This window comes from Enterococcus sp. H57, from assembly GCF_003112495.1.
Taxonomy (GTDB): domain Bacteria; phylum Bacillota; class Bacilli; order Lactobacillales; family Enterococcaceae; genus Enterococcus_B; species Enterococcus_B faecium.
This window is the reverse complement of record NZ_BEHC01000018.1, coordinates 1-47,983: the sequence shown is the minus strand read 5'-3', so window position 1 is coordinate 47,983 and position 47,983 is coordinate 1. Positions and strand designations below refer to the sequence as shown.

Genomic DNA, 47,983 nt, shown 5'->3' with positions numbered 1-47,983 from the left:
TAGAAAATCACTGGATTATCGAACACCTTTGGAAGTATTTTTGAGTTACGTAAGTATTGATGATCTGTCTAACTTAATTTGACAATTAAGAAAACAAAAAAATTTTATCCGAAAGAATATCAAGCAGCGAAAGAGGCTCTTTTGTTTGTGAAACAAAAGACTGGTGTGGAACTTTCTGAGGATGAAGCCGGTTTTATTGCCTTTCATTTTGTGAATAGCCAGCAAGGAAACGAAGACATGCAAGTAACGATGACCGCTACCACAATGGTAAGAGATATACTGAGTATCATCAGTAAATTCTTCGGCATCGTGTTCGATGAAGAATCTTTGAATTATCAGCGTATCATTACTCATCTGCAGTTTTTTGCCCAGCGTTATCTCAAAGGGGAAGGATCTGACGAACAAGATGAGTTTCTCTACGCATTAGTTCAAGGAAAATATCCAAAAGCGTTTCATTGTGTCGAACGGATCAATGAGTACCTTCGACAAACGCAAAAACAGGAAATGGGAATAGCAGAGCAGATTTATTTAACGATTCATATTCAAAGAGTAGTAAGTGAGAAAAAAAGCATCCAATCATAAGGATTGTTACTGTATGGCAGGCAAAACCTGGATTGAAAAAATAGGTTCACGAATGTTTGTGACTGTTTTTTTCAATCTGGGTTTTTATTTTTTAAATAAAAAAGAAAGAAGGAAAAAACAATGGATAATCAAGCAGTTGGTCGTCGTGTATGGGAAGCGGTAGGAGGACAAAAGAATGTCAAAAGTTTAGTACATTGTGCTACGCGGTTGCGATTCAGATTAAAAGATGAATCTTTAGCAGATACGCAAAAGTTAAAAGAAGACCCGGACGTGATCCAAGTCATACAAAGTGGCGGTCAGTATCAAGTAGTGATTGGCAGTAATGTAGCAGATGTTTATCAATCGATCGTGGATGAGGAAGGTCTTGCAGTTTCGGAGGATGGAAAAGAAGAGTCCAAAAATATTTTGAATCGTCTAATTGATATCATTTCTAGTATATTTACACCTTTTCTAGGGGCGATGGCAGCCGCCGGGGTATTGAAAGGATTCTTGTCATTGGCAACGGTGATGGGCTGGCTGACAGCTGATAGCGGTACTTATCAAATATTGTTTGCTGCAGCAGATGGTGTCTTTACCTTCTTACCTGTCATGCTTGCTTTTACAGCAGCTAAAAAGTTCAAAGCCAACCAGTTTTTAGCAGTAGCAATTGCTATGGCACTTGTGTATCCAGCTATCACAGCAGTTGCTGGTGCGGGAGAAGCTATCAGTTTCTTTGGGATCTCAGTGATTCTTTCACCATCTGGTTATACTTCTTCTGTCATACCAATCATTCTAGCCGTATGGGTTCAAAGTAAATTAGAGCCATTCGTAAAAAAAGTGATTCCGCAATTTCTGCAAATGATTTTAGTTCCGCTTGTCGTTTTAGTAGTGATGGTTCCATTAACATTTCTTGCTTTAGGACCAATCGGGACGGTTGCCGGTAATGCTTTAGGCGGTCTCTTCAACTCGATTTATGGATTTAGTCCAATCGTAGCAGGTCTAATCATGGGAAGTTTATGGCAAGTATTCGTGATGTTCGGCATGCATTGGGGATTCGTACCGATCATGTTTTTGAATATCGAACAATATGGGTTTGATGTATTGATGCCAATGCTTCTTCCAGCCATCTTGGCACAAGGTGGGGCTGCTTTAGCTGTAGCATTGCGAACAAAAGATACGAAACTTCGAGCATTAGGGATTTCTTCTACAGTGACTTCGTTATTTGGAATCACTGAACCAACTGTGTATGGTGTGACATTACCTTTGAAGAAACCATTCATTGCCGCTTGTATTTCTGGAGGTATTGGTGGAGCTATTATCGGATTTTCCGGAGTAAAAGCTTTCTCCAGCAGTTTGGTCAGCTTATTGACGATTCCGACTTTCATTAGTACGGTGGATGGTGTAGAGTCAAATGTGACAGTAGCAGTAATAGCTACAGGAATTGCTTTTGTTCTTGCATTCGTAGGTACATTGATTTTAGGATTTGACGAACAAACACAAGACAATCAATTAGAAAACAAACATGCGAATGCAGGAGAACCGATTACTTCAGCACGGCATACCTTAAAAAGTCCTTTAACGGGTAAAGTACTGCCATTGAGTGAAGTACCAGACCAAGTTTTTTCTTCTGGCGTGATGGGAAAAGGTATCGCTATTGATCCAGAAGTAGGAGAACTAGTTGCACCTGCAGACGGAGAGATCACGACTATTTTTCCAACTGGACATGCTGTAGGGATCACAACGACTGACGGAGCGGAGATTTTGATTCATATCGGGATGGATACAGTAGAATTAAATGGAAATGGCTTTGAGATCTTAGTCAAACAAGGGGATCTCGTCAAAGCAGGAGATTTATTGATTCGTTTTGACATCGAAGCAATTAGAGCAGCTGGCTATAGCGTAATCACTCCAGTTGTCATTACGAATACTGATGCATTTGCCGATATACTTGAATTAGACCAAAAAGAGATTATTGCAAACGAAGATGTTCTGGCAATTGTAAAATAAGGAGGAAATCAGGATGCAATCACGTTTTTCAGAAAAATTTTTATGGGGTGGAGCAACTGCTGCCAATCAATTAGAAGGGGCTTATGATCGAGACGGAAAAGGGCTATCCGTTGCAGATGCTATGCCTGGAGGTAAGCAGCGCTTTGCGATTATCGGCAGTGAAGAATTTGACTGGACGATTGATCAAGAAAAATATATTTACCCGAATCATCGAGGAATCGATCATTACGATCGTTTCAAAGAAGATCTTGCCTTGTTTGCGGAAATGGGATTCAAATGTTATCGTTTTTCGATTGCCTGGACACGAATTTTTCCAAATGGAGACGAAGGTACTCCTAACGAAGCGGGATTAGAATTTTATGATCAGCTGATTGATGAGTGCTTAAAATATGATATTGAACCTGTGATCACGATTTCTCATTACGAAATGCCTCTTCATTTGGCAAAAGAATACGGTGGCTGGAAAAATCGAAAACTGATCGACTTCTATGAACGATTTGCTCAGACAGTATTAGAGAGATACAGCAGTAAAGTCAAATATTGGATGACTTTCAATGAAATCAATTCGGCCTTTCACTTTCCAGCTTTAAGTCAAGGATTAGTAAAAAGCAATGGAGCAGGAGAGTACCAAAATATTTTCCAAGCATGGCATAATCAATTCGTTGCAAGTAGCAAAGCCGTAAAAATCGGCCACGAATTGCGTTCGGATATCCAAATCGGCTGCATGATTATCTATGCAACAACTTACAGCATCGATGCCAATCCAGTCAATCAGGCAGCAACAATGATCCAAAACCAAGAATTCAATTTTTTCTGCACGGATGTCCAAGTACGTGGAGAATACCCTGCATACACAGCGCGTACCCATAAAAAATATGGAGTCGATCCGGAAAAATTAGAGCAAACGGAAAAAGACTTCCAGTTGCTAAAAGAATATCCAGTGGACTACATCGGATTTAGTTATTATATGTCTACGGCAATCAATGAGACTGATCCACAAGCAGCAACTTCAGAAGGGAACTTGCTGGGAGGAGTAAAAAATCCGTTTCTTGAGGCAAGTGAATGGGGCTGGCAGATCGATCCAGAAGGGCTGAGAATCGCATTGAATGAATTATACAATCGTTACCAGAAACCATTATTCATTGTTGAAAACGGTCTTGGAGCCATTGATCATATGGAAGAGGATGGCACGATTATTGATGATTATCGGATCGATTATTTACGTCGTCATATCGAAGCGATGGCTAATGCAGTAGCAGACGGTGTAGATTTGATGGGCTATACGCCTTGGGGATGTATCGATCTTGTCAGTGCATCAACAGGAGAAATGAGTAAACGTTACGGCTTTATCTATGTGGATCTAGACGATGAAGGAAATGGGACACTGAATCGATCAAAGAAAAAATCTTTTGATTGGTATAAAGAAGTAATTGCCTCAAATGGCGTAAACTTGTAATTAAAGCAGCTGAATGAAAAAGAACACACTTCTCACATGTGATTTGTGTTCTTTTTTTATTTTTTATGTGCTATTCTTTTAGTAATAGTAAAGCAAAGGGTGACGTTATGAAAAGGACACGTGTACTATACTTGGAAGTCGCAGATAAAATTAAAGAAGATATTTTCTCAGGAAAATATCCAGTCGGTTCGATGTTGCCGACAGAAAGTGAATTAGAAGAACTGTTTCAAGTCAGCAAAATCACTGTCCGAAAGGCAATCGAACTGCTGGCATCAGATGAATATGTCGCAAAGAAAAGTGGTCGTGGGACGACGGTTCTAAGCAATCGTCCTTACAATCGATTATCCAAAGCGGCAAGCTTTACGCAAATCTTGGAGAACTCCCGATATGAAGTCCGGAAAGAAACGCTGGATTTGCAATTGGTCCATATAAAGAAGGAAGATCCTTTGTTTTCCTTTTTCGGTGAGCAAGCTGTTTGTTTTAAGCGCTTATATTATTTGAACAATCAGCCTTATATTTATTTTGTTCATTATCTTCCACAAGAAATGATGCAATTCAGCAGAGAAGAATTTGGCAAAGAATCTTTGTATCGTTTGCTGACGAAAAAAGGATATACTATTGACTCATTTTCTGATAATTTCTCGGCAGTATTTTTAACAGAAGAAGAACAAGGAATTCTGAAAACAGACGCACAGATCGGCATCAAACGGATACGGAAATCGTCTACGCAAATTGGGGAAATGATTGAATATTCGGAGGCGGTCTACCATACGGAGCTGCATCCTTACCATATTGATTATGAAACATAAATAAAAAAAGAGGTTGTGAAAAAGCTGCCCTGCATCAAGTAATAAGAACAGCCAAACAAAAATAGCTTCTCATATTTTTCGTTTGGTTAGGCTTATTACCGCAGATACACGGCTGTTTCTGGATTACCATTTATTCTGTATAAGGGGGTGTGGCACGATTTTCAGAAGGAATCTATGAACCAATCACTGTATTGATTTTAGCTTCGATGGTAACCCCATTCGGCTTGACGATCGCTTATTTCTTAGGGAAAATCATTCGTAAAAATATATTCAATCGTCAAGAAATCGATACATTGAAGACCGCTTTTCCTATGGGGATCTGTCAGATCACAGAGGGATGTTTCCCTATCGTATTGAACGACTTGGCACGCAATGTCATAGCAACGGGAGTCGGTGGGGCAGTAGGTGGCGGATTAAGCATGTTTTGGGGCGCAGATAGCCGTATTCCGGCATCGGGAATGTTTGCAGTCGCTACGATGACCAGACCATGGGCATTCATTGGTGCATTGTTAGCTGGTTCTTTTGTCACAGGAATAACCATTTTATTATTGAAAAAACCAGTAGATCCGAATGCAGAAATCATCCAAGAAGAAAAAGAGGAAGAAGACATATCTTGGGATGATTTGACAATTAGTTAGGAGAGGCAGAATGGATTACAAGAAAAAAGTACAATAGATGTACCTTGAGGCAGGAATGGTATGAAAGAATCAGAGTTAGAAAGAATCGAATATACAGATTTTGGTTTAGGAGCGATCGAAACTGTCCAGAGCATCGGCACCCTCCTTGAAATGACGATGAAGGAAAAATGAGAACCTTTCGTTGTCGAAAAGGTCTGGTATACCTTATGTCGAAGGAAAGGAAACAAAAAAACTTTCCTGTACTATTCCAAAAAGGAAAGAAAGTTATTATACAGTAAAAAAAGAAATTATTCTTCATGCTAGAGATCAGTACACGTTCGAGCCCAATATCAAACACTAGTTCCAGGCAGGCGCAACAGGTGCGGTTATCACTGAATTTTCTTCCAGCAGTGACGATTCAAGTGATATTTTTACAAATCCAGCTATTTATCGTTAACAAAAAGATTTTTAGGAGAAGCTGATGAACAAAAATGATCAAATTTTGATCGTTTAGTTCGTCGGCTTTTTTATTTAGAGAAACATCATTTATCAGTGAAACATAACACGAGAACAAAATGATTTTTTCGTTAATAAAAGAAACAAGTATTTGTTGTTTAAAATAATACACGTTATTGGCATATAGGACGAAATCCCAGTATCTTCTATAAGTAAGTCATTTCATATCGATGAAAACACGTTATTTATTTTTGTTTTATCTATAAAATAGCTGAAAAATGATTTTTTCCTAAATACTATATATAGTGGTGTCTATCCTATATACCACTAAAAAACTACAAAATCTAGTCTTTTATTTTAAAAAAACACGTGTAGAATGAAGATAGACTTTTGAGTTAGGGAGTGTTTTTTTATGAAACTTACTGTTTTTTGCGGTTCCCGTTTTGGTAATAAAGAAAGTTACAAATTTATTGCGCAAACGTTAGGAAAATACATGGCACAAGAAGAAATCGAACTGGTTTACGGTGGTTCATACTCCGGGATTATGGGAGTGATTAGTAAAACAGTACTGGAAAATAACGGAAAAGTCACAGGTATCTATCCGAATGGGCTTTTTGAAACTGAATTGCCTGGAAAAGATGTTACTACATTTATTCCTACAGAAACGATCGATGAAAGAAAGGTATTATTATTTGAAAAGGGAGATGCTGTCCTCGTTTTCCCTGGAGGTCTAGGTACATTGGAGGAATTCTCACAACTTCTTTCTTGGATAGCAATCGGTCTGACGCCTGACAAGCCAATCGGAATATTGAATATTGGCGGTTATTACAGCGGCTTGCAACAATTATTAGAAACTTTTGCAAAAGAGGATTTTATGGATAAAAAATGGTTGGATCAAGTAATCTTTTCCAACAATCCATTGGAACTGGTCAATGAATTACGAGCAGTATCTATTAAAAATCAGTTATTATTGAAGGAGGCAAAATAATGAGTCAAATATATTTAGCAGGACCATTTTTTTCAGAGGAGCAAATCGATCGAGTAAGTCGTATCGAAAAAGCGTTGGAGGAAAACAAAACAGTCACAAGTTTCTACTCTCCACGTCATCACCAAGAAAGCAATTATGAACTATTCAGCGCTGGATGGGCGCAGGAAGTATACGAAAAAGATATGGAAGAACTGACAAATGCAGAATTTGTTGTTGCTATCCTTGACTTTGAGCATCAAACAATCGATCCAGGAACGGCTTACGAATTAGGTGTGGCAACTATGTTGAAAAAACCGATGATCATTGTACAAGAAGAGACGGTACCTACGAACTTGATGATTACACAAAGTCTCCATACGTATTTAAAATCAGACCAAGCTGTACGTGAATATGATTTTGAAACATTGCCTGTTGAAACTTACGTAGGCGAGTACTTATAGAAGAGGAAGGGATGTATGTCAGTGATTTTGATTTCAGGAACGATTGGTGCAGGTAAGAGCAGTTTGACGGATATGCTTGCAAAAGAGATTGATTCTAAACCATTTTATGAAAATGTCGAAGATAACGAAGTATTGCCGCTCTTTTATTCAAATCCTGAGCAGTACGCTTTTTTATTGCAAATCTTCTTTTTGAACAAGCGATTTTTAGCAATGAAAAATGCTTTAGTGAACGATGACAATGTGCTAGACCGATCCATCTATGAAGATAGCCTGTTGTTCCATCTAAACGCTGATTTAGGTCGGGTAACGGATATCGAAGTACAGCAGTACGATAGCTTATTAGATACGATGCTAAACGAGTTAGATGATGTTGCTCCAAAAAAACGGCCTGATTTGATGGTTCATATCAAAGTTTCTTTGGACACGATGCTAGAACGTATCAAAAAACGTGGGCGTGACTATGAACAGCTAGAAAGCGATGAAACGTTATATACCTATTACGAAACGTTGAACACCCGCTATAATCAATGGTATGAAGATTTTGATGTATGTCCTAAAATACAAGTGGATGGGGATAAATTCGATTTTGTAGAAAATCCAGAAGATGCAAAAAAGGTGATCCGTCAGATCCAAGAAAAATTAGCTGAATTGGAAGGAAAGCCTGCTGGAAAATATTTTACGGATAATCAGCATGCAAAAGGTCAAGAATTAGGCTAAAAATAAAAAACCAAACGACGGGAAAGAAAAATTACTACGTGATGTAGAATAAGCCTTTCTATCGTTTGGTTATTTTATATTCAAATATTTGAAATAAATAAATCTTTACTCTTTGATTTGTGAACTGAAATGATCCACTTCTTGTTTTACTGCTTCTAGTTTTTGAAATTTGATCAAAGAAAGAAGCTGAGTCGAAGTTTCTGGAAACCAGCCATAGTCACTTTTGCTACTTCTTCTGTTTAACACTAGCCGTTAACAGTTGTTTTGCTTGGATTTGTTTATCTTCTTCTACTTTTTACATAATTTTGAACAGGATAAGATTCAAATGTTTTAAATGAATCTTTGACTAGTTTGTGACAGTTGTCGCATATGCTCAAGCTTCCTTGGTCATTAAATTCTGTATGGATATTTTTGTTGTTATTACATGTACAATAATCAGGACTATCGATCATCCATTTCGTCTCCTTTACAATCATCTTGCTTCTTTACTATAGCAGAAAAGAAGGGGAGAAACAAAAGAAGATCCAACAGAGGGCACTATAGACTGTAGATGTTGCCATCCTCATCCTTCAAACGGTAATTACCGATTTTGGTAAATGTGATGGTTGCTTCTTTTTTATTTTCTTTTCCTGAAATAATATATTCGTCATCTTTGGTAGTAATCTTGATGTCTGTCAGCACTGTTTTTTCTTCAGATGATTCAGAAGAATCAGTTCCTTGTGTCTGATACGTGCGTGTCCATTCCATTTTTTTATCTGTAAATGTCAACTGTCCCGCGGATAAATCCATATCTTTACGTACTTTTAGCGTATATACACTGTTAGTGATATCTGCTTTTTCCGCTTTTAAGACAGAAGAATCGGTTGTTTCATCCGAGGATTGGTCAGAGCCGCCAAACAAATTACAGCCAGTCAATGTCAAAAGTCCCGCAGACAAAATAAATAGTACGATTAATTTCTTCAAAATACTTCCCCCATTTGATAGGATAAAGAAATTATACCATTGGAATGTAAAACTTCAAACGGATGGAAGATAAAAACGCACAAAACACCCACAAATAGAGTAAATTTTAGAATAAAATTTTAAAAAGGCAAAAAATCCGCCACTTTCAGAAAGCGTTTTAAAAAAAGTGTTGCAATCTTTTAAAAAAATGCTATATTAAAAATGAACCGGTTCAATTTTTGAATCTAGGAGATGAAATAATGAAAGGCGTAGACAGACTATCTGAAAAAATGCTACCAATCGTATCTAAGATGAGTAGCCAGCGACACTTGCTGGCCATTCGAGACAGTTTTATCGTTACTATGCCATTAGTAATGGCTGCTTCTGTCATGGTTTTGCTGAATGCTCTGATTTTTTCAAATGCAACAGTCCAAAGAATACTTGATCTAAGTCCATTGGCTGAACTTGCTTCAATCGTGAATAATGGTACGATGAGTATTTTAGCCATTATCGTGTGTTATAATATCGGCTGGAATTTGGCAACACATTATATTCAAACAGGCGTGATTGATGATCCATCATTTAGTCCTGTTCATGCAGGAATTCTAAGTACAGCCGTAATGTTTATTTTGATGCCTTTATCAAGTACAGTCACTTTGATTGACGGAAATACAGCAGAAGCCACAGGGGTTTTCTTACAAAGTCTGACTTCCTCGTCTGGCTTAGCAACGGCGATGATTGCTGCCCTTGTCAGTACAGAATTATTTATCAAATTAGCGAAAATGAAGAGTTTTAAAATCAGGATGCCAGAAGGAGTTCCACCGGCAGTAGCTACGTCATTTAATTCTTTAGTACCAGAAATAGTTGTCATTTTATTTTTTTCAGTTGTCGTTTTTACTTTAAACCATATGACTGGTTTGAATGTTCCGCAATTAATTGAATTAGCGATTCAGACGCCATTGAAAGCTTTTGTTTTATCCGTCCCAGGCATCTTATTTTTACAGTTTTTCTCTGATTTTTTATGGGTGTTTGGTATGCACGGTTCGAGTATTTTGGCTCCTATACGGCAAGCACCTTTGTTACAGTCTATTCAGGAAAACATGGATGCTTTTTCAGTAGGAAAAGAAATTCCTAATATTATTACGGAGCCCTTTACCAATGCATTTGGATTGATTGGAGGTGGCGGGTGTATTTTACCGTTAGTTATTGCTATCTTGTGGGCTTCTAAACGTCAAGAACAGCGATCGATCGCTAAATTTGGTCTGACTACTTGTTTATTTAATATTACGGAACCAATTATGTTTGGATTACCAGTAGTTATGAATCCAATATATATGATTCCTTGTGCTATTATACCATCTATTAACTTGATTATTGCCTACACAGCCACAAGTCTTGGAATCATTAATAAAACAGTTGCTGCTGCACCTTGGATCACTCCACCGGTTATACAATCTTTTATTGCTACAGGAGGCGATATACGAGCAGCAGTCTTAACAGTAGTACTTATCATTCTAGATGTATTTTTATTCCTGCCATTTGTGTTAGCCGCTAATAAGGCAAAATTGGCAGAAGGAGGATATTAAGGTGTACGATTACCCGTATCAAAACCCAAAGTTAACCATTCGCCAAAGAGTAGAAGATTTACTTTCGCGGATGAATATTGCTGAAAAAGTAGGACAGGTAAACCAGCATTTGTATGGTTGGGAATGTTATGAAAAAAACGGAGATAAGATCGAATTAACAGAAAAGTTAAAAGAACATGTTAAATGGGGAGGCGGTCTGGGTGCCTTATACGGTCTGTTTCGCTCTGATCCGTGGTCTAAAACAGATTATAAGAATGGAATTCCTGCAAAAGAAAGCTGGAAGGTGGCTAATCTAGTCCAAGAATATGTGCTTCAGCATTCGCGATGGAAAATTCCTGTTTTGCTTGTGGAAGAATGTCCGCATGGTCATCAAGGTTTGGATGGGATTTCTTATCCAACGAATATCGGCCGTGGAAATACCTTCAATGTAGCGTTATTAGAACAAACGAGCCGATTGATGGCAAAAGAACTGGCTGCTAAAGGTGTTCATTTAGCCTTGGTTTCGACTTTGGATCTGGCAAAAGATCCTCGTTGGGGAAGGACAGAAGAGTGTTTTGGGGAAGATCCGATTCTCTCAGCTCGTTTTTCTGAAGCGATCATTCGAGGGTTCCAAGGAGAGATTATTTCAGAAAAAGTTTCTTTTCTTGATCAGACAGTAGAGGAAATCAATAAGAAGAAGGATCAGATTGGTGTTGTGTTAAAGCACTGTATCGCACAAGGAGAAGCTTTAGGCGGTCATAATTCAGGCACAGTGACGATTGGACGCAGAGAGTTTTCCGATATTTACGGACCATTATTGAAGAGTACAAGAAATGCAGTAGGTGTCATGGCTGCTTACAATGATATCGACGGGGTACCTTGTCATATCAATCGAGCGCTTTTTGAGCAAACATTAAGAAAAGAGATCGGTTATCAAGGGATCGTTATGGCAGACGGTGTTGCTTTGGATCGTTTATCCGATGTTTTTACAGATAAAAAGACTGCTGCAGCATATGCACTAGCGGCAGGAATCGATCTCAGTTTATGGGACGAGACCTATACCAAGATTGCAGAAGCCATTGATGATCAAGTCGTAGATGAACAGCTACTAGATCAAGCAGTTCGCCGAGTTTTATCTGTCAAATTTTTATTGGGTTTGTTTGAACAGCCGTTTGCAAACGATCCAAAGGAGTATTGGGATCATCTCATGGAGGAATCAGAGCACTTAAATTTAGAGACAGCAAAAGAAAGTATCACTTTACTAAAAAATGACGGTATATTGCCATTGGAGCAACAAGTAAAAAACATTGCTGTTATAGGACCAAATGCTCACGATGTTTACCACTTGTTGGGAGACTACTCTGCACCACAAACAGAAGACCGTTTGAAAAAAACGATAGTACAAGAGATAAAAACAGAGTTTCCCCAATCAAAGGTTTCTTATGCACAAGGATGTGAAGTAAGAAATCAGGAGGATCAGGAAGAAAAATTATTAGAAGCGGTGACCCTTGCTCAAAACTCTGATGTGATCATTGCAGTTCTAGGTGGATCAAGTGCGCGGAACTTTGATATGGAATTTCTTCGTAACGGGGCAGTTTCATCGAAAGGGATCAACATGGATTCTGGAGAAAATGTAGATGTTGCTTCTCTTTCTTTAGGTGGATACCAAGAACAGCTGATCGAACAATTGCATCAACTAGGCAAGCCAATCATCACGATACTTGTGCAAGGAAGACCCTACGATTTGATGAAAATCGAGTCATTAACGAATGCCATTGCAACAGCATGGTTTCCTGGACAGGAGGGTGGAAAAGCCATTGCACAGATGATTTCTGGAAGAAATAACCCAAGCGGACGATTGAGTTTGTCTTATCCTATAAATAGTCAGCAACTACCTGTTTATTACTATCAGCGTGCTGCTTCTAAACAAGAGAATTATTATGATTTAAGCGGCAGTCCAGTTTATCCTTTTGGACATGGTCTAAGCTATACAACATTTGAATACAGTCAGATGGAAGTCAAAACGGATATTGACAAAGTAATAATATCAATTAAAGTTAAAAATACAGGAAGTGTTTCAGGTAAAACAAGTACTCTTGTCTATGTCCGATTGATTGACGGCGCTGTCATCCAAAGAACGAAATTATTGAAAGCTTTTCGTAAAGATAAATTGCAATCTCAAGAGGAAAGACTGCTTGTTTTTGAACTCACTTCTGAAGACTTTAGTTATATGGATATTGATGACAAGCGGCATTATGCAAAGAAAGCGGTCATCATAATCGAACAACAAGAAAGAGAAATCAAATGTAACTGGCAGGAGTGAAAATGTATGGCATCGATCCGTGACGTGGCTAAGATGGCTGGTGTTTCAGTGGGAACAGTTTCCCGTTACTTGAATGGTCAGCAACTGAAGGAAAAGAACATGAAAAACATAGCAGAAGCGATTTCAGCGTTGGACTATAAAGAAAACATCATTGCTAAAGGGTTGAAGAATAATCGAAGTTTCTCTATTGGACTTTTGATAAACGGGATTTCCAGCCGTTTTGGGTCGGAAGTTGTCTCAGGGATCGAAAGAGTAGCTGAAGAAAATGGGTATAGCTTATTATTAAGCGGGTTTGCCGATCAGCCAGAAAAAATTGAACAAAAAATTGAATACCTGATGAAGCATGCGATCGATGGGCTGATCGTCTTCTTATCCGAAGAAGAGTGGTCTGGATTTGAAATGCTCACAAAAATGAGTATTCCAGTTATCGCATTGAATTGCCCAGAAGGACCAGCAGGTATTGATACAATATTAGTGAATGATCGAGAAAGTGTAGCAAAAGTGATCGCGCATCATGGTGAACAAGGACATAAAAAAATCGGATTTATTGCTGCCACTCAAACAGACTACGTAGCAAGAGAACGTTTAGCAGGAGCTAAAGAAGCGGTACAAAATGATCCATCGATCCAATTAGAGGTCTTTACAGGAGACTATTCTAGAAAAAGTGGCTATTATGGGGCAAAAGAATTATTAGAAAAAGGAGTAACAGCGATTTTTGTCAGCAATTATAATATGTCGATCGGTGCTATCGAATGTTTCAATCAAGAAGGTATCAGAATCGGGAAGGACATTGCGTTCAGTCATTATGATTATTTGGATAAAAACGATTTGAGCATCCTTCCGAAAATCACGATTACACCACCAACAGATAAAATCGGGGAACAAGCCGCAGAACAGCTGTTGAAACGAATCAAAAAAGAAGAGGAAGAAAATGAAAAAGTGATTGTGATGGAAAATATCATACATGGAATCAACTAAAACGAACTAAAAAAGAAAAAGAGGTGCTTTGATGAAAAAATATCAATTTCCAGCAAATTTTTGGTGGGGTTCTGCAGCAAGTGGCCCACAAACAGAAGGAAGGATTTCAGGTGATGGAAAAGGAGAGAACATTTTTGATTATTGGTACAAAAAAGAACCGCAAAAGTTCTTTGACCAAGTAGGACCTGAAAAAACTTCACAAGTTTATACAAAGTATCAAGAGGATGTACAGTTGATGAAACAGACTGGGCATAATTCATTTCGAACATCTATCCAATGGAGCCGTTTGATACCTGATGAATCTGGAACAATCAACGAAGAAGCCGTTCGTTTCTATCATCGTTATTTTGATGAGTTGATTGAAAACGGTATCGAACCCTTTGTGAATCTGTATCATTTCGATATGCCGATGTATCTGCAAGAAAAAGGCGGATGGTTGAACCGAGAAACGGTTGAAGCCTATGAAAAATATGCCAAAAGTTGTTTTGAATTGTTTGGTTCGAAAGTAAAAAAATGGTTTACTCATAATGAACCAATCGTTCCAGTCGAAGCAGGTTATTTATATCGATGGCATTATCCAGAAGAGTCAGATATGAAAAAAGCGATCCAAGTTGGCTATCATGAAGCGTTGGCTTCAGCGTTAGCCATCAAATCTTACCATGAAATGGAGCAAGGTGGTGTTATTGGTATCATCTTGAATCTGACACCAAGCTATCCAAGAGACGAATCAAACCCTGAAGATGTTAAAGCAGCGCAAATAGCAGATGCGTTCTTCAATCGTTCATTCCTTGATCCAGCTGTAAAAGGCGAGTTTCCAAGTGAATTGATTGAGATAGTAAAAGAACTTGATCTCATGCCTGTGATCCATGCAGATGATTTGACGGTTATCAAAGAAAATACAGTAGATCTTTTAGGTATCAATTATTACCAGCCACGCCGAGTAAAAGCAAAAGAAACACCAATTGATACTAAAAACGGTCCAATGCCTGAGGATTATTTCGACAATTATGAAATGCCTGGTCGTAAAATGAATCCTTATCGCGGATGGGAGATCTATGAACAAGGAATCTATGATATTTTGATCAATGTACGAGATCATTATGGAAATATCGACTGCTTTATTTCTGAAAACGGTATGGGTGTAGAAAACGAAGCACGATTTATCAAAGAAGATGGCATGATCCACGATGATTATCGGATCGAATTTGTCCAATCTCATCTGAAATATGTCCATCAAGCAATTCAAGAAGGTGCCAATTGTTTAGGCTATCATATGTGGACATGTATGGATAACTGGTCATGGACCAATGCATATAAGAATCGATATGGCTTTATTTCAGTAGACTTAGCACAAGATGGAAAAAGAACAATCAAAAAATCGGGTCACTGGTTCAAAGACGTATCAGATAAAAACGGATTTGAGGCTTAAGAAAGAATAGTTGAGAGCAAATGCGTGAAATTCTCCATTCTTACCATTTTGTGAAAAAGAAGTTCGATTATTTACGATCTTTTTCAACTTTTTTGTCTTTCTATTTCATTTTTTGTATATAATAGAATAGTCAAAATTAAATAGGAGTGGAGGAAAGCATGAGGAAAAAAAGACCGTTTCTTCTCTTTTGGTTATTCGGTTTTTTCTTACTGCTTATTTTATCCGCAGCATTTTCAGGAAAAATGACAGCAGATCTTGCTCAGAAAGAAACAGAAAAAATCGTAGCAAGCAAAGAATCAGTAGATAATTTCAAAAAAGAATTCTCAACTTATTGGTGGGCGGAGTATAAAATAACTGCCAATTACGAAAAAGGCGAATTGGACATCTATTTGCCAAAAGGAAAAGAAGAAAATCAATTTATTAATATCGATGACGTACTTAGTGCGATTTCTCTCAGACAATATCAATTTAAAGACAAGCATTTGACCGTTTTGCTTTTGACTCATGATGGCGACAAAGTAGCCCGTTTGAAAAACGGAAAAGTGATCACCGCTTATTCTGAAAAAGTAGACAAAAAAGTGGTCGCCGATCGTTTAGCGGAATGGAAAAAGACAAATGAACAAGTCAAGAAAACAACTGTCTCTTCTCAAAAAAACGAGTCGACAGGAACAAGTCCTTCAGATTCTGGCAGTGGACAAACGATAACGGGAAGTGAAGAAAATCAAGCCTCAATTATTACGAATGAGTCATCACAAGGACAATATCAATCCTATGGACAATGAAAAACAGAGGTTGTGAAATCAGCGTTTTGACCTGAGTATTAGAGAAACAAACGGCAAAATAGTTCCTCATATTTTGCCGTTTTTTGAGCTAATACCGAAGGTCAGCTGATTGAACACCGTTTAAGAAAGAGGTTGTGAACCTGCCGTTTCAGTCTGAGTCACAAGGAGCAATTTCAAAAAATAGCTCCTTATATTTTTCATTTGGTTGGGCTTATTACCGCAGATGCAAGCTTTTGAACACCGTTTACCAAGAGGTTGTAAAATTAGCGTCCTGACATAATCTAATACCGAGGGTCAGCTGATTGAACACCGTGTATCAAGAGGTCTTGAGCCTGCCGTTTAACTCTGAGCCACAAGGAACAATTTCAAAAAACAGCTTCTCATGTTTTATAAATATTGTGACTTGTGGCCGAGGAGTTGGCAGGAGAACACCGTTTAAGGAAGAAGTTGTGAAAAAGCTGTCCTGCATCAACTAAACAGGAACTGCGACAAGACTTTTATCACCTTACTGTTTCAATCGCTTACATCACAGCGGTTTTATGCTGTGAAAAATGGACGGAATAATCTTTAGAAAGAATAAAAAAATCTTAAGATAACAACTTTTTTAGGGAATTTTCATTTTTCAGGAGCAAAATAAGGAAAAATGTGAATAGAGAGAAGTGATATACGTGACACAACTTAAAAAATTGTGCCAAAATCGTTTAGCAATCGTTTTGACAGCTGTTTTCTTTTTCTGGATGAAGACGATTATTGCTTACTATGCAGATTTTTCGTTAGGTGTGGAAGGTACGATCCAGTACTTTATCTTGTGGATCAACCCGATTGCAACTACCTTATTGTTTTTTGGCCTTTCTTTGTATATTAAAAAGCCAAAGCCAGCATTAGCCATTCTTTTGATCATTGATATTTTAAACACGCTTTTGTTGTACTTGAACATTATTTTTTATCGGGAATTCACAGATTTCATTACAGTCAAATCTGTATTGGGATTTTCGAAAGTGTCGCAAGGGTTATCAGGAAGCTCCTTTTCTTTGATGAAACCCCATGATGTCCTCTACTGGCTGGATATTGCTACGTTCATTGGGATACTGGTTTGGTTGACGATCAAGAAAATACCTATCAAAAGTCAACCTGTCAGCAAACCGATGGCTATCGCTGTGACCTGTCTTTCAGGGCTTATTTTTTCAGGAAATCTAGCGCTGAGCGAAGCCAACCGTCCACAATTGCTGCAGCGAACATTTGACCGTTCATATATTGTCAAATATCTAGGAATCGATGCGTATACTATTTATGACGGAATCAAAACAGGAATGACTAGCAGTGTTCGCGCGCATGCAAGCAGTAATGGGATTGATGAAGTTTTAGATTATACAAAGAAACATTATGCAGAGCCAAATCCCGAAACATTTGGGATCGCTAAAGGGAAAAATGTGATCGTTCTCCATTTAGAAAGTTTCCAGCAGTTTTTGATTAATATGAAGGTAGACGGACAAGAAGTCACACCGTTTTTAAATAGTATTTTCCAGAATCAAGCAACGATCAGCTTTGACAATTTCTTTCATGAAGTAGGACAGGGAAAGACAAGTGATGCTGAAAATATGTTGGAAACTGGCACATTTGGTTTACCTCAAGGCTCATTATTCACAGAGCTTGGGTCAGACAATGTCTTTCAAGCCGCACCAGCGATCCTTGGACAAAAGCAAGGCTATACAAGCGCTGTTTTCCATGGGAATGTAGCTAGTTTTTGGAATAGAGATCATGTATATAAAAACTTAGGTTATGACAATTTCTTTGATCGATCTTATTTTGATGAATCAGATGAAATGCTAGGTTATGGAATATTAGATAAAGATTTATTCAGTGAATCTGTCCAATATCTTGAACATCTACAACAGCCGTTCTACACGAAATTCCTTTCCGTAACCAATCACACGCCTTATTATACGGATGATAAGAATTTCGATTTTCCATCTTTGAACACTGGAAATAGCACAGTAGATAACTATGTTCGAACGGCACATTATTTGGATCAGTCATTGGAACAATTTTTTACGTACCTGAAAAAATCCGGTATTTATCAAAATTCGATCTTTGTGATTTATGGGGATCATTTTGGCATCTCAAATACAGATAATAAAGATTTAGCAAGTGCTCTTGGAAAAGACCCAGATACATGGAATGAATTTGACAACGCACAAATGCAGCGTGTGCCATTAATGATTCATATGCCTGGTTATACTAAAGGGTCAGTCAATCACGAATACGGTGGAGAAATCGATGTTTTGCCGACATTACTTCATCTCTTGGGAATCGATGATAAAGACTATCTCCATTTTGGTACGGATTTATTATCTCCTCAGCATGATCAAGTAGTGGCTTTTCGAAATGGGAACTTCGTGACATCCAAATACACCGTCTTAGGAGGAAAAGCTTACAATAACCAAACAGGAGAAATCATCGATACGAAAGCAGCAGGAATCGACGAGGAAATTTCCAAAGATCAGGAAAAAGTCAAGTCTGCTTTAAGTCTTTCAGATAAGCTGAATCAAGAAAATCTCTTGCGTTTTTATGTGCCAAACGGATTTGAAACGATCGATCCGAAAAAATATGACTATAAAAATGAAGCAGAACGTAACATAGCCATCGAAAAGCAAAAAGGCGAACATTCGACAAGTGTCTTTTCAAAAAATGGCAATAAAACAACAACCAACTTATATCCAGTAACAAGAACAGACGTTGAACAGCAAAAAAATAATCAATAAACAATCAAACCAACCTTCAGTAGTTAGACAATATTCTAATGCTTGAAGGTTGGTATTTTTTATGAAAAAAACATTTTTTTTATTTTTTTCGTGTATTTTTCCTTTTTAACGTATCTATTTATTGAATGTGGAAAAATTTAAATTAAAAAGGAGAACTATTATGTATGATGGTGAATTGATCAAGAAACTTCGAGTCAACAAGAAGTTGACACAGTCCCAATTAGCGGAAGGAATCTGTTCTAAGACTTCTCTAGTCGGGATTGAGACAAATTCAGTGAAAAAAATGTCATTTGTAACATTGAGATCATTTTTAGAGAGAATGAACATGACACTTGCAGAATATGAATGGATGCGAAACCAGCTGGATGAACCAATAAAGTTAAAAAAAAAAAGACGAATGCTAGATCGGGTACAAGAAGACAGCTTTGATCCTTATAAAGAGATCAGCAATAACCGTAGGCATTTTAAGAAAACAGAAGATCTGTATTATTTGGTTTTGAATCTTCACATGGTCGAAAAAACAGAAGTATCTGAGACAGAATTTGAATTTTTACGTTATGAATGCCGAATCATTGAAGAATACTTGATGCAGATACCAGACTATGGTCAATTTGAACTATCTATTCTAGCTGATTTTCCTTGGATATTCAGTGATCGGTTCATTGAGAACAATTATTTGAAAATCAAAAAAAGAATGCGACGATTAGCACAGTTGAACAATCATGAGCAGTATCTCTTTACTTTTTTAATGAACCTGACTTCGTTTTATATAGAAAATGGTCGGTTGAAAAAGGCACGTAGTGTGAATGAAGATATGAAACGGAGCTTAGCACATAAAGAAAGAAGTACAGTGATCTATGAAACATTGATGGCAGATTATTATCAAAGATTGATTTCTGCTGCTTTAGGGGAAGAAAAGACGAAAGACTACCAAGAATTCTTCACAGTGCTCGAATATATGTTAGGAAAGAATCAACGGAGGTCCTTAGAGAAAAAACTGCTGGCCATTGCTGAACCCAGCAACTAGACCAGCAGTTTAGAATTTGTATCACTTCGCCGCTTTTTCAGACGGTTTGTTTATATCGAATGGCGGGAAAAAGCGGGCGATCTCTTTTACCGCAGCATCACGGGAATCAGAAGCGTGAATGATGTTTTCAGTCCCCGGCAGCGCGTAGTCTCCTCGGATCGTACCTGGAACAGCATCGGCAGCTTTTGTTGCTCCAACCATCTTACGGACGATATCGATCACTTCCTCGCCGACCAGCACAAGATAAACAACAGGACCGGAAGTCATGTAATCGATCAGTTCATCAAAAAAACTGCGCTCAGTCAAGTGCTGATAATGTTCTTTTGCTAATTCAGGAGTCATAGTTTCAAACTTCATTTCAGCAATGGCCAGTCCCTTTGCTTCAAAACGTTGAATGATGCTTCCGACTAAATGGCGTCTCACGCCGTCTGGCTTGATAATAACAAGTGTTCTTTCCATAACAGCACCTCGTTTCCTACTATATTTCTATTATAGCGGGAGGTGGAAAATGAGACAAATAAAACCGCGTGAGACAGGAATATAACGTGTGTATTTAAAAAAAAGTATGAAAAACATGGAAAATTGATTTGACATCCTCTTTTTTAGTTGTTATATTAACGAAGGAAAACCGAATAAGATTTGTTAGGTGAGGCTCCTATACAAACATAGGCTACTGCCCAAAAACGTCGAGAGACGCCAATGGGTAGAACAGGAATTGTCGAGATAAGGCTTTTCATAAGGTAGCTAAAAGCAGGTATCTGCTTTTTACGTTGTACAGTGTCAAAACTCAACGATGAGATCTGAGAAGCTTTTTTTAATATGCTTTTTCAAACCTTTCGCTGAGTATTTGGCGAGAGGTTTTTTTGTTGCCGCAAATCCCCATCGGTGAAAAATAAAAAGGAGGTGGTCTAATTGGGAAAATAACTATTCGAAAAATGATTGGAAGTCATGAATTAAAATTACTTAGTAAAGGAGATGAGAACAAATGGATGACAGTCATTCGAAAAACAAGGATCTAGAGGAAAGGCCAGGGCTATTATCTATCTGTTCTCAGCCCCTTTCAGTTTTTTCTCTATCGATCCGATGAATAGCTAAAGACCAAAAGCAGCGAGAACAGCTGTCTTTTGGACACAAAGGAGAGATTGAGATGGAAAAAAAGAAAGATACACAAAAAATCTATGCAGCTTTTGCTGGAAAAACGAAACAAGAATTATTTGAACTATTCCATGCATCAGCAAATGGATTGACAGAAGAACAAATCGAACGTTCAAGAGAAAATTACGGTGAAAATGCGATTTCATATGGCAAAAAAACACCATTCATCGTAGAAATATTGAAAGCATACATCACGCCATTTACATTAGTGTTGATCGCATTAGGAATTATTTCATTCATCACAGAATATGTATTAGCAGCTCCTGGAGATAAAGATCTTTTCGGTGTAGCCATTATCTTCACTATGGTTATCGTCAGCGGGACAATGACGTTGATTCAGTCCGTACGTTCCAATCAAGCGGCTGAAAAACTGAAATCACTTGTGAAAGTAACGGCAGCTGTAAAACGTAATGGAAAGTACACAGAGATTCCTATGGAAGAAATCGTCTGTGGAGATCTTGTTCGGCTTTCAGCAGGGGATATGATACCAGCGGATATGCGTTTATTGTCCGCAAAGGATTTATTCATTTCCCAAGCAGCATTGACAGGGGAAAGCTATCCAGTAGAAAAGCATGCGAAAGTATGTGAAGACGATCAGCAAAGCGAAACAAGTTACGAAAATCTTGTCTTTATGGGAAGTAATGTCATCAGTGGAAGTGCGGAAGGAATCATTGTTTCTGTTGGAAATGAAACACTATTTGGTCATGTAGCAGAAACGCTATCTGAAAAACCAATTCAATCAAGCTTTGAATTAGGCATCCATAAAACATCCATGCTACTGATCAAATTTATGTCATTGATGGCTCCAGCAGTTATCGTCATCAATGGGCTTACAAAAGGGGATTGGCTAGAAGCTTTTCTTTTTGGACTATCTGTAGCAGTTGGTCTAACACCTGAAATGCTTCCAATGATCGTTACGACGAATTTGGTCAAAGGAGCAAGTGTGATGGCCAAAAAAGGAACAGTGATCAAAAATTTGAATGCCATCCAAAACTTTGGTGCAATCGATGTTTTATGTACGGATAAAACGGGGACATTGACACAAGATAAAATCATTCTTGAATATCATATGGATTGTGAAGGAAATGAAGATGATCGTGTTTTGCGCCATGCGTATCTAAATAGCTACTATCAAACAGGGCTGAAAAATTTGTTAGATGTGGCTATCATTGATGAAGCAACAGAAACTTTAGATACAGATAAGATCAATTATCAAAAAGTGGATGAAATTCCTTTTGATTTTGAACGTCGCCGTATGAGTGTTGTGGTTGCTGATCCAGCTGGTAAAACACAAATGATCACAAAAGGCGCGATTGAAGAAATGCTGAACATTTCTAAATTTATTGATCTTGGCGGTACTGTTACACCATTAACAAAAGAACGAAAAGAAGCCGTACTTGCAAAAGTACAGTCACTTAATGAAGATGGCTTACGAGTGATTGGTGTCGCACAAAAGACCAATCCAAGCGTCGTTGGAGAATTTTCAGTCAAAGATGAGTCAGACATGGTTCTGATTGGTTATCTTGCTTTCCTTGATCCACCAAAAGAAACAACGAAACAAGCGTTGAAAGCTCTGAAAGAACATGGTGTAGCTGTAAAAGTTCTGACTGGGGACAACGAATTAGTTACACGTTCAGTGTGCCGTCAAGTAGGTCTAGAGATCAATGAATTGGTTACCGGTGAGAAAATCTCGGAAATGAGTGATCATGAATTAGCACAAGTAGCTGAAGACCATGAAGTATTCGTAAAATTGAATCCTCAGCAAAAAGCACGTTTGACGACAGCTTTACGTAAAAATGGTCATACTGTCGGATTTTTAGGAGATGGTATCAATGACGCTCCTGCAATGAAAGTGGCTGATATCGGTATTTCTGTAGATACAGCTGTGGATATTGCGAAAGAATCTGCAGACGTGATCCTTTTAGAAAAAGATTTGACGATTTTGGAAAGAGGCCTTCTTTCTGGACGAGAAACTTTTGGAAATATCATGAAATATATCAAGGCTACAGCAAGTTCTAATTTTGGCAATATGTTTTCCGTGCTGATTGCAAGTACGTTCCTGCCATTTTTACCAATGCTGCCTTTACAACTTCTGTTTTTGAATCTGATCTATGATGTTTCCTGCATTTCCTTGCCATGGGATCGGATGGATAAAGAATATTTGGACGAGCCAAAAAAATGGAATGCATCTAGTATTGGGGAATTCATGGTTTACTTTGGTCCAACAAGTTCGATATTTGATATTACTACTTACTTGTTGATGTATTTTGTTATTTGTCCTGCTGTAGTGGGCGGAAGTTTCCATACATTGGATAGTTCACAGCGAGTGATTTTCATCGCATTATTCCATGCAGGATGGTTTGTCGAATCACTATGGACACAAACCTTAGTGCTCCATGCACTGCGTACACCGAAAGTACCATTTATCCAAAGCAACGCAACATTTGCCATGTTTGTTATCACTACATTAGGAATTATTGTCGGTTCTGTCCTTCCTTTTACAAGTTTTGGTGCTGAATTAGGCTTGATGCCACTTCCTGGCAATTACTGGTTATGGTTATTTGCTACAGTCATCGCTTATCTGGCGCTTGTGACAGCTGTGAAGAAAATCTATATCCGTCGATTCCAAGAACTCTTATAAACGAGAAGGCTGGTTCTTTGCTTCTGTTCTTTTTGGACCAGTCGTGCTAAACTATGTGTATTGTTTTGGAAAGGATTAATGTATAGATGAAAGGTGCAATATTTGATTTAGATGGTTTGTTAGTTGACACAGAAAAAACGTATCGTGATGGCTGGCTTTGGGGATTTCAGCAATTTGATATCCATATCCCAAAAGAAATCGTTGACGCTTGGGGCGGAAAAAACTGGAAACAAAGTTTTGATATTTTAGTGAAAGCAGCAGGTAGCCCTGAAAAAGTACAGGAAGTCCGAGCGAAGCGTGAAGAATATTTTTATCAACAGCTGACAAGCGGAGCCATCCACTTAAAACCATATGCAAAAGAAATATTGGCAGACTTAAAAGAACGTCATATGAAACTAGGCATTGCTACGACCACTGTTACGAAAAGAGCAACAGATATCTTGGATCACTTTAAATTAGCTGATTACTTTGACACGTTTACATTCGGAGACGAAGTGTCGGAGAACAAGCCTTCACCGATTCCTTATCTGACAGCTTTGGAACGAACAGGATTAGAAGCTAGTTCAGCCTTTGCAGTGGAAGATTCTTTAGTAGGAGCAACAGCTGCTTCACGAGCAGGATTAGGCGTTGTTTTGATACCTGATTCCAGTTTTGTCCGAAATTATACCGTCGAAGAAAAGGAAAAATTGAAACTTCTTGCTGAAGGAAAAGATCTTCGAACTGTTATTGAAATGTTAGATAAAAAAACAGAAAAATAAATATAGAAAAAATAATTTGAATTTCGTGCTTGACTTTTTAGTTTTCCTCATGTAGATTAATCCCAACAACAAAATATCGATTTCGTTGAAAAGGAAAGTAAGTTTGGAAACTTTGCAGAGAGGCTCTGGCTGGTGAGAAGAGTCAAGTAAGAAAAGCTGAAAATGGCCTTGGAGAATAATTTGTCGATAAGTAGGCAAATTCGGAACTGTTCGACCGTTAAAACGAACGCCAATCTCTCTTTTTGAGATGTTGGGCTTGAGGGAAGGAAACTTCCGAAAAAAGGTGGTACCGCGATACGTCGTCCTTTTACTGACATAGTTTATGTTAGTAAAAGGATTTTTTTTTGAATATTATTTGCATTGAAATGGTAAGTACGATAGAAGAACCTTTGACAGAGAGCTTCGGTAGCTGAGAAGAAGCAAGGAACGACTATTGGAAAATGGCCATCGAGCAATTCATCCCGAGCATAGATGTAAGGCGATGACGGCTGCGACCGATATCTTGCTAGAGTATGATCGTACTTGAAGAGGAGTTGTGTGTGAACACAGCTTGAACATGAGGTGGTAACACGCAAAAAAGCGTCCTCAAGAAAATGACATTTTCATTTTCTTGAGGACGCTTTTTTTAGATAAGGAGGAATTTTAATGATTGAATTGCGAGATGTTTCTGTATGTTTCAAACAAAAAGAAAAAGAGATACAGGCAGTAGATTCTGTAGATTTAACGATTGAAAAAGGCGATGTTTATGGAATCGTCGGTTACTCAGGTGCAGGGAAAAGTACGTTAGTTCGTGTGATGAATTTGCTGCAGAAACCAACAGCAGGAGAAGTCATTGTCAATCAGACGAATTTGAGTCAGCTCTCTCCCAAAGAATTGCGAAAAGAAAGAAAGGCCATCGGTATGATCTTTCAGCATTTCAATCTAATGGAAAGCCGAACTATTTTTGACAACGTTGATTTTTCTTTAAAGTATTCTGGAAAATCGAAACAGGAACGTCGTCAAAAAGTGAATGAACTACTGGAACTTGTCGGTTTGGAAGAAAAAGCATCTGCTTATCCTAAACAACTGTCGGGGGGACAAAAACAACGAGTAGCAATCGCACGAGCTTTGGCGAATGAACCTAAGGTATTATTATGTGATGAAGCAACCAGTGCACTTGATCCGAAAACGACCCTTCAGATCCTTGCATTGTTAAAAAAATTGAATCGCCAGTTAGGTTTAACAATCGTCCTGATCACTCATGAGATGCAAGTTGTCAAAGAAATCTGCAACAAGGTAGCGGTTATGGAAGATGGAAGAATCGTTGAAAAAGGTAGCAGCATCCAGATCTTCAGCAATCCTGAAGAAGAATTGACCAAAGATTTTATTCGAACAGCTACTCATCTTGACCAAGCATTAGAAACGATCATTGCCCATTCTGCTTTTGCCGATCAGATCGCCAATAAATGGCTGGTGGAATTAAGTTATATTGGAAATCAGACGAACGAACCTCTAATCGCTCATCTGTACAGCAAATATCAAGTAACAGCGAATATTTTATATGGCAATGTAGAGTTATTACAAGAAACGCCGTTAGGGAGTTTGATCGTTACTTTAGCTGGAGAAACCAAACAGCGGCAAAAAGCATTGGATTATTTGATCAAATCTGGTGTAAAAATAAATATTTTACAAAAAAACGAATTAGATAGTCGTATCAAAGTGATCGAAGGAGGAAGATAAAATGACTGATTTCTTTAAAACATATTTGCCCAATGTTTATTTGATTCCGGATGAATTTGTCGAAGCGACGAAGCAAACACTATATATGTCTTTTTGGACAGCATTCATTGGCGGGATGATTGGAATCATCTTAGGTGTGACGTTAGTAGTGACACGCCCTAATGGATTACTAGCTAACCGTCTGCTATTTGAAATACTTGATAAGCTGATCAATATCATTCGTTCCATCCCTTTCATTATCTTGCTTTCTCTTTTAGCATTGACTACTCGTTTCTTAGTTGGAACGACGATTGGTGCGAAAGCAGCTTTAGTGCCATTGATTTTTGGAGTTGTTCCGTTTTTTGCTCGTCAAATCGAGAACGCACTGCTAGAAGTTGATCCTGGGGTGATCGAAGCGGCAGAAGCGATGGGAACCAGTCCAATCGGTATCATTTTACGTGTGTATTTGTTAGAAGGTTTGCCTGGTATCATTCGGGTCTCGGCGTTGACTATCATCAACGTGATCGGACTGACTACCATGGCTGGAGCAGTAGGTGCAGGCGGATTAGGGAATCTTGCTATATCGAGAGGGTATAATCGATTCCAAACAGATGTAACGATTGTGGCTACATTATTGATTCTAATCTTAGTTTTTTTAAGTCAATTTATCAGTAATCAACTGATTAAAAAAATTACACATTGAAAGTGGAGGAGAAAAAATGAAAAAAATTATTCGTTTTGTAGTCATTACATTTGTAGCAATTATTTGGTTGGCAGGGTGTAGCCAAGGAAAAGCAGATACAACTGACAAAAAAGAAACTATCGTAAAACTAGGGATTATTGGAGAAGATACAGATGTATGGGACAACGTGAAAGACCGTTTGAAAAAGGAGAACATTAATTTGGAATACGTGAAATTTACAGATTACAATCAACCAAATGTGGCTTTAGCAGATGGATCGATTGATTTGAATTCTTTCCAACATCAATTCTTTTTAGACAATTACAATAAAGAACACGGAACTGATTTAGTATCGATCGGAAATACTGTCAATGCACCGCTGGGAATTTATTCTAACACTTTGAAGGATGTAGCTGATATCAAAGACGGAGCAAAAGTAGCAATCCCTAATGATGTTACAAATGGCGGCAGAGCTCTTCTGTTATTGCAAACTGCTGGATTGATCAAAGTGGATAAGGCAAAAGGACAAGCGCCCACTGTTTCTGATATTACCGAGAATAGAAAAAATCTAGACATTTCTGAATTAGATGCTTCCCAAACAGCACGTGCTTTGTCAGATGTAGACATTTCAGTGATCAATAGCGGTGTAGCTGTAGATGCTGGATTTAATCCTGCTTCTGATGCCATCTTCTTAGAACCAGTGGATGACCATGCACGTCCTTATGTGAATATCATCGTTGCAAGAAAAGAAGATGAAAACAATAAAACGTATCAAAAAATAGTAGACGCTTATCAAACAGAAGACACAGTCAAAGTAATCGAGAAAACATCAAAAGGATCAAGCGTGCCTGCATGGGAAACATTCGGGAGAAAATAAGAAAAATGACTAGCATAGGAGGAATTTTTTATGACAACAACAATCTCAACAAACCAATTGAAGGATCTAATCCAATATCGTTTACCAGAATATCAAGCACTTGCTCTAGATATCCACGAACATCCTGAAGTAAGTAACTATGAGTTTTATTCCTCAGCAGCGTTGATTAAACAATTAGAAAAAGAAAGGTTTTGGGTAGAAAAAGAAGTAGCTGGACACCGAACAGCCTTTGATGCACGTTATATTTCCAATAAACCCGGTCCCACAATTGCCTTTTTGGCAGAATTCGATGCTTTACCAGGTATTGGTCATGCATGCGGGCATAATTTGTTTGGTACTTACTCCGTATTAGCCGCCAGCATAGTGAAGCAATTCATTGATGAAACTGGTGGAGAAATCCGTGTATATGGCACCCCAGGGGAAGAAGGGGGCGAGAACGGATCAGCTAAAGGCAGCTTTGTTCGAGAAGGTTTTTTTGAGGATGTCGATGTAGCGTTATGCGTCCATCCAGCTTTTCGTTATGGGAAAACGACAGAATCTTTAGCGAATGATCCAGTCGACATCAAATTTTACGGTGTCGCTTCCCATGCAGCAGCAGCACCTGAAAAAGGAGTAAATGCTTTGGAAGCATTGATCCAAGTGTTTAATGGAATCAACGCTCTACGCTTGCAATTGCCAAAAGATGTCAATATCCATGGGATCATTACAGACGGAGGAGTAGCTGCCAACGTCATTCCAGATTACGCTGCTGGACGTTTCTATTTACGTGCAGGAAATCGGCAAACATTAGATAAAGTATATGAAAAAGTGGAAAATATCGTACGAGGTGCTGCGATAAGTACGGGCACGACTTTTGAGTTTGGATTGTTCCAAAATGCAGTTGATGATGTCATCGTTACTCCTTCTTTTGATGACTTATTCTTCCAGCATGCAAAAGAAGCAGGTGTTCCAGATGAAGAAATAGAAACGGAACAAAGAACAAGTCTCGGTTCTTCTGATGTAGGAAATGTCAGCCAAGTCATACCAACAATCCAGCCTACGGTAGCAATCTCTGAGACATATATTGCCGGACACACAGAAGAATTCAAAGCTGCTGCTAAAAGTGACAAAGGCCTTGCTTCTATTGCGATTGCAGCAGAACTACTCGCCAATACAGCTCTTGATCTGTTGAAAGAGCCAAAGCTATTAGAAAGAATCAAGCAAGAACATCAAGAAATAGTAGCAAGAAAAAAACAAGAGGGTGCTACTTTCTAGTAAAAAATAAACTTGTGTGTGAAAGTTATAAAAATAATTTTCAGAAAAATGAAAAAATATTTTCTTTTTCATTGACAAATGATCTTATGGAAGGTAAACTTCGTACAAGTCAACTTTTCACGCAGTAGCGGTTAGGTGTTTTGTTCAGAAAGTCGGTGGTCGCTGTGAACCGATCAAGCCTAATTGACGAATTACATGGAAAGTCCATACATTTGAATAAAAGTTTGAAAGTGAAAAACAGATCTGTTTTTAATTAAGGTGGTACCGCGGAGTCATTCGTCCTTAGTTTAAAACAGGTCTTTTTATTTTTATAAAGGAGGAATCGCGGATGAATTGCGGCGGAGTAATCCGATATCTTAACTTTTTTAGAACATAAGAACAACTAAAAAAGGAGAGATTATCATGGGAAAAAAAGGAACACCAAGTTTTTTAGAAGCAACACTTGTATTAATGGTTATTGTTTTAGGCATTGCGATTGGCGTTGTCGGATTAAAGGTCTCACCTAATATCACGATCTTAGCAGCGATCGGAATGGTCATGTTGTATGCAGTGATAAAAAGATACCCGACAGATTGGCTGCACGAAGGAATCATCAATGGCATCAAACCAGGAATCATCCCAATCTTTATTTTTATTTTAGTCGGTTCATTGATTGCTGTATGGATACAAGCAGGGATCATTCCAACTCTAATGGTCATTGGGTTCAAATTGATCAGTGTCCAGTGGTTTGTCCCTTCTGTATTTGTTGTGTGTGCAATCGTAGGTAGCGCTGTAGGGAGTGCCTTTACTGTTATGTCAACGATTGGGATTGCATTTTTCGGTATTGGGACAACACTAGGCTTAAATCCAGCGCTGGTTGTTGGAGCTATTGTTTCAGGTGCCGTTTTTGGAGATAAGATGTCTCCATTATCCGAATCAACAAATCTAGCAGCAGCTATTGTTGATGCCGATTTGTTCAAACACATCAAGCATATGATGTGGTCAACTGTTCCGGCATTTGTTGTTTCTTTCTTTTTATTCATGATTTTAGGACACACAAGTAAAGCCGCAAGTCTTTCATCTATTCGTGAAGTGACTGATGTTCTAGAAGCAAACTTTACTATTTCAATCTGGTCACTGATTCCTTTATTTTTAATGTTACTGTGTGCATGGAAAAAGGTGCCGGCAATTTTAACGATTTTGTTGAATATCGCTGTAGCAGTAGGAATGATTTTTATTCAAAACCCACAAACTTCCTTAACGAAGTTGGCTGGGGTCATCGAATCAGGGTTTGTTTCAAATACTGGAAACCAACAAATCGATTCACTGCTTAGCCGCGGAGGAATCGAAAGTATGATGCCTACTGTGTCATTGATTATTCTAACTTTGTCATTAGGTGGATTGTTGATCGAATTTGGCTTGATCTCAACCGTGATGGAACGAGTATCAAGAAAGATGACGAACACACCAAAATTGATTTTTACAACATTGATGACAAGTATCGGAGTAAATATTTTTATTGGTGAACAATTCCTATCTGTTATTCTGCCTGGTAATGCATTTAAAGAAACTTATGAAAAAGCAGGATTTGATCCAACTGTATTAGGTAGAACGCTAGAAGATGGTGGAACAGTAATCAACTACTTAGTGCCTTGGGGAATTGCCGGAAGTTTCGTAGCAAGTACATTTGGTATTCCTACACTCACTTACTTGCCATTCGTATTTTTCAGTTTGCTTTCTCCTGTGTTTTCGATGGTCAGTGCCTTCACAGGTTGGGGAATCTCAAAAAAATTTGTGAAACCGCAAGAAGCAGTAAGCAAGACAGCGCAATTAGAACAATAAAAACATAAAAAGGGATTGTGACAAGACTTTTGTCACAATCCCTTTTACGAATAAACGGTATTCGAAAGCCAGTTTCTCGGTATTAAGCCAAATTTATACAAAAATGTGGAAAGCCATTTTCACAAAATTTTTCTTAATACGCGAAACTAAGCGACTTTTTCACAACCTCTCGATAAACGGTGTTCAAAAGCTTGCATCTGCGGTAATAAGCCTAACCAAACGAAAAATAGGAGAAGCTATTTTTGTTTGGCTGTTCTTATTACTTGATGCAGGGCAGCTTTTTCACAACCCCTTATTCACGGCGTTCCAGAAGTAGCTTCTTCTTATTTCTTGAAGCTGATAACTTCTGGAACATCCTCTTTTTTTATTTGGACGGATAATGGTCATTCCATTTCTTTGATCATTTTTTTCATTTTGTCGATCTCTTCTTCTTGTGCCTGAATGATTTCTTCCGCTAATTTTTTTACTTCAGGATCTTTTAAATCAGCTCGTTTACTTGTCAGGATAGCGATAGAATGATGAGGAATCATGGCCTTCATCCAAGCTGTGTCGTTGACAGTAGTTTGGCTTCGTACCATAAACAAGGAACCGGCAAAAACAAGAAGACTAGCGGCTAAGATCATAACATTTATCTTTTTGTTTTCATACATTTTCCACATGAACAACAGCATGATGACTGCCATGACTGCACCCATCATCAACGCCATGAATACTCGTGTACGACTGAAGAAGATATGATCGAGCGCATAGACATTCAAGTACATCATACCAAACATAACTACCGTTGAAACACCGATCATCAACAAAAACTTCCAATACTTTTTCATTTAAAACAAACTCCTTCTTTTCATTCCTTTCTTCTATCATGTCATGAGCATGGAGAACAATCAATTATTTTGCACAGAGGGTTTTTGAACACCGTTTACCAAGAGGTCATGAGACTGTTTATTCGGAAAAAGGAGTTGCAACAAGACTTTTGTCACAACTCCTTTCTTCAATAGCTCCATCTATTCCACATAAATAAAATAAAATTTTCTATCGATTTCATTCATTCGTCAATACGAACGCATCATTCTTTTTTTGATAACTGAAATAAATGAACAGGTAAAGCAGGCCAGTCAATACAGTTACCCCAATGGAGTTCGTGAACAGGATACCAAGGAAAATCAATCCTAAGACAGCTAATGCAAAAAAGCTGATTCCTTTATCCCATAATGTTCCTTTTCTTAGTGCCAGTACAAAGGATGCCGCACTGATAATGATCCAGATCAATAATACTGTATACGAAAGGGAACCTGCCAGATAGCCAAATAATTTGTCACCGACAAAATAAGAAAGAGCTACACCAAGATAAAGAACACTGGTACAAAATAAAACAGCACGTTGCGGTACTTGATGCTTGTTTAAAACAGCTAGTTTTCTAGAGGAACCTTTTCGATCCTTCAAACGGAAGAACAAAATTCTTGAAGATGCATACACACCCGAATTGATAGATGAGAACAAAGCAAGGACAATCACAAAATTGACGATATCCGCTGCAAATGGGATATTCATTTTTTCAAATACCATCACAAAAGGACTGACATTCGTGCCTGCTAAAGTATTCCAAGGAAAAAGAATCAAAAGCAAAAACAAAGGAATGATGTAAAAGGAAATGATTCTTCCCATGACACCTTTGATTGCTTTAGGAATCGCACGTTTAGGATCATCTGCTTCGCTTACCGTGATAGCAATCAGTTCAGAACCGCCGTAAGAATAGATAACTACAAGCAAAGAACTGATGATTCCCTTCATACCATGAGGAGTAAACCCACCATGGTCAGTCAATTGCTGAAGGGTAGGGAAAACGCCTGTGCCCAACATTTGCTGACCGACAAGATAAGTAGCAAAAATGATCAGTAAGATAATGACACTGATTTTAGCAAAAGCCAGCCAATATTCTGTTTCTGCGAATAACCGTACCGAATAAAGATTGATGATCGTAGTTAAAACAGCCAACATAAAAACAAATACCCAGGCTGGAATGTGCGGGAACCACAACTGCAAAAAGGAAGCAGCTGCAACAGCTTCAGCGATGATATTGATAATCCACATAGACCAGTAGACCCAATCAGTAAAATCAGCAGAATGAGCACCTAGATAAGGGCGTATCAAACCAGATAATCCGTGATGCGTGTCGCCACCGCTTAAAACGATTTTTCCCAGACCTTTCATCACGATATATAAAATCAGCCCACCAATCAAAAAAGCAATCAATACAGAAGGGCCGGCGATCCCAATCGCTTCGCCACTTCCTTTAAATAGACCTGCACCGATTGCTCCACCTAAAGCTAACATGGTGATATGTCTGGAGCTAAGTTGTTTTTTCAATTTTTTATCTTCCATAAATGACCTCTTTCTTTTAAATTCACAATCAAAATTTATATTAAGAATAAATAGCAATATTTAACAATGACTAATGATAACAAATTTTCAGACAATTACAACTATTCAGAAAACTTTTAGGCGAATTTTAATAGAAGAATGATTTATTTCATCATATTTTCATACAAATGTTAAATTTTCATACAAATATAGGAAACGTTTTACTGGCTTTTTACTATTTAAACAGGCTATCATAGGAAAAAGTGACAGAGAAAGTGAGGCGGAAAAGATGAACAAAAATGACGTACTGCTAGTTGCAAAAAATAAATCACTTTATTTTTTGCCTTCCATCCGCTCTTTAGATGTTTGGTCCGGAAAAGATTTACTACAGTCGGAATTCATTAAATCAGCTAGACAACAGTTGGCAAATTATCAGCTGATCGTTTTTTTAGATTATGGATTTGATATGGAGATGGCTCGACGCGTGCGCCCATTTACCAATGCAAAAATTGTGTTATTTTTTTGGAATCACTTCAAAGCAGAACACGAGGCGATGCTGAAGCAGGCACAAGATGAACCGGCAATCGATGAGATTTATCATTTTGATTTTTTGGAAGCAAAAGAACTTGGGCTGAAACATAATAGTTCATTTTATTCGAAACATATGAATTTTTCTTCTAGCGAACCAAAGACGGATCTATTTTTTGGTGCAACGAATAATGGGAGAAAAGAACGAGCAGAAAGCTATAAGCAGGAATTTATAAAAAGAGATGTTACGACCAACTATTTCATTCTTCCACATCGAGGGAATGAACAACCTGGATATCTTACTTATGAAGAGTACCTGAAAAAAACAGGGGAATCGCGCGGGATTCTGGAACTGTTGCGGGAGGGTCAGCAAGGAGTGACTTTGCGGACATTTGAATCCATGTATTTTCAAAAGAAACTAGTGACGGATAATCAAGCGATTGCTCATTATCATTTTTATCGTCCTGAAAATATTTTTTTGCTTCGAGAACGTGATTTAGATGAATTACCGGAATTTCTGCATACACCATTTAAGCCAATCCTATCAGAGCTATTGGAATTTTATGATGCAGAAAATTGGGCAAAACGATTTATCACTAACGATTCCACTATTTATGAGCAATACGAATATGACCTCTCCTCTGTTGAAAACAAATAAAAAACCTACATTTTGAAGAGATTATGTACTGAAACAAACAAGCACAATTCTTATGGCATCATGAGAGTTGTGTTTTCTTTTTGATCTTTTATTGGGCTTAAAAAAAGAGAACCAGCTGCTGATTCAGCTGATTCTCATCAGAGAGCCTTTTATTCTGCGCCAAGGATTCCTTCTTTTGCATGGACTAATTGGGTCAAAAAGGCACAATATGGTGTAGCAATATCATATTTTTGTCCTTTTCGCCAAATGGCACCATTGATGTAGTCGATTTCAGTCAAACGATGGTTTTTGATCAGGTCTTGGTACATAGATGGGTAATGCAACCCGATGTTGTCAGGATCATAAGTAGAAGCAATATGTTGGTACACTTCTTCTTGATCTAGTATGATTCCTTCTTTTGCTGCGATAGAAGCAAATTCAGATACGATTGTTCGAACCATGCTCTCTGCCGCTTTTTGCGCGCCTAGTTCAGCAATATTACAATCCAAAATCGTGCATAAACCATTCAATGTTCCATTTACACAAGCTTTTCGCCAAATGGAATAACGAACGTTATGGCTATAGATCGGATTTAAATTTGCTTCTTGAAAGACTTCTACAACTTTTTTTGTAAATGCTTCGCCTTCTGGTTCCAAGTTCTCTAGTTCGATTTCTCCATCACCTAACAATGTGACTTTTCCGGGACCAGCTAGACCAGCTGTCCACATCGTGATCCCAAATAAGATATTTTTCTTTGGCACATATTTTTCCAGTACATCTTCATGACCTAATCCATTTAGTAAACACAAAACATAAGTATTGTCAGTAATAATGGATTGGATCGAACAAAACATATCATCTAATTGATTGGCTTTTGTTAATGCTACGATCAAGTCCACGTGTTCGTTGCTTTCGATGATTTCTTCTGGTGAATAGATTGGCAGTTTTGCGACCACTTCTTTACCGTTAAAGTCAGCAATCAACCCATTTGTACGAATGGCTTCAATGTGAGCAGGCCAACGATCGATCAAGAGGACCTCATTTCCGCTTTGATGTAGCATCAATCCGATTCGGCTGCCCATTGCTCCGGCCCCAGCTATTGCGATTTTCATGTTTTTTCTCTCCTTTATTCAATGAGTTCCCTTTTAGTATATAGAAAAATGGAAGAAAATAGCATTGTTTTGTTTGAAAAAAATGAAAAAAAGTGTCTTACTTAAGAAGAAAGTGAGGGATACAGATGGATATTTTGGCGGCAATTGATTCATTTAAAGGAAGTGCTTCTTCATTTGAACTAAATCAGGCAGTTCTAAATGGCTGGGAAGATCGTAAAGGAAGAAAAATCAATGTGCCGATTGCAGATGGCGGAGAAAATACTGCAGAAGCAATCTATTACGCGCTCAGGGGAACATGGCGTACCATTGATGGGATGGATCTCTTATTCCGTCAGCGAAAAATCAGCTATTTATTGACAACTTGGCAAGGAAAAAACACCGCAGTCATCGAATCTGCACAAGCATTGGGGTTAGATCTACTTGATAAACCAACGGATCAAACTATCCGACTTGCTTCCAGTTATGCCTTAGGAGAACTTATTAAAGATGCACTGCTTCAAGAAGTAGAACAAATTATTGTCACTTTAGGAGGAAGCGGGTGTAGCGATGGTGGTCTAGGATTACTCCAATCCTTGGGTGCTTCTTTAGAAGGGTACACAGAAGGAAATCCTTTATTATCTACTAAAAAACTTCATTTTGATCGAAGAAACGTTCTTGTTTCTAAAGTAAAATTGATTATCGCTGCAGATGTTACCAATCCATATACAGGTCAACAAGGAGCTGCTTGGCAATTTGGAAGACAAAAAGGAGGAATAGATACGACGCTAGCTTTCTTAGATAAACAAGCAGGAAAGATTGCTCAGCAAATAAAAGATTTCTGGGAGGTGGATTTAGATGATATTCCAGGAAGTGGAGCAGCAGGCGGTATTGGTGGAGCCCTTTTTTTGTTGGGAGCGAAGATGGTTTCTGGTTTCGATTTAGTCAGCCAAATCACTGGATTGGAAAAAAAGATCGAACAAGCAGATGTCATCATTACAGGAGAAGGGCGGATCGATCAGCAAACGATCCACGGAAAAGTTCCATACGGTGTAGCAGTGCTTGCAAAAAAATATCGAAAACCAATAATCGCTATTTGCGGAAGTAGAGACCAAGAGCTAGAAGGACTTTCTGATTTTCTCCCAATTGTCTTAAGTATTCATTTGGGTCCAATAGGTTTAGAAGAAGCAATGGAACACAGGCAAACATTAGAAAAAACAAAAATCTTAGGACAGACACTTAGCAGATTTTTCACCATCCTCCCGAAGTAGTTGACAAAATCATTTTCTTTATGCTATCGTAATTTCAAATATAGGACAAAGTGAGGGATCCGTGCATTGAAAAATTAAGTCGATTGATGAAAGCTGCATTCAGACTGTACCTTGTGGAGACAAGGAAGCAGTGTGCAGATTTTCGGGATTGGCTTGGTTTTTTCGATGTATGGGTCTTTTTGTGTGTATCCAACCCTTGCATCCTCTTTAGCCAGTTCTGAAAATAGGACTGGTCTTTTTTTACGAGGTGATGGAAAATGTCTAAAATCGAAATAAAAAATCTGACATTCGGCTACGACAGCCAAGGCACATTATTATTTGAACAAGCAAATCTAAATTTTGACACACAATGGAAACTAGGACTTATCGGACGAAACGGTCGAGGAAAGACAACTTTACTGAATATTCTACAAAACAAACTACCTTATCAAGGGCAAGTAATCCATCAGCAAGAATTTGCCTATTTCCCGCAACAGACAAAAGATAAAGAACGTTTAACCTATTACGTGTTAAATGATATTACGGATTTTGAGATATGGGAAATCGAAAGAGAGCTCCAATTGATGCAAACAGATCCTGAAATCTTATGGAGAGAATTCAGCACACTATCGGGGGGAGAGAAGACAAAAGTCCTACTGGCACTTTTATTTGTGGATGACACTCATTTCCCGTTAATCGATGAACCAACGAATCATTTGGATATCTCTGGTAGAAAACAAGTAGCGGCTTATTTGAAAAAGAAAAAACAAGGCTTCATCGTGGTCAGCCATGACCGGGGATTTATCGATGAAGTAGTGGACCATGTTTTAGCAATCGAAAAAAGTCAACTGGAACTTTATCAAGGGAATTTCTCTATCTATGAAGAACAGAAAAAACTTCGTGATGAATTTGAAATGGCTCAAAATGAAAAATTGAAAAAAGAAGTCAGTAGGCTAAAGAAAACAGCAGCTGAAAAAGCCGAATGGTCTCGTTCCCGAGAAGGAGATAAAACAAAGAAACAAGTCGGATTCATCGATACTGAATCTAGACGAGTGAATAAAGGAGCAGTGGGTGCTGATGCTGCACGGACGATGAAACGATCCAAAGCAATCGTGAATCGGATGGAGACCCAGATCAGCGAGAAAGAAAAACTATTAAAAGATATCGAATATATCGATTCTTTGACGATGAATAGCCAAGCGTCTCACCATAAGCGACTTTTAAGCGTAGAAGATCTTCAATTAGGGTATGAAAATCTGTTATTCGAGCCAATTCATTTTACAATCGAGCCTCATCAGCGGGTGGCGATTTCAGGTCCTAACGGTGCAGGAAAGTCATCCATTATCCATTATCTTCTGGGGGCATTCAACGGCAAGGTTATAGGAGAAAAATACCAGCCAAAACATCTGAGCATTAGTTATGCAAGCCAAAATTATGAAGACAATCGAGGAACGTTGGCGGAATTTGCAGAGAAAAACCAAGTAGACTACCAAGCATTTTTGAACAACCTCCGAAAGCTTGGGATGGAAAGAGATGTTTTTCATAACAAGATCGAGCAGATGAGTATGGGCCAACGGAAAAAAGTGGAATTGGCTAAATCTTTATCACAGCCAGCTGAACTATATACATGGGATGAACCATTGAATTATTTGGATGTCTTCAATCAAGAACAATTAGAACAACTGATCTTGAACGTGAAACCTGCCATGTTACTAGTGGAACATGATCAAACCTTCCTGGATAAAGTATCTACTGAGATTATTTCTCTTGAGAGAATCTAACCCTTGTAATCTCAAGAACAACAAGGTATGGTTAAGGGGAACTTTGCCAACGAAGGAGAGAATCACATGCTTTATGTAACGAGACACGGAGAAACAACTTGGAACGCACAAGGATTAGTTTGCGGACGGGCAGATGTGCCGCTGACTGAAAAAGGACAGATGCAGGCACAGAAACTAGCAGAAAAGGTAGTAGATTTGCCTGTTCCAATCACGAAAATCATCCATTCCCCTCTTCAACGAGCAAGAGATACAGCACAAGCAGTTGCTGATCGTCTCAGCTTGCCGCTGACCGTTGATGAACGATTGGTAGAAATGGATTTTGGGGATTATGATGGACTGCCAAGCAAAGATGAGAACTTTCAAAAAGCACGTTTAGCGTTCGCTGTACGATTCCCAAATGGGGAGTCAGTCTTAGATGTGTATGCACGGATCGTTCCTTTATTGAAAGAATGCATCGAAGACGAAGAAAATGTCTATCTGTTAGTTTGCCATAATGCCTTGATAAGAGTGATCAATGCTTATTTTCATCCGATGCCTAATGAGGGGTTCTTTACATTCATGGTAGATAATACAGAATTGGTTTCTTATGAGTAATTATGTTTTTGTGTTATTTAAATAAAATATTTCAAGGCACTGCTTTTGCTTAGCAGTGTCTTTTTTAGGTTATGACAATTCTTTTGATAATATAAACTCAACCTTTAGAAATGAAATTTAATTATTTTAATAAAAGTATTGAAATTTTGTTTCTTTAGATATATACTCTAGTCATAGAAATGAAGACGGATACAGAAAAAGAGGGATAATATGTTTGGCTTTTCAATATTTATGAACGATTCTTTGTCAGAAGAGAAGAAACAGTATATCCGCCAAATGGCATCCAATGGCTTTGTCGGTATTTTCACTTCCATGCATATACCAGAAGATGATGTTTCGGCATATCAAAAGCGATTGATCGAACTAGGAAGCGAAGCGAAAAAGAATAAACTAGAATTGATGGTCGATATTTCAGGAGAGGCATTGGAACGAGCGGGTTTTTCATTAGAAGATCTAACGCCTTTGAAAGCAATTGGTGTAACAGGTTTAAGAATGGATTATCATATTTCCAATCAGCAGATTGCCGACTGGTCACATCAATTGAAAATCAGTTTGAATGCTAGCACGATCACGCCTAAAGATATCGATGAATTGAAAGAAGCAGAAGCTGATTTCTCACAGATTGAAGCTTGGCATAATTATTATCCACGTCCCGAAACAGGGCTGGACAAAGAATGGTATCAGAAAAAAAATCAATGGCTCAAAATTCAAGGTCTCCTTGTCCAAGGTTTTGTACCAGGAGATACAGAGTTGAGAGGCCCACTATATCAAGGATTGCCAACTTTGGAAGAACATCGAGGGATCCATCCTCTTGCAGGCGCTCTAGATCTATTAGCAAGTAACACGGATATTGTTTACATCGGAGATGCAGGTCTGTCAGAAAACGTTCAGGAGCAATTTGCTTCTTTCCAAAAAGAACAGACAGTCTTGCTCCATACGGAACCTGTAGATGAAGAATTTTACGAATATATATTAGGGAAGCATACGAATCGGCAAGACGATGCAAGAGATGTCATACGAAGCGCAGATGCACGTTTTCGAGAGATTCCGCCTATCCCAGCAAGAAATACAGCTACGCGTATGAAAGGGTCTATTACTTTAGATAACGAAAAGTATTTGCGCTATATGGGTGAGATCCAATTAACCAAATATGATTTGCCAGCGGATGAAAAAGTGAATGTAGTAGCTAAAGTTATCAAAGAAGAGCTACCATTGATCAACCAAATCAAAGCTGGTATGAACTATCAATTTATAAGAAAAGAAGGAAGATAAAAATGAGCAAAATCAATTTAGAGAACCTAACAACGGAACGCAGAAACCAAGAAACTTTTGGATTAGATGAGATGAGTATTTCTCAAGCCGTTCAACTAATGAACAAAGAAGATCAGAAAGTGGCCGCTGCGGTTGAAAAAGAACTGACAAGTATCGAACCAGTGATTGCTAACACGATTGAGTCCTTTAAAAAAGGTGGACGTCTGATTTATATGGGAGCCGGAACAAGTGGAAGACTAGGTGTGTTAGATGCTGCTGAATGCGTACCGACATTCGGTGTAGAACCGGAAATGGTCATAGGTCTAATTGCTGGTGGAGAAGAAGCAATGACTGTAGCTGTCGAAGGGGCCGAAGATTCTTATGAGCTAGGGCAAGAAGATCTAATCAAGCTGAATTTGACAAAAAATGATATAGTTATTGGTATCGCAGCTAGCGGTCGTACACCATATGTGATCGGTGGATTAGATTACGCAAAATCGATCGGTGCTGTCACAGGAACGATTTCTTGCAATAAACAAGCCGAAATCAGTAAACACGCGGATTTCCCAATCGAAGTCGATGCAGGTCCAGAATTTTTGACAGGCTCTACTCGATTGAAGTCAGGAACAGCACAAAAACTTATCTTGAATATGATTTCTACTATCAGTATGATTGGTATAGGTAAAGTATTCAATAACTTGATGGTCGATGTCAAACCAACAAATGAAAAACTAATCGAACGCTCAAAACGAATCATCATGCAAGCGACAGAAGCTGATTACGAAACAGCTGAAAAGTACTTTGAAGAAGCAGATCAAAATGTTAAGCTGGCTATCGTCATGATTTTGACAAATAGTGATAAAGAGGAAGCTCAAGCAAAATTAGCTGAAGCAAACGGATTTGTAAAAGGGACCTTATGAGGGGGAAAAGACCATGGCAAAAAACGAACTGACTTTGGAAGAACTGGCAAAACAAATTTATAAAGGGGCAGGCGGCATGGGCAATGTAGAAAGCATTGTCCACTGCATGACTCGTGTGCGTATGAAGATCATCAATGATGATCTTGTAAATGTCTCTGAATTAAAAGCGATTCCAGGAGTGCTTGGTGTAGTAGAAGATGAACAGCTTCAAGTCATCATCGGACCTGGGAAAGTGAACAAAGTAGCACAGCAAATGGTTGATTTGGCAGGCGTGAAATTAGGAGAAAAACTTTCTTCTGTAAGTGCAGCTACAGCAAATTCATCAGCATCTGGAAAAGACCGTGTAAACGAACGGGCACAAGAAATGAAAGCGGCACAAAAATCGAAACAAAAACCATCTAAAATCAAATCGGTATTAAAAGACATTTCTAATATCTTTGTGCCAATGATTCCTGCATTTGTCGGTACTGGGATCGTGGCAGGGATTGCCGCAGTTTTAGCAAACTTAGTCACAGCCGGAACACTTGATGCAGCAACATGGCAACAATATATCGATGTGATGAACATCTTGAAAAACGGGATGTTTAGCTACCTAGTTATCTATACAGGTATCAATGCTGCACAAGTTTTTGGTGCAACACCAACTCTTGGTGGAGTTATCGGGGCCGTTGTGATGCTGACAGGGATGAATCCGGAAGCACCACTGAAAAACTTATTTACTGGTGAAGCTCTTGCAGCTGGACAAGGTGGGATCCTAGGTGTCATCTTCGCTGTTTGGCTATTGTCAATCGTTGAGAAAAAACTGCATAAAGTAGTACCTGATGCGGTAGATATCATCGTTACACCAACTCTTTCATTGATTGCCATCGGTCTGATTGAAATTTTCTTCATCATGCCTTTAGCAGGTTTCATTTCTGATGGCATGGTCGGTGGGATCAACTGGGTACTTGGCGTTGGTGGAGCATTTGCCGGCTTCGTTCTAGGCACATTATTCTTGCCGATGGTTATGTTCGGACTGCATCAAATTTTGACTCCAATCCATGTGCAAATGATTGATGAAACTGGTCGTACGCTATTGCTTCCAATTCTTGCGATGGCTGGTGCAGGACAAGTGGGTGCAGCATTGGCATTATGGATTCGCTGCAAAAAAGATAAAGAATTAACAGAAATGATCAAAGGAGCTTTACCAGTCGGGATCCTAGGAATCGGCGAACCATTGATTTACGGAGTAACATTACCTCTAGGACGCCCATTTATTACTGCTTGTATCGGTGGAGGTATCGGCGGGGCAGTGATCGGAATGATCGGAAATGTCGGGGCTATCGCTATTGGACCTTCAGGAGCCGCTTTGATCCCATTGATCTCTGACGGTAAATGGTTAGGCTACATCCTTGGATTATTGGCAGCTTATGCTGGTGGCTTCGTTGCTACATTCTTCTTCGGTATTCCTAAAGACCGTTTAGAAAAAGAAGAATTAGCGACTGAAACAGCCACAGTAAATGAAGTGCCTGAAAAAGTAGTACCTCAAACTTCAGCTGAAAGTGTGACTATCCTCTCATCAGTTGCTGACGGAACAGTTGTTTCTTTAGATAAAGCAAGTGATCCAGTTTTTGCACAAAAGATGATGGGTGAAGGCTACTTTGTAGAACCAGAAAACGGACATATCTATTCTCCAGTTACTGGGGTAGTCAGCTCTGTCTTCCCAACGAAACACGCTATTGGGATCACAACGCCAAATGGTTTAGAAATCTTGCTTCATATGGGAATCAACACAGTTGACTTAGGCGGTACGCCATTTGATGTGAAAGTAACAGAAGGGCAGCAAGTGACACCTGATACGCTTGTAGCAGAAGCTGACTTAGAAGCGATCAAAGCAGCAGGCAAAGAAACATCCATGATCGTCTTGGTAACCAATATGGATCGTGTAAAAAACTTTGTCTTGGAAAAAACAGGTAAAGCAAAAGCAAAAGCACCTGTGATGGATGTCAAAGCTTAATATGATAGAAACAATAGAAACGAAAGAAGAAACTGAAATCTATTTTTCAGCTTCTTCTTTTTTATTATTTATTGTTTTCTGCTAAAATCTGATAAATTCGTGTCACATCAGATGGTGTTCCCCGTAATTCATAATCTGCCAAGAAAGGAAAGCCAAATGTTTGTGCATATTGTTTGGCTGTTAGACAATACTGATTATTGAAGTTTTTATTTCCGCTACCGACTACACCAAGACAAAGTTTATGATTGTCTTCATGTTCCAGATATTCACGCATCGTTTCGGTCAAGATTTCTGTATCACCGTTATCTAAACCATTTCCGCCGTCTAAATAAGTAGGAACGAAAGTAAAAAATGGTTCTGTTTCTTTCGTAAAATCACTATTTTCATGGATTTCTTTTAAAGTAACTTCAGGATTGACAGGATCTTCTGCATGCATTTTTTCAGCATATTCTGCTAGATGTTTGGCAAAGGCACGCGTATTTCCTGAAATCGATATATATAAAATGTTCATGGATCATCCTCCAATTCTTTCCTTTTAGTATAGCATCTTTTTTAAGTTTTTTGGTGGTGTAATTTGGAAAGGGACTAGGCGCTTTGCTTGTATAATGAGAAAAAAGCCGGTAGAATTATATTTCTATTAAAGTTTTTATTAATTAAGTAAAAATAAAAAAGGTTTGTTATACTTTTTGATAAAAGCGGTTTTATTTTGGAGGATGCTTACATGGATACAGAGCAACAGAAAAAAGGAATTGGTTTAATTCCACTTGCTGCCTTAGTAATTGGTTCAGCGATTGGAGGTGGCGTATTTGGTATTATGACGGACATCTCCGGATCGGCTGGCGGCCCAGCTATTTTCAGTTGGGTACTCGTAGGAACAGCAATGTTGATGCTCTCCTTGTCGATCAATAATATCAATAAAAAACGTCCAGATTTAAAAGGCGGGATCTTTAGTTACGCAGAAGAAGGTTTTGGCCGTTTCGCTGGTTTTATCAGCGGTTGGGGTTACTGGCTCACATGCTGGTTAGGCAACGTAGCTTTTGCAACATTGTTGATGAGCGCATTAGGATATTTCTTCCCAGTATTTGAAGGTGGGCAAAATCTGGCATCGATCGTGATGAGTACAGTCTTTTTATGGGGATATGCATGGCTAGTGAATCGGGGAGTCGAAAATGCTAGTTTCGTCAATGCTATCGTCACATTCTGTAAATTAGTGCCATTATTTTTATTTATTGTAGTAGCTATCAGCACGTTTTCGATCCAACAATTCATTGATAACTTTTCTAGCGACATTATATTGAATGCGAATGGACAGCCGATCCCGTTTTCCAGTCAAGTATTGAGTTGCATCATGGTGATGCTTTGGGTATTTGTTGGTATTGAAGGAGCCTCTGTCGTAGGTTCACGAGCAAAAAAACAATCAGATGTTGGGAAAGCAACGATTCTAGGGATATTCGGCTTGATTATTATTTACGTCTTGGTTTCCATGCTTCCATATGGGACAATGACGATGAATCAGCTGCAAACGATCAAGGCGCAGCCTGCTATGGGCTATGTGTTTGAAATGATGGTTGGTAAATGGGGAGCAGTCGTGATCAACGGCGGTTTGATCATTTCTTTAGTTGGTGTTTGGCTCTCATGGACGATCTTACCGATTGAAACAATGGGAAACATGGCTGAAGACGGACTTTTGCCTAAAGCATGGGGAAAACTCAACAAAAATGGGGCACCAACTTATGCTATCGTATTGACGACGTTATGTACGAATGTCTTTTTACTTTCATTATTATTCACTGACAGTGCTTATAACTTTGCTTACACACTTGGTACAGCAGCTATTTTCTTCACGTGGCTTTTCTTAGGATTGTACCAAATGAAACTTTCTTATCAGCGGAAAGAATGGGTCCAATTTTTAGTAGGGCTTTTAGCAAGTGCCTTTCAAGTATGGGCTATGCTAGTCGTAGCCTTTAATGAAGTAATGCTTGTTCTTGTTCTTTTCTTGCCAGGCATTTATTTTTACCTCAAAGCACGTAAGGAGCAAAACGAGCCTGTACAACATATCCACTTAGATAAGATTTTACTTATAGGTGTGACGATGGTCGGAGTGATTGCAATGGTTTTATTTGCCACTGGGATGCTTCACGTATAGAAGTATAAAAGAAGTATAAAGAGAGGTTGTGAGCCTGTCGTTTATTCAAAAACATACTAGGAAAGGAGCTGTGACACAAATGTTGTCACAGCTCCTTTTTCAGAATAAACGGTGTTTAAGAGACAGCCAATCGGCAATAAGGCTGAACGTCTCTTTCACAGCCTCTTTTTTGATGAGTCATCATACATTTTTTCGCTTAAATACGAGATATCCTAATGCTAAGAACAAAACGATGTAAGCTAAATTACCGAATAGCATTTGATTAGTAGAAAGATGAGTCAATTGCTTCATGATCTCTTCGTTTCCAATTTGGTTTTGCAGATTCAACATACTGATCGGATTCCATTTGATCCACTCCCATTTTTGGATGAGTGCAATAAGGATACCAGATATGATTGACGAAGCAAAATAAAAGACGATTCCTGCTGAGATGGATGCACCGGAACTATTGATAAAGCAAGCAATCATCAACACTAAACTTAAAATCAGCCATAAACCGGTATAACTACCCAAAGTATAAGTGAACAAGCTTTGGATCAGTGTTTGACCAGTAGAAACCTTCTCCGTGAAGGAAATCGAAGGGAAAAGAATCAGTTTCATCAACACAGTGACAATAATAGCTAAAAGGTATAAATAAACAGAATAAATAACTAATGTGATCCATTTGCTTACTAATATTTCTCCTCGAGAATACTTTCGATAAAGGAGATTTTTCAATGTACCATATTGTGCTTCCATCGAAATGATCGTGCTTGCAGCTGCAATCATGATAAAGACAATCCAAGATGTGGCACTAAAAAGCTGAGCAGTCATTTCAACTGGATCAATGATCGTCGTGTATTTTTTGGCTAGAAGTGCTGTTCCTATGAGCAAAACAACTAATAGAACAGATAAAACAGCAGTTGACTTTTTCTTGATCAATTTAAATAATTCTTGTTTTACAAGCAATGTCATTTTTCTTCTTCCCCCTTTACTGAATCCAGAATTTCCAATAGAGAAGATTCCAAATCATTCGTCAGATGCTGGACGTCTGTCACATGGATATTTTGTGCAGACAATAGCTGGATCACGGTTCCTAATAATTCTTCGTTTTCTTTTAAAAGCTTGATTTTATCAGGATCTTCCAAAGTATATCCAGCTTCTGTCAAGATCGTTCGAGCAGCTAGATCATTTGTTGTAGAGATAACGATGAAATCTTGCGCTGTTTGGTTCAATTCAGCCATTGTACATTGTTTGATGATCTTTCCTTGATTGATCAGGATCAGCTCATCGACCATTTTTTCAAGCTCGCTGAGTAAGTGACTGGAGATCAAGAAAGAGGTGCCCTGAGTAGCCAAGTCGGTAATGATTTTTCGCACATCTCTTGTTGCTTGTGGATCCAAACCGTTCATCGGCTCATCTAAAATAACGATAGACGGATGGTTCAGTAAGGCAAGAGCAATTCCCAATTTTTGTTTCATTCCCAACGAGTAGGATTTCGCTTTTTTGTGAATGTACTTTTCCATCTTGAGCTGATTCACGATAGTGTCGATAGCAGATACATCGTTGGTTTCAGAGAATAACTTCAGATGATCATAGCCTGTTAAGAATGGATAGATACCCGGGTATTCGATCAATGCTCCTACTTGTTCCAACCCTTTATGACTAGAGGGAGAAATCTCATTTTCACCAATACAGATTGTTCCATCTGAGTAATGGATCAGTCCTAAAATAGCTTTCATGATCGTTGTTTTTCCAGCGCCATTAGGACCTACTAATCCAACGATTTTGCCAGGGGATAAGCTAAAACTGACATCGCTGAGGGCTTGTTTGTGACCAAAGTTCTTGGATAATTCTTGGACCGAAAGACTTTTCAAAAATATTCACTCCTTTTCTATAGATAGTACAAGCATACACCTGATGAGTGGAGAAGTCGCTAGGTCATTGGACTTATTTCTTATTTTTTCATAAAAAAATTGAATATTAAATAAAAAGGCTTATTTTTTCTGATCAGTACTTATTCCAAGTGTCTAGTGGCCGCTAGTAATCTTGATGCCAATGATACTGATGAGTAGCATCCCCACAAAGAACCAAGTGGAAAGATTCAGCTTATCATGAAACAAGACCACACCAATTATGACCGAACCAACTGCGCCAATCCCTGTCCAGATAGGATAAGAGAGACTCATCGGCAAACTTTTGATTGCCTTTGACAAAAAGTAAAAACTAGCAATCATGCCAATCACTGTGTAAAAAGAATAATTGATTTTAGAAAAACCATCACTCCATTTCATCATCGTTGACCAGAATACTTCCAAAATTCCTGCTATGATTAATTCCATCCATGCCATACTTACATTCCTCCTTAACTATAAAAAAATACACAAAAAGAGGAAAATCATCCCTTCAAAGACCTAATGGAATGATCATCCTCTTTATCCTACCCGGTGGCAGATCGTATATCTTTTTCTGTAGTATAGCACACCTATCCAGATATCGGCAATCTCATACTTTTTAGTAAAGTGTACCAAGCACTGACGGATATATCGTTAGCGGAAAAGAAGATGAATGCTTTGCAATTTCATAGAAAGAAGTTGTTATTTATTAATCACGCCGTTTGTATAATTAAGCGAGACAAATAAAAAAGCCATTTATGTTACACTCAAATTGTAATACCCGCTAAAGCATACAAGGAGAGTGAACA

At 38.4% G+C, this 47,983-nt stretch carries 39 protein-coding genes, 2 pseudogenes, 1 riboswitch and 2 other annotated features; of the genes and pseudogenes, 30 read left to right on the top strand and 11 right to left on the bottom strand.

The genetic code is table 11. The features are described from left to right. Positions 1-90 precede the first annotated feature (90 nt). From DIZ30_RS05670 to DIZ30_RS05645, 5 genes and pseudogenes are all read left to right on the top strand, one after another. A pseudogene (locus DIZ30_RS05670) lies at positions 91-582 on the top strand (BglG family transcription antiterminator); the annotation flags it as partial. Positions 583-702: 120 nt separating this feature from the next. Beyond that, on the top strand, positions 703-2,568 hold the full coding sequence (locus tag DIZ30_RS05665; protein ID WP_109023135.1) for a beta-glucoside-specific PTS transporter subunit IIABC: 1,866 nt from the start codon (positions 703-705) through the stop codon (positions 2,566-2,568). Between the two features lie 13 nt (positions 2,569-2,581). Further along, positions 2,582-4,024, top strand: a complete 1,443-nt coding sequence (locus DIZ30_RS05660) for a glycoside hydrolase family 1 protein (protein ID WP_002338528.1) — start codon at positions 2,582-2,584, stop codon at positions 4,022-4,024. Positions 4,025-4,131: 107 nt separating this feature from the next. Beyond that, on the top strand, positions 4,132-4,833 hold the full coding sequence (locus tag DIZ30_RS05655; protein WP_002333800.1) for a GntR family transcriptional regulator: 702 nt from the start codon (positions 4,132-4,134) through the stop codon (positions 4,831-4,833). Between the two features lie 161 nt (positions 4,834-4,994). Then, positions 4,995-5,471, top strand: a pseudogene (locus DIZ30_RS05645) (PTS fructose transporter subunit IIC); the annotation flags it as partial. A 397-nt stretch (positions 5,472-5,868) separates the two neighbouring features. Here DIZ30_RS05645 and DIZ30_RS13920 read toward each other — a convergent pair. Next, positions 5,869-6,078, bottom strand: coding sequence for a phenylalanyl-tRNA synthetase subunit beta (locus DIZ30_RS13920; RefSeq protein WP_002296192.1), 210 nt, complete (start codon positions 6,076-6,078; stop codon positions 5,869-5,871). A 240-nt stretch (positions 6,079-6,318) separates the two neighbouring features. Here DIZ30_RS13920 and DIZ30_RS05630 point away from each other — a divergent pair, with 240 nt between their 5' ends. From DIZ30_RS05630 to DIZ30_RS05620, 3 genes are read left to right on the top strand one after another with little or no spacing between them, the layout of a single operon-like run. After that, positions 6,319-6,894 carry a TIGR00730 family Rossman fold protein gene (locus DIZ30_RS05630; protein ID WP_002293608.1) on the top strand — a complete coding sequence of 192 codons (576 nt, stop codon included), beginning with the start codon at positions 6,319-6,321 and terminating at the stop codon, positions 6,892-6,894. Then, positions 6,894-7,334 carry a nucleoside 2-deoxyribosyltransferase gene (locus DIZ30_RS05625; RefSeq protein ID WP_002293607.1) on the top strand — a complete coding sequence of 147 codons (441 nt, stop codon included), beginning with the start codon at positions 6,894-6,896 and terminating at the stop codon, positions 7,332-7,334. The genes DIZ30_RS05630 and DIZ30_RS05625 overlap by 1 nt, the downstream gene beginning before the upstream one ends. Positions 7,335-7,349: 15 nt before the next feature. Continuing rightward, positions 7,350-8,051, top strand: a complete 702-nt coding sequence (locus DIZ30_RS05620) for a deoxynucleoside kinase (protein ID WP_002293834.1) — start codon at positions 7,350-7,352, stop codon at positions 8,049-8,051. Between the two features lie 105 nt (positions 8,052-8,156). Here DIZ30_RS05620 and DIZ30_RS13650 read toward each other — a convergent pair whose 3' ends face one another. Together DIZ30_RS13650 and DIZ30_RS05615 are read right to left on the bottom strand one after the other, a co-directional pair. Beyond that, positions 8,157-8,297 (bottom strand): hypothetical protein, encoded by a 141-nt coding sequence (locus DIZ30_RS13650; RefSeq protein ID WP_161970354.1) that lies wholly within the window; start codon positions 8,295-8,297, stop codon positions 8,157-8,159. Between the two features lie 291 nt (positions 8,298-8,588). Beyond that, complete coding sequence (locus DIZ30_RS05615) at positions 8,589-9,014, bottom strand: hypothetical protein (RefSeq protein ID WP_002333795.1); 426 nt, start codon at positions 9,012-9,014, stop codon at positions 8,589-8,591. A gap of 239 nt (positions 9,015-9,253) precedes the next feature. Between DIZ30_RS05615 and DIZ30_RS05610 the strand changes: the two genes are divergently transcribed. The 7 genes from DIZ30_RS05610 (at position 9,254) to DIZ30_RS05575 (ending at position 19,859) form a co-directional block, all read left to right on the top strand. Further along, entirely contained in the window at positions 9,254-10,579 is a 1,326-nt protein-coding gene (locus DIZ30_RS05610; protein WP_109023134.1) for a PTS sugar transporter subunit IIC, read from the top strand. A 1-nt stretch (position 10,580) separates the two neighbouring features. Then, complete coding sequence (locus tag DIZ30_RS05605; RefSeq protein ID WP_002333793.1) at positions 10,581-12,881, top strand: glycoside hydrolase family 3 C-terminal domain-containing protein; 2,301 nt, start codon at positions 10,581-10,583, stop codon at positions 12,879-12,881. A gap of 6 nt (positions 12,882-12,887) precedes the next feature. Beyond that, the gene (locus DIZ30_RS05600; protein ID WP_002333792.1) at positions 12,888-13,859 is read left to right on the top strand and encodes a LacI family DNA-binding transcriptional regulator; all 972 of its coding nucleotides are present in this window, start codon (positions 12,888-12,890) and stop codon (positions 13,857-13,859) included. 31 nt (positions 13,860-13,890) lie between these two features. Next, a complete protein-coding gene (locus tag DIZ30_RS05595) occupies positions 13,891-15,288 on the top strand; it encodes a glycoside hydrolase family 1 protein (protein ID WP_109023133.1) in 1,398 nt (465 codons plus the stop codon). A gap of 158 nt (positions 15,289-15,446) precedes the next feature. After that, positions 15,447-16,070, top strand: coding sequence for a hypothetical protein (locus DIZ30_RS05590; protein ID WP_002293828.1), 624 nt, complete (start codon positions 15,447-15,449; stop codon positions 16,068-16,070). Between the two features lie 668 nt (positions 16,071-16,738). Next, the gene (locus DIZ30_RS05580; protein WP_002333789.1) at positions 16,739-18,832 is read left to right on the top strand and encodes an LTA synthase family protein; all 2,094 of its coding nucleotides are present in this window, start codon (positions 16,739-16,741) and stop codon (positions 18,830-18,832) included. A 160-nt stretch (positions 18,833-18,992) separates the two neighbouring features. Next, positions 18,993-19,859 (top strand): Rgg/GadR/MutR family transcriptional regulator, encoded by an 867-nt coding sequence (locus DIZ30_RS05575; RefSeq protein ID WP_002293329.1) that lies wholly within the window; start codon positions 18,993-18,995, stop codon positions 19,857-19,859. A 21-nt stretch (positions 19,860-19,880) separates the two neighbouring features. On the opposite strand, the gene ndk is transcribed toward DIZ30_RS05575, so the two are convergent. Continuing rightward, a complete protein-coding gene (gene ndk, locus DIZ30_RS05570; protein ID WP_002293327.1) occupies positions 19,881-20,318 on the bottom strand; it encodes a nucleoside-diphosphate kinase in 438 nt (145 codons plus the stop codon). A gap of 172 nt (positions 20,319-20,490) precedes the next feature. After that, positions 20,491-20,665, top strand: a riboswitch (M-box (ykoK) riboswitch). A gap of 341 nt (positions 20,666-21,006) precedes the next feature. Between ndk and mgtA the strand changes: the two genes are divergently transcribed. The 7 genes from mgtA to nhaC all read left to right on the top strand — a co-directional run bounded on the left by mgtA (position 21,007) and on the right by nhaC (position 30,745). Beyond that, positions 21,007-23,655, top strand: a complete 2,649-nt coding sequence (gene mgtA, locus DIZ30_RS05565) for a magnesium-translocating P-type ATPase (protein WP_002296188.1) — start codon at positions 21,007-21,009, stop codon at positions 23,653-23,655. Between the two features lie 86 nt (positions 23,656-23,741). Then, positions 23,742-24,413, top strand: a complete 672-nt coding sequence (locus tag DIZ30_RS05560; RefSeq protein WP_002321117.1) for an HAD family phosphatase — start codon at positions 23,742-23,744, stop codon at positions 24,411-24,413. A gap of 76 nt (positions 24,414-24,489) precedes the next feature. Then, positions 24,490-24,723, top strand: a binding site (T-box leader). A 41-nt stretch (positions 24,724-24,764) separates the two neighbouring features. Then, positions 24,765-25,003, top strand: a binding site (T-box leader). Positions 25,004-25,058: 55 nt separating this feature from the next. Beyond that, on the top strand, positions 25,059-26,132 hold the full coding sequence (locus DIZ30_RS05550) for a methionine ABC transporter ATP-binding protein (RefSeq protein WP_002333785.1): 1,074 nt from the start codon (positions 25,059-25,061) through the stop codon (positions 26,130-26,132). 1 nt (position 26,133) lies between these two features. Then, positions 26,134-26,814 (top strand): methionine ABC transporter permease, encoded by a 681-nt coding sequence (locus tag DIZ30_RS05545; RefSeq protein ID WP_002293786.1) that lies wholly within the window; start codon positions 26,134-26,136, stop codon positions 26,812-26,814. 16 nt (positions 26,815-26,830) lie between these two features. After that, positions 26,831-27,670, top strand: coding sequence for a MetQ/NlpA family ABC transporter substrate-binding protein (locus tag DIZ30_RS05540; RefSeq protein ID WP_002296185.1), 840 nt, complete (start codon positions 26,831-26,833; stop codon positions 27,668-27,670). 30 nt (positions 27,671-27,700) lie between these two features. Next, a complete protein-coding gene (locus DIZ30_RS05535) occupies positions 27,701-28,924 on the top strand; it encodes a M20 family metallopeptidase (protein WP_002293788.1) in 1,224 nt (407 codons plus the stop codon). A gap of 402 nt (positions 28,925-29,326) precedes the next feature. Continuing rightward, on the top strand, positions 29,327-30,745 hold the full coding sequence (gene nhaC / locus DIZ30_RS05530; protein ID WP_002293307.1) for a Na+/H+ antiporter NhaC: 1,419 nt from the start codon (positions 29,327-29,329) through the stop codon (positions 30,743-30,745). 383 nt (positions 30,746-31,128) lie between these two features. Here nhaC and DIZ30_RS05520 read toward each other — a convergent pair whose 3' ends face one another. Then, positions 31,129-31,572 carry a DUF305 domain-containing protein gene (locus tag DIZ30_RS05520; protein WP_002299975.1) on the bottom strand — a complete coding sequence of 148 codons (444 nt, stop codon included), beginning with the start codon at positions 31,570-31,572 and terminating at the stop codon, positions 31,129-31,131. A gap of 217 nt (positions 31,573-31,789) precedes the next feature. Next, positions 31,790-33,130: an amino acid permease gene (locus DIZ30_RS05515; protein ID WP_002296179.1), complete on the bottom strand. Its 1,341-nt coding sequence runs from the start codon at positions 33,128-33,130 to the stop codon at positions 31,790-31,792. A 268-nt stretch (positions 33,131-33,398) separates the two neighbouring features. On the opposite strand from DIZ30_RS05515, the gene DIZ30_RS05510 reads away from it, so the two are divergent. After that, a complete protein-coding gene (locus DIZ30_RS05510) occupies positions 33,399-34,295 on the top strand; it encodes a hypothetical protein (RefSeq protein ID WP_002290034.1) in 897 nt (298 codons plus the stop codon). Between the two features lie 149 nt (positions 34,296-34,444). On the opposite strand, the gene DIZ30_RS05505 is transcribed toward DIZ30_RS05510, so the two are convergent. Continuing rightward, positions 34,445-35,386: a 2-dehydropantoate 2-reductase gene (locus DIZ30_RS05505; RefSeq protein WP_002296177.1), complete on the bottom strand. Its 942-nt coding sequence runs from the start codon at positions 35,384-35,386 to the stop codon at positions 34,445-34,447. A gap of 125 nt (positions 35,387-35,511) precedes the next feature. Between DIZ30_RS05505 and DIZ30_RS05500 the strand changes: the two genes are divergently transcribed. The 6 genes from DIZ30_RS05500 (at position 35,512) to DIZ30_RS05475 (ending at position 43,154) form a co-directional block, all read left to right on the top strand. Next, a complete protein-coding gene (locus tag DIZ30_RS05500) occupies positions 35,512-36,633 on the top strand; it encodes a glycerate kinase (protein ID WP_002289891.1) in 1,122 nt (373 codons plus the stop codon). 257 nt (positions 36,634-36,890) lie between these two features. Beyond that, on the top strand, positions 36,891-38,393 hold the full coding sequence (gene eat(A), locus DIZ30_RS05495) for an ABC-F type ribosomal protection-like protein Eat(A) (RefSeq protein ID WP_002296175.1): 1,503 nt from the start codon (positions 36,891-36,893) through the stop codon (positions 38,391-38,393). 66 nt (positions 38,394-38,459) lie between these two features. Then, positions 38,460-38,987: a histidine phosphatase family protein gene (locus DIZ30_RS05490; RefSeq protein ID WP_002296174.1), complete on the top strand. Its 528-nt coding sequence runs from the start codon at positions 38,460-38,462 to the stop codon at positions 38,985-38,987. Between the two features lie 210 nt (positions 38,988-39,197). Continuing rightward, a complete protein-coding gene (locus tag DIZ30_RS05485; RefSeq protein ID WP_002321136.1) occupies positions 39,198-40,259 on the top strand; it encodes a DUF871 domain-containing protein in 1,062 nt (353 codons plus the stop codon). Positions 40,260-40,261: 2 nt separating this feature from the next. Further along, positions 40,262-41,158, top strand: coding sequence for an N-acetylmuramic acid 6-phosphate etherase (murQ, locus tag DIZ30_RS05480; RefSeq protein ID WP_002287094.1), 897 nt, complete (start codon positions 40,262-40,264; stop codon positions 41,156-41,158). A gap of 13 nt (positions 41,159-41,171) precedes the next feature. Next, complete coding sequence (locus tag DIZ30_RS05475; protein WP_002321137.1) at positions 41,172-43,154, top strand: glucose PTS transporter subunit IIA; 1,983 nt, start codon at positions 41,172-41,174, stop codon at positions 43,152-43,154. Between the two features lie 64 nt (positions 43,155-43,218). On the opposite strand, the gene nrdI is transcribed toward DIZ30_RS05475, so the two are convergent. Then, entirely contained in the window at positions 43,219-43,665 is a 447-nt protein-coding gene (nrdI, locus tag DIZ30_RS05470) for a class Ib ribonucleoside-diphosphate reductase assembly flavoprotein NrdI (protein ID WP_002287091.1), read from the bottom strand. Between the two features lie 210 nt (positions 43,666-43,875). Here nrdI and DIZ30_RS05465 point away from each other — a divergent pair, with 210 nt between their 5' ends. Further along, on the top strand, positions 43,876-45,300 hold the full coding sequence (locus DIZ30_RS05465; protein ID WP_002287090.1) for a basic amino acid/polyamine antiporter: 1,425 nt from the start codon (positions 43,876-43,878) through the stop codon (positions 45,298-45,300). A 180-nt stretch (positions 45,301-45,480) separates the two neighbouring features. On the opposite strand, the gene DIZ30_RS05460 is transcribed toward DIZ30_RS05465, so the two are convergent. From DIZ30_RS05460 to DIZ30_RS05450, 3 genes are all read right to left on the bottom strand, one after another. After that, complete coding sequence (locus tag DIZ30_RS05460; RefSeq protein WP_109023132.1) at positions 45,481-46,254, bottom strand: ABC transporter permease subunit; 774 nt, start codon at positions 46,252-46,254, stop codon at positions 45,481-45,483. Continuing rightward, a complete protein-coding gene (locus DIZ30_RS05455; RefSeq protein WP_002287087.1) occupies positions 46,251-47,156 on the bottom strand; it encodes an ABC transporter ATP-binding protein in 906 nt (301 codons plus the stop codon). The genes DIZ30_RS05460 and DIZ30_RS05455 overlap by 4 nt, the downstream gene beginning before the upstream one ends. Before the next feature lie 153 nt (positions 47,157-47,309). Then, positions 47,310-47,630: a multidrug efflux SMR transporter gene (locus tag DIZ30_RS05450; protein WP_002287086.1), complete on the bottom strand. Its 321-nt coding sequence runs from the start codon at positions 47,628-47,630 to the stop codon at positions 47,310-47,312. Positions 47,631-47,983 lie beyond the last annotated feature (353 nt).

Coding starts and splice junctions, on each gene's coding strand:
- DIZ30_RS05550 (WP_002333785.1), top strand. CDS start 25,059: ATGATTGAATTGCGAGATGTTTCTGTATGTTTCAAACAAAAAGAAAAA.
- DIZ30_RS05535 (WP_002293788.1), top strand. CDS start 27,701: ATGACAACAACAATCTCAACAAACCAATTGAAGGATCTAATCCAATAT.
- DIZ30_RS05625 (WP_002293607.1), top strand. CDS start 6,894: ATGAGTCAAATATATTTAGCAGGACCATTTTTTTCAGAGGAGCAAATC.
- DIZ30_RS05540 (WP_002296185.1), top strand. CDS start 26,831: ATGAAAAAAATTATTCGTTTTGTAGTCATTACATTTGTAGCAATTATT.
- mgtA (WP_002296188.1), top strand. CDS start 21,007: ATGGAAAAAAAGAAAGATACACAAAAAATCTATGCAGCTTTTGCTGGA.
- murQ (WP_002287094.1), top strand. CDS start 40,262: ATGAGCAAAATCAATTTAGAGAACCTAACAACGGAACGCAGAAACCAA.
- DIZ30_RS05610 (WP_109023134.1), top strand. CDS start 9,254: ATGAAAGGCGTAGACAGACTATCTGAAAAAATGCTACCAATCGTATCT.
- nrdI (WP_002287091.1), bottom strand. CDS start 43,665: ATGAACATTTTATATATATCGATTTCAGGAAATACGCGTGCCTTTGCC.
- DIZ30_RS05505 (WP_002296177.1), bottom strand. CDS start 35,386: ATGAAAATCGCAATAGCTGGGGCCGGAGCAATGGGCAGCCGAATCGGA.
- DIZ30_RS05545 (WP_002293786.1), top strand. CDS start 26,134: ATGACTGATTTCTTTAAAACATATTTGCCCAATGTTTATTTGATTCCG.
- DIZ30_RS05475 (WP_002321137.1), top strand. CDS start 41,172: ATGGCAAAAAACGAACTGACTTTGGAAGAACTGGCAAAACAAATTTAT.
- DIZ30_RS05600 (WP_002333792.1), top strand. CDS start 12,888: ATGGCATCGATCCGTGACGTGGCTAAGATGGCTGGTGTTTCAGTGGGA.
- DIZ30_RS05620 (WP_002293834.1), top strand. CDS start 7,350: ATGTCAGTGATTTTGATTTCAGGAACGATTGGTGCAGGTAAGAGCAGT.
- DIZ30_RS05660 (WP_002338528.1), top strand. CDS start 2,582: ATGCAATCACGTTTTTCAGAAAAATTTTTATGGGGTGGAGCAACTGCT.
- DIZ30_RS05630 (WP_002293608.1), top strand. CDS start 6,319: ATGAAACTTACTGTTTTTTGCGGTTCCCGTTTTGGTAATAAAGAAAGT.
- DIZ30_RS05575 (WP_002293329.1), top strand. CDS start 18,993: ATGTATGATGGTGAATTGATCAAGAAACTTCGAGTCAACAAGAAGTTG.
- nhaC (WP_002293307.1), top strand. CDS start 29,327: ATGGGAAAAAAAGGAACACCAAGTTTTTTAGAAGCAACACTTGTATTA.
- DIZ30_RS05595 (WP_109023133.1), top strand. CDS start 13,891: ATGAAAAAATATCAATTTCCAGCAAATTTTTGGTGGGGTTCTGCAGCA.
- DIZ30_RS05500 (WP_002289891.1), top strand. CDS start 35,512: ATGGATATTTTGGCGGCAATTGATTCATTTAAAGGAAGTGCTTCTTCA.
- DIZ30_RS05450 (WP_002287086.1), bottom strand. CDS start 47,630: ATGGCATGGATGGAATTAATCATAGCAGGAATTTTGGAAGTATTCTGG.
- DIZ30_RS05465 (WP_002287090.1), top strand. CDS start 43,876: ATGGATACAGAGCAACAGAAAAAAGGAATTGGTTTAATTCCACTTGCT.
- ndk (WP_002293327.1), bottom strand. CDS start 20,318: ATGGAAAGAACACTTGTTATTATCAAGCCAGACGGCGTGAGACGCCAT.
- DIZ30_RS05520 (WP_002299975.1), bottom strand. CDS start 31,572: ATGAAAAAGTATTGGAAGTTTTTGTTGATGATCGGTGTTTCAACGGTA.
- DIZ30_RS05560 (WP_002321117.1), top strand. CDS start 23,742: ATGAAAGGTGCAATATTTGATTTAGATGGTTTGTTAGTTGACACAGAA.
- DIZ30_RS05510 (WP_002290034.1), top strand. CDS start 33,399: ATGAACAAAAATGACGTACTGCTAGTTGCAAAAAATAAATCACTTTAT.
- DIZ30_RS05490 (WP_002296174.1), top strand. CDS start 38,460: ATGCTTTATGTAACGAGACACGGAGAAACAACTTGGAACGCACAAGGA.
- DIZ30_RS05485 (WP_002321136.1), top strand. CDS start 39,198: ATGTTTGGCTTTTCAATATTTATGAACGATTCTTTGTCAGAAGAGAAG.
- DIZ30_RS05655 (WP_002333800.1), top strand. CDS start 4,132: ATGAAAAGGACACGTGTACTATACTTGGAAGTCGCAGATAAAATTAAA.
- DIZ30_RS05460 (WP_109023132.1), bottom strand. CDS start 46,254: ATGACATTGCTTGTAAAACAAGAATTATTTAAATTGATCAAGAAAAAG.
- DIZ30_RS05590 (WP_002293828.1), top strand. CDS start 15,447: ATGAGGAAAAAAAGACCGTTTCTTCTCTTTTGGTTATTCGGTTTTTTC.
- DIZ30_RS05515 (WP_002296179.1), bottom strand. CDS start 33,130: ATGGAAGATAAAAAATTGAAAAAACAACTTAGCTCCAGACATATCACC.
- DIZ30_RS05665 (WP_109023135.1), top strand. CDS start 703: ATGGATAATCAAGCAGTTGGTCGTCGTGTATGGGAAGCGGTAGGAGGA.